The following is a 56,284-nucleotide window of genomic DNA, read 5'->3' as shown; positions in this document are numbered from 1 at the left end:
CAGTACGACAGGCGAGTCATGCGGATTTCGGAGATCGACATGCCCCGGCGACGGCGGAACAGCCCGCGAAGGGTGCCCGCGTTGAGGTATCCGACCTTCGCGGCGACCGCGTCCACGGTGAGGGGCGTGGTGCGCAACAGGTGCATGGCGCGTTCCAGGCGGATGTCGTGCACGAATTCGCTGGGCGACATGCCCAGTTCGGCATGGGTGGCGCGTTGCAAGCTGCGTTCGGTGACGCCGATGGCCCTGGCGGCCTGCGAGATTCGGAAGTTGTCTGCGAGGTGGTCGCGGACCCAGCGTTCGAACGCGGCGGTGACGGAATCGCCCCTGGCGATGACCTCGGGAATGATGAACTCCCGCTGCGGTCTTCCCGCGCCGACCGCCAGATAGCGCATGGCGCGTTCGGCCAACGCGGGGCTCTTGGTGGCGATCAGCGACAGCGCGAGATCCATATGCGACAGCGCGGCACCCGCGGTGGTGACGCCGTGGCCGCGGCACAGGGTGCGGCCTTCGTCCAGCTGGACGCGGGGGTAGCGATGCCGGAAACTCGGGCCGAGCCACCAGCTCGTGGTGGCGGGAGAGCCGTCCAGCACACCGGCCTCGGCCAGGAAGAACGTTCCGGTGCACGCGCCGGCGAGATGCACCCCTCTTTCGCGTGCCGCGACCAGGCGGTCGAGCACGGGACGGCTGGTGGGGGAGGAGATGAGATCGATCAGCGCCTCGGCGGCGAGCACGTTCACCGCGGGCACGATCATCAGCTCGAATTCGTCACCGAGGTCGTCGAGCGGGACCGTCGGCACGGTATTGCCGTGGCCAGAGCGGATGGTGGCGCCGAACGAGACGCTGCGGACCCGCCATGGCTGCGGCGGGTCGGTGAGCTCGGTCCGTACCGAGTTCGCGGTGTTGAAGGTCTCCAGCAGAGCGGCGTATCCGAAATCGGCCACGCCGTCCACGACGAAGACAGCGACGTCCATGTCGGAAACAGTACCGAAGATGTCGTTCACGACACTCTGTTCCGCCGGAATTCTGTCTTACTGTCATCCCCGAGACGACTCGCCACCGGAGCAGCCGCCCGGGGAGTCGGTCGAGCCCGCCCTACCTTTCACCTGGGGAGTTCGCGTGACCCTGATCGAAACGACCGGAACCCACCACATCCGGTTGACCGTGACCGATATCGACCGGTCCCGTGCCTTCTACCACGACGTTCTCGGCTTCCCGATCGCCGCTGCATCGCCGGGCAGCCCCGACGATCCGGCAGTGCGGACCGATCCGTTCCAGCTCTTCGGCGGAGTGGTGTTCCAGGCCAACGGAATGCTGCTCGGCCTGCGCCCGGTGGCGCCGGCGACGGACCGCTTCGACTCCGATCGGGTGGGCTTGGACCATCTCAGCTTCACCGTCCCGGCGCGAGACGATCTGGTCGCCGCCGCTGCCCGGCTGAGCGAAGCGGGCATCGAACACGGCGAGATCATCGAGATGGCCGACTTCGGTATCGCGATCCTGTCCTTCTCCGATCCGGATGGCATCCACCTGGAACTCACTGCGCCACTGTGACTTCGGCGCGCCACCGCGCGACCGGCCCAGGCGTGACCGACCCGGAATGAACGTTGTCCTGATGAATGCTCTGACGACCGGCCGCGGAATCGGTGTGGTTGTGCCGAGGAGGTAGGCCGATGCTCGCCCAGCGTGCCCGACTGCGGAAAGTGGTCGAGAGCTCGGTATTGCCGAGCCCGAGTACTCTGCTGTGCGCGCTGGGCGGTCAGCATGTGCACGGGCCGGTGAGCCGATGGGCGCGCGAGCTGACCGAACTGCACCGCCGCCGCCGCGAAGTTCCGGGACTCCTGGTGGAGATCGATGGTCACCGTGCCGAACTGGTCGACCGGATCAACACCTGGGCGGCGGTGCACCTGCCGAGCGCGGCGGCCGGGGTGCGCTTGCACGAAGCGAGTCTGGGCGAGTTGATCGACCGGATGGCCGCCGTCGCGGAACGGGCATTCCATCTGTTGATGCACGACGATCCGGGCGGTGAACGCATGCACGCGGCATGGACCCGGCTGGCCGAATTGGAGATCGCCTACGCGGATCTGGTTCGCGAGGTCGGGGACGGACGTCGTCGGCTCCCTCCGATACGATTGGGCGCGGATGGCTGAGCGGACGTCCGCCTGGGCGAGTCGAATACGCGCACCCGCGCATGGCGCGTCGAAACGAGCGGGCAACAGGGCGTAGGCTGGTCGCTCCGACGGACGGCGCGACTTCTGGAGTGGTGCATGAGCAAGGGTGACAGCATCGCGGAGCGATTCGATGAGGGGCGGCGGCCGGGAGACGCGACGACGCGGACCGGCACGATCAGCGTGCGGGTGCCCGCCGAGTCCGAGCAGCTGGCGATGTTGCGTGCCTTGGCCGAGACCGTCGTGCTGATGGCCGATTTCGGCATCGATGAGGTGACCGATATCCGGCTGGCTCTCGACGAGGTCGCCAGCGCGCTGGTACTGGACGCGGTGCCGGGGTCGGAGCTCGACTGCGCGTTCAACTTCGACGGCGACGCCGTTGACGTGCGCGTCAGCGCGTTCACGAGGTCGGACGCCACTCCGGATCAGGCCGGCTTCGGCTGGCACATCGTCGCGACGCTGACCGATTCGGTTTCCGCGTCCCAGGGCGCCCACGACGCCGCAGCGGGCGGCTACCCGACTACCGTCGACTTCCGCTGGGTCCGCGGCGGCTCGGATGAGTAGCGAGTCGAATCGGAGCACGCCCAAGCGCAAGTCGGGGGGAGACAGTTACGACAATATCGAGCCGCTGTTCGCCGAACTCGCCGCGGTGGCAACCGACGACCCGCGCCGCGAGGCCCTGCGCGCGGAGCTGATCGCCCGCTGCCTTCCGCTCGCCGAACACATCGCGCGGAAGTTCAGCGGACGCGGCGAGAATTTCGAGGATCTGCTGCAGATCGCCCGGGTGGGTATGCTCGCCGCGGTCGATCGCTTCGATCCGGCACACGGCGCGACCTTTCTGTCGTTCGCGGTGCCGACGATCATGGGTGAGGTGCGCAGGCATTTCCGCGACCACGCCTGGTCGGTGCGAGTGCCCCGGCGGCTCAAGGAAATTCAGTCCACCATCGGACCGGCGGTGGAGACCCTGTCGCAGCGGCTGGGCCGGATGCCGCGGGCACGGGAGATCGCCGAGGAACTGGGGGTCGATCTGAACGAGGTGACCCAGGCGCTCATCGCGCGCAACGCCTATCAGACCTCCTCGATCGACGCTGTCGCCGAGTCCGGCGACGCGGACTCCGGCGGTCCCTCGCTGCTGGATTCGCTGGGCGCCGAGGACCCCGATTTCGGCACCGTGGAGAACTATCTGGCGGTGAAACCGCTGCTGGCCGCGTTACCGGAACGCGAGAAGCAGGTGCTCGTCATGCGCTTCTTCGATTCGCTGTCCCAGGAGCAGATCGCCCAGCGGATCGGCTGTTCCCAGATGCAGGTCTCACGCATTCTGTCGAAGACCTTGAAATCATTGCGGGAGCAGGCTTTACGAGACTGACCCGGTCAGCTGGTGGTGCGGGCGGGGTGTCTCGCCTGCTCGCGGGCGAAGATCTGAGAGAGTTGCCGGGTGAGCGCTTGGGATCGCTACGCGTCGCTGGTGACCGCCCGCGGATCGTGGGTGCTGCTGCTCGTGCTCGCCGCGGCCTCGGTGGGACTGATCGCAGCCGTCGGGGAGAACGAGGCGGCCGGCCAGGCGCCCGACGCCCTGCCGCCGTCGGCGGACTCCGCCCGGGTCGAACAGGCTCTGGACGAGTTTCCGGACGCGGGCTGGGCGGCCGCGATCATCGTGGTCACCCGCGCCGACGGCGGCACCCTGACCGAGGACGACCGCAACGCCACGATCGCGGCGGTGACCCGTGCCACTGGGCGGTCGCCAGGGCCCGCCGACCTGATCATGTCGCCGGATCAGAAGGCGGCGATCGGACAGGTGCCGGTGCACGCCGACCTGAGCGGGTTCGCGCTGACCGACCGCATCCGGGACATCCGTTCCACCGCGCGTGACGGGCTGCCCGACGGGTTGATCCTGCAGGTGACCGGCGGTCCCGCGTTCGGCGCCGATATCGCCGATTCGTTCTCCGGCGCCAACGTCACCCTGCTCGCGGTGACCGCCATCGTGGTCGCGGTGCTGCTGATCGCGACGTACCGCTCCCCGGTCCTGTGGCTGGTGCCGCTGGCCGTGGTCGGCGCGGCCGACCGGGTCGCCACCAGCGCCGGAACCGCCCTGGCACGCGTGACCCCGCTGGCCTTCGACGGCTCGACGTCCGGCGTCACCAGCGTGCTGGTGTTCGGCGCGGGCACCAACTACGCGTTGCTGCTGGTGTCGCGCTACCGCGACGAGCTGCACCGGGCGTCGGATCACCGTGCCGCGTTGCGGCAGGCGGTGCGGCGCGCCGGGCCCGCGATCCTGGCCAGCAACATGACGGTGGTCGCCGCGCTGCTGGTGCTGCTGCTGGCTTCGGTGCCGAGCACCCGCAGTCTCGGTGTGATGGCCGCGCTCGGGTTGCTGATCGCGGTGGGGTTCGTCCTGCTCGCGCTGCCGGGCGCTCTCGCGCTGTGCGGGCGCAACGTGTTCTGGCCGTTCGTGCCCCATGCCGACGACCGCGACACCGCCGACCAGGGAGTCTGGCACACGATCGCCGCGCGCGTGGTACGCAGGCCCGCGCTGGTCGCCGGGTGCGCGATCGCGGTGCTCGCCATCTGCGCGACCGGTTTGCTGACGGTGCGGGTTGGGCTCTCGCAGACCGAGCAGTTCCGGGTCCGCGCGGAATCGGTGGAGGGATTCGACACGCTCGCGCAGCATTTCCCGTCCGGTGCGTCCGACCCGGCGATCGTGCTCGCCCGCAGCGGCGCGGTCCCGGGGATCGATGCGGCGTTCCGCACCACCGAGGGGGTGGTGATGACCTGGCAGACGGGGACCTCGCCGACCGGCCTCACTCGGTGGTCGGTGGTGATCGACGCGCCACCGGCTTCCGCGCGGGCCTTCGACACGATCGAGGCGCTACGAGCGTCGCTCGCCGAGGTGCCCGGAGCGGACGCGCTCGTCGGCGGCACCGACGCCCAGGTGCTGGACATCCAGACCGCCGCGGCCGAGGACCGCGAGGTGATCATTCCGCTGATCCTGGTCGTCGTGCTCGCGGTCCTGCTCGTGCTACTGCGCGCGATACCCGCCGCGGTGCTCTTGGTGGCGGTCACCGTGCTCAGCGCGCTGGCCGCGCTCGGGCTGGGCAGCTGGATGAGTGCGCAGGTGTTCGGATTTCCCGCGCTGGATATCAGCGTTCCCTTGTTCGCGTTCCTGTTCCTGGTCGCGCTCGGCGTCGACTACACGATCTTCCTCGTGACCAGGGCGCGCGAGGAAACCCCTGGCCACGGCACCACGCAGGGCATGGTGCGTGCGGTCTCGGTGACCGGCGCGGTGATCACCAGCGCCGGAATCGTGCTCGCCGCGGTGTTCTGTGTGCTCGGCGTGCTCCCTCTGATCACGCTCACCCAGGTCGGCATCGTGGTCGGCCTCGGCATCCTGCTCGACACCTTCGTCGTGCGGACCGTCGTCATCCCGGCGTTGTTCAGCCTGATCGGCCGCACTATCTGGTGGCCGAGCGAGCTGCGCCTCGTGGCGGACGAAGGACAGCCGGTCGGCGAGGACACCGTCGCCGGTCCAGGGGGCGGAGATCAGTCGCATGGGCCGCGGGAGAAATAGCCGCCGCGGGCTCCCTCACGACCCGGATGCGTCAGAGCGGACGACCGCGCCGCGGCCATCCGCTCCAGGGGTCCTTTCCTGCGTGCGAGGTCAGTGCTTGAAGGCGTCCTTGACCTTCTCGCCCGCGTCCTTGAGGTCGGACTTGACCTGATCGGTCCGGCCTTCGTCCCTCTTCTTCGGGTCATCGGCGGCCGTGCCGACCTTTTCCTTGGCTTGACCGGCGATTTTCTCGGCCTTGTTCTTCGCCTTGTCGGTGGTGCTCATAGGTAACCTCCTTGTGCGGCGACCGGCCTGCCGTATCCGCCGGTCCTCATCGCGATAACCGGTCACGGCGAAGCGAAACGTGCGGTGTTCCCTCGCGAACAGAAAGACCCGGCCGAAACCGGGTCTTCCTGGTAAATCGTGCGCGTATGAAATGGGTCAGGCGTCCGATCCTGTTATCAGGAGGCCGGAACCGTGGGCGGCGTGAGAAGTCCCTGTGCGACACCGACCCCGGCGCCGATGGCTGCACCGAGAGCGATGGCCGGTGATGCGACGAACCCGTAGCCGACGGCCGCACCGAAGCCCATGACGGCTATCGTTCCGGTGGGAATCATCGGAATACCGGCGATGGCGCCGCAGACCGCGCCGATGACCGCTCCGATCGAGGCCACGGGGGCGGCCACCATGCTGCCCACCGACGCGCCGATCGCGGTGGATCCGATGATGTCCGCGGCGATACGGTCGGAGCGGGACGGCTCGAAGCCTGCCGAATCAAAGGTCTGCGCGATGCCCGCCTCCGGGCCCGCGATCGCGTCGTTGATCATTTTGCCCTGGTCGGGAGTCAGGAAATCAGGACGGCCGATCACGACGGAACCAACGCGCAGCGTGCCGGGGGGCGCCTCGATCGGCGCGACCCGGGGGGCCGGAGCGCCGGGGAAGTGCAGGCGCTGTGGAACGATGGGAGCGAGCACGTTCGGGTCCGGCATCGGGCGGTTGGTGCTCGAGTCGTTGCGTCCGGTGGAAACCGGTGGCGCGGGAGCGGCAGGAGGAGCGGCGTCGGGCGGAATGGCGCCGGGGTCCGCGGGATCGGCGACCGGGGCTACAGCGGCGACGGCGGGTACCGGTGCGAACGGAATCTGGATGGAAATCTCGGGCACCAGTGGGTTCGCGGTGGCGGTCGCGGCGCCGACCACCGACAGCGGGATGGCACTCGCCACGACCAGTGTGGCGGCGCGGCGTAAGAAGGGGTGTGCTGGAGTTTCCGGTGTTTCTATGCCCATGAACTTACCCACCTTCATTCTGAAGAGGACATATACCTACCTTTCTAGTTCGATCCGGTACCCCTTTCGGATGCGTGAAAATCGAACTTCATTCGGCCACTCGGCGCGCGGTGGCCGCGGCGGACTTATGCCCAAGGGCGCCATGAACATCGGTAACAGCGCGGGCGAGCCGATCGCAACTGTTTCTATGCTTGTTTTATCGACCGCAATCACGAAATCAAGCGGGAAACGGGCTTTCGCCCCGCTGTCGGCGAAATCCCCTGATATGGAAATGGCGATTGCCCCGGGCGCGTGGCCCGGGGCAATACGCGTCAGGAACCCGCCGCGGCGAAACCGGTGCGCAGGTCGGCGAGGATGTCGTCGATGCCCTCGATGCCGACGGCGAGCCGGACCAGGCCGGGCGTGACGCCCGCGGCCAGCTGTTCCTCCGGCGTCAGCTGGGAGTGGGTGGTCGAGGCCGGGTGGATCACCAGCGAGCGCACGTCACCGATATTGGCGACGTGGCTGTGCAGCCGCAGCGCCTCGACGAATCGCTTGCCCGCGTCCACGCCGCCGGCCAGCTCGAAGCCGATCACCGCGCCGGTGCCCTTCGGCGCGAGGGCGCGGCCACGCTCATACCACGGCGACGATGGCAGGCCCGCGTAGGACACCGTGGTCACCTCCGAGCGCGTCGTCAGGAACTCCGCCACGGCCTGCGCGTTCTGCACGTGCCGCTCGATCCGCAGGCTCAGCGTCTCCAGACCCTGGCTGATCAGGAAGGCGTTGAACGGAGAGACCGCCGCGCCGAGGTCGCGCAGCAGCTGCACGCGCGCTTTGAGCGCGTAGGCGGGCGCGCCGAGATCGGCGTACACGACGCCGTGGTAGCTCGGGTCGGGCTCGGTGAAGCCGGGGAACCGGCCGCCGGTCCAGTCGAATCGACCACCGTCGACGATCACGCCCGCGATGGCCGCGCCGTGCCCGCCGAGGTACTTGGTGGCCGAGTGCACGACGATGTCCGCGCCGTGCGCGAGCGGCTGGATCAGGTACGGGGTGGCGACGGTGTTGTCCACGATCAGCGGAACGCCGACCGCGTGGGCGACATTCGCGATGCCCGGGATATCGAGGATGTGGTTCTGCGGGTTGGACACCGTCTCGCCGTAGAGCGCCTTGGTGTTCGGGCGGATCGCGGCCTTCCACTGCTCCACGTCATCCGGGTCGTCGACGAAGGAGACCTCGATGCCCAGCTTGGGCAGTGAGTAGTGGAAGAGGTTGTACGTGCCGCCGTAGAGGCGCGGGCTGGACACGATGTGGTCGCCCGCCCCGGCGATGTTGAGGATCGCGAAGGTCTCCGCGGCTTGCCCGGAGGCCAGCAGCAGAGCGGCGGCACCGCCTTCCAGGGCGGCGATGCGCTGTTCCACGGCGTCCTGGGTGGGGTTCATGATCCGGGTGTAGATGTTGCCCGGCTCGGCCAGACCGAACAGCGCCGCGGCGTGCGCGGTGTCGCGGAAGGTGTAGGAGGTGGTCTGGTAGATGGGCAGCGCGCGGGCGTTCGTTGCGCCGTCCGGAATCTGTCCGACGTGGATCTGCTTCGTCTCGAAGCTCCAGTCCGTGGACAGGTCGGGTTCGGTCATCGGGAAGGTCCTCCTCAGCGTGGACGATCGATGGGGTTGGAACAGCGGCTGATCCACGCTAGGGACGACGCCGGGCGACGGCGAGAGTTACATTCGGACCGATTCCAACGATGGTGTGCGCGACGATCGCTGGCTGCTGCCGCTACTCGGCGGATTCGGGTTCGCTGTCGGGCTCCGGCAGCGCCACCGTGGCCGCGTCGATCTGCTCGCCGACGTAGCGCAGCACCACCGCGGCCATCGCGACGACCGGGACCGCGAGGAAGGCGCCGACGATCCCGTACAGCGAGCCGCCCGCGGTGATGGCCAGCAGCACGATGACCGCGTGCAGGTGCATAGTGCGGCTCTGCAAGATCGGTTGCAGCACATTGCCTTCCAGTTGCTGCACGGCGATGACGATGCCGAGCACGATCAGCGCCGTGACGAAGCCGTTGCCGACCAACGCGACCAGCACCGCGAGCGCGCCCGCCACGAACGCGCCCACCATCGGGACGAACCCGCCGAGGAAGGTGATCACCGCGAGCACCAGCGCCAGCGGCACCCCGAGGATCACCAGGCCCGCGCCGATCAGGACGGCGTCGATCAGGCTGACCAGCGCCTGCGTGCGGATGAACCCGCCGAGCACCACCCAGATCCGGCCCAGCACCTCTTCCAAGTGCCTGCCGCTGTGACTGCCGGACACGCTGTGCAGCCAGGGCAGGAACCGCGGCCCGTCCTTGACGAAGAAGAACGTGAGCACCAGCACGAGGAACAGGGTCACCAGCACCGACGTCGCGGTGCTCACGCCGCTGAACACGCCGGTGGCGATCTGCTCGGAACTGGATTGCAGCCGGGACACGATCGCGTCGACCGCCGAATCCAGTTCCTCGTCACGCAGTCTCAGCGGTGGGCCCTGCAACCACTTCCGCACTTGGTTGACGCCCTCGCTCGCCTTGTCCGCGAGTTCGGGCGCCTGGTTCACGACCGAGGGCACGATAAGCCCGATGACGCCGGCCAGCAGACCGATGAAGCCGAGCACGCCGATCGTTGCCGCGAGTGCAGGCCGCAGGCCGTGCGCGGTGAGCCAGCGCACCGGCGGCCACAGCACCGTCGCGACGACCACGGCCAGCGCCACCGGCAGGATCACCACCCACAGCCGGGCGATCAGGAATCCGAGCACCCACGCGCCCGCCGCGATCGCGACAATGCACACCGCCCACTTGGCCAGCCACAGAATGCCCGCGCCGATGACGTCACCACGATCGCGCGTCGTGCTGTCGTCCGGTCGGGTGTCCTTGCTCGCTTCGCTCACGACTTCACCTCGCTGGCGCTCGGCTCCGTCGTGCGCGAGGGCGCGCTGTGTTCTCGGTTCACTCGCTGACGCTCACTCACAGGCCCAGTCTGGCACGAGGACGCGGCGTCGAGGAGGGTCCGCGGTGCCCGGGTGAAGGTCCGTGTACTTCCCGCGGTGGACCTACGCTGATCGCGGTAGCGATTTCGGCGCAATGGCTGGGAGTTTCGATGGGTGCCGCGTTGGTCAAAGGGCAGAACGGGGCATTGGACGCCGCCCGGCTGCTGGTGTCGGTGCGGACCGAGGCCGCGGTCGACGTGTCGGCGCTGCTGGTGACCGAAGCGGGCCGGGTGCGCTCGGACGCGGACTTCGTGTTCTTCAACCAGCCGAATGGCCCCGGCGTGTTGCTTCGGCCGGGAACGCCTGCCGCGCTGTCGGTTTCACTCGCCGAGCTGCCCGAGGACATCGCGCAGCTGCGCGCGGTGCTCACGCTCGACGATCCCGCGGCGACCTTCGGCCGGTTCGCCCCGCCCGTCGCCACGGTCGCGGACGAGGCGGGCAACGTGCTGTACGAGTACCGCATCGAGGGGCTGGGCACCGAATCCGTCGTGATCGCGCTCGAGCTGTATCGCCGGAACGCGGCGTGGAAGGTGCGGGCGGTCGGGCAAGGCTACGCGGGCGGGTTCGCCGCGCTCGTCACCGATCATGGCGTGCGTGTGGACGACGACCCCGCTCCAGGCGACGCCCCGGCGTCCGACCCGATCGCCGCGGCTTCGCCGTCTCCCGGCACCGCGGCGGTGGACGTCTTCACCGTGCCCGGTGAGGCCGAGCTGTCCTTCGACAAGCGCGCCACGCTGGACCTGCGCAAGCGCGCGGTCGCGAAAGTCCTGATCGAGGGGGATGCCTTCGGGATTCGCGCCCGCGTCGTGCTCGTGATCGACAAGACCGGCAGCATGAACCGGCAGTATCGCGACCAAGTGGTGCATCGCGTCGTGCAGCGGATGATTCCGGTGGCCACTCAGCTCGACGACGACGGCACCCTGGAGGCATACCTCTACGCCCTCTCCTTCGCCAAGCTGCCCGATATCACCGTCGAGCACGGCGAAGGCGTGGGCCCAGACCTTCCTGCACCTCGGCGGAACGCACGGGGGCATCGACTACGACCGGCTCGGTGGCCGCAACGACGAACTGCCGATCATGCGCGACATCATCGACTCGCTGCGTCCCGGCGACCGCCCCACGCTCGTGCTGTTCTTCACCGACGGCGGCTTCGCCAAGAAGCGCGAGATCGCGGCCCTCATGCGCGAAGCCTCGCTGCTCCCGGCCTTCTGGCAGTTCGTCGGCCTCGGCCGGGCCAACTACGGCCTGCTGCGGACCTTGGACGAGTTGTCCGACCGGGCGGTGGACAACGCAGGCTTCTTCGCCCTCGACGACATCGATCAGGTCGACGACGCCCAGCTCTACACGCGCCTGCTCGGCGAGTTCCCGGACTGGCTGCACGCCGCGCGTGCCGCGGGCATCCTGGGTTGATCGGCCATCGCGGACCTCGCGGCGGCACGCTTGCGGCGAACAGCGCGAAGCCTGCCTGCGGCCGGCCCAGCGTTATAGCGAGAGGCTATGGCCGAGTGTAATTTCGGGACGGGGGTCCGCGATCAGCCGATGACGGCGTTCATGATGGTGCCCGCGCTCGTGGCGATCACGCCGCCGATCATGGCTCCCGCCACCATCTTCGGCGACTCGAGTCCGCCGCCGGTCCACTTCTCCCAGGCGAAGCGGCCACCGGCGTAGATGATGCCGCAGATGCCCGACAGGAGCACGAACCACGTCAGGTAGCGGACCAGTTGGAGGAACTTGTCGGAGATCGGCGGTGCTTCTGGGGTCGGGTTGCCGATCTGCGCCAGGGTGTCAAAAGCGGCGGCCAAAATCATCGTCGTTCGCTCATTCTGGATTCGGGACAGGGGGCAGGGATTCGCTGTGAAGATCGTATCCGTTCGCTCGCCGTGATGCAGTCAGGTCAGTGCAGCACAGGGAAGTTCGCGTCTTCCCTCCTTGCCGGGTGGGCCGTCGCTCTGGATGATGGGGTAAGTGCGCCAGCGCCGGCCGTCGCGCAGCGCCGGACTTTTCGGCGGGTTCGCTACGACCACGTGGGGGCTCTCGGGTTCTGATCCCGCTGCCCGGTCCGCCGGTGTTCCGCACAGCGCGCACACAGGTGCCGCCCAGGGCCGTATCCTCATCCATGGCCGAATTGATCGGTGGCCGAACAGCTTTCGCAGCGGCTCGGCGGGCGGCAGGATCGTAATCGAACATAGGGAGTAGACGGTGAGCATCATTCTGGCGTCGGTCGATTCGTTCACGACATTGGCGCAGATCGGCGACCCGACCCCGGAGGCGCCGCCCCTGGCGGACAAGCTCTTACGGTTCGTCCGCTACTTCACGTGGTTCGCGCTGCTGTCCGGCATCGTCAGCATCATTTACGCGGGCGGTCGCTTCGCTTGGGAGAAGTGGAGTGGCAGCGGCTTGCAGTCGCCGAAGATGATCGCGGGGGCGATGCTCGGCGGCGTGGTGGCCACCAGCGCGGGCACCATCATGAACACCATCCTGGAGATCTGATCACAACCCCGGGTGCGACCCGCGTACATGTGTGGCGTCGGCGCGCCCGGCACGAACGGATCGTCCGCGGCGCGTCGGTCGCGGAGCGCTTCGCCGCGGCCGCTGGTACGCGGCCGACGCGCCGATCGTTCCGCCGTGCGCGCCCGATCCGTCATCAGGGCGCTGACCTGCGATTTTCGCCGCCGAGGCCCGCTATACTCCGGTGCGGATCTCGCGGTGCCCGATAGGATCGGAGGCGGAGCAGGATCATGGAGCACAGGACCGACGACAAGGTCATGCTGTCGCGGCGCTCGGCGTTCGGCCTTGCGGCGACATCACTGGCCGCGCTCGGCTTGGCGGCGTGCGGCGGATCCGAGGACGAGGAGTCCGCCGTTCCCGGCGACGCCGTCGCGATCGCCAGGGACGCTTACGTTTTCGGCTTCCCCCTCGTGCTCATGGACTTGACACGGGTAACGGCCGAAGCGGCCGTTCCCGCCAACCGGTTCCGCCACACCAACTCGTTCGACGCCCAAGAGCAGCGCGAGGTGGTACGACCGGATCTGGACACGATGGACTCGTTCGCGTGGCTCGATCTGGCCCGGGAGCCGATGGTGCTGCAGGTCCCCGCCATGGATCGGCCGCGCTACTGGCTGGCCCAACTGCTGGACGCCTGGTCCAACACCGTGCACAACCCCAGCAGCATGCGCCCGCAGGCGAAGTCGGCGGGACCGCCGTACACCTACGCGGTGACCGGTCCCGGTTGGTCCGGGGCGCTGCCGGAGGGGCTGACCCCGCTGCCGATGCCGACGCCGACGGTGTGGCTGATCAACCGGATTCAGCTCGACGGCCCCGCCGATCTGCCCAGGGTCCGCGCTCTCCAGCAGGAGTTGAAGCTGGCTCCGCTGAGTATGTGGACCGCGGGAGTGGACGTGCCCGCGCCTGCGGTGCCACCGACCCGGCCGATGGTGCCCCCAGCCGCGCAACTGGCCGAGATGGCCCCCCGCGCCTTCTTCGACCGGATGTGCGCCCTGATGAAGGTCAATCCGCCCGCACCCGAGGACGCCCCTGCGATGCGGCGCTTCGCCAGCATCGGCATCGAGCCCGGTGGCTCGGTCGAAGGCCTTTCCGACGCCGAGCTCGCCACGGCGGTAGCCACCGGACGGCAGCAGATCCCGGTATACGTGGGGGAGACCACGATCGTCGAGAACGGCTGGATCTTCGACCCGGGCACCGGCCGCTACGGCACCAACTACCTGTTGCGCGCCGATATCGCCTGGAACGGTCTCGGCGCCGCCCTGCCAGAGGACGCGATCTACCCGACCGTGTACGACACGGCGGATGCCAGCGGCGGCCCGTCGCGTTTCCGGCTGCACTTCGCGCCCGGCCAGTTGCCCCCGGTGGATGCCTTCTGGTCGCTGACCGCCTACACCGCCGATCTCTACCTGGTGCCCAACCCAGCCGAGATCTACGCGGTCGGCCACCATGTCCCGGTGGTGCTCAATTCCGATGGCTCCCTGGATATCACCCTCCAGTGGGCCGATCCGGGCGCGAGCGTTCCAACGGGAAACTGGCTGCCTATTCCCGAATCGGGCCAGTTCTCTCTGACGTTGCGCCTGTTCGCGCCGAAAATGCAAGCGTTTAAGGGCATTTGGCGTCCGCCGCCGCTCACGCCGCTGCGGTGAGCCAGGCCCTGTTTCGAAAGTCGTGTCATCGGAGCCATTGATTGATGCCGCGCTCGACGGCGTTGCGCAGCCGGTAGATCTCGGGGTCGAACGCCGGTGGCCGCCCACCGTATGAGCCACGGTTGCGGCGGTGACCGGCTCGATCGCTGCGTGGATTCGAATCCGCTGGCACCCAGCCGCCGCGTCGATCGCCGCGCAGTCGGACCGGTACCCTAATTAGGCCTCTGACCTGCGATTTTCACCGACCTTGGTGGCTGTACTCCGGTGCGGATCTCGCGGGCCCGATAGGATCGGAGGCGGAGCAGGATCATGGATCACAGGACCGACGGCAAGGTCACGATGTCGCGGCGCACGGCGCTCGGTATGGCGGCGACATCGGTGGCCGCCTTTGGGTTGGCGGCATGCGGCGGATCCGACGACGAGATCCCCGCCGTGCCGGACGACGCCGCCACGATCGCGAGGGACGCCTACATATTCGGCTACCCGTTGGTGTTGATGGATCTCACCCGCGTGGCGGCGGAGACGGCCACACCCGCCAACCGACTCCAGCACGCCGCCGCGTTGCCCACCCCGGCCCAGCGAGACGTCGTGCGGCTGGACCGGGACACGTTGCGTTCGACCGCCTGGCTCGATCTGGGGGCCGAGCCGATGGTGCTGCAAGTTCCCGCGATGGGCGGTCGGCGGTTCTGGTTGGTGCAACTGCTCGACGCCTGGACGAACAATGTGCACAACCCGAGTAGTGTCCGGCCCCAGGCGAAGTCGGCGGTGCCGCCGTACACCTACGTGGTGACCGGCCCGGGTTGGTCGGGAGTGCTGCCCAGCGGCCTCACCCCGATGCCGATGCCGACGCCGACGGTATGGCTGATCGTCCGAATTCAGCTCGACGGAGACGATGACCTGCCGGTCGTTCGCGCGCTGCAGCAGGAGCTGAAACTGGTTCCGCTGAGCGTGTGGACGAACGCCAGGGAGCCGCGCGCCGCGCCGCCCGGCGGGCTGTCGACGGCGCAGCCGCCCTCCGAGCAGATCGCGGAGATGGACGCGCGCGCCTTCTTCGACCGGATGTGCGCGGTGATGTCGACAAATCCGCCCGCGCGGGAGGACGCGCCCGCCATGCGACACTTCGCGACCATCGGGATTCGGCCGGGTGGAAAGGTCCACGGACTCTCCGATACCGAACTCACCGCCGCGGTGGAAACCGCCCAGCAGCAGATCCCGGTGTATATCGGCGCACGAATGGTCAACGAGGACGGCTGGCTCATCGACCCCGAGGTCGGCAGGTATGGCACCGACTACCTACTGCGCGCCATCATCGCCCGGATAGGCGTCGGCGCCGGTCTGCGCGAGAACATCTTCTCTCCGACGCTGTTCGCGTCGGCGGACGCCCGCGGCAGCATGGGTCGTTTCCGGCTGCATTTCGCACCCGGCCGGCTACCACCGGCCGACGCGTTCTGGTCGCTGACCGCCTACGACGCCGACAGCCAGCTGGTGCCCAACCCGGCGGGGATCTACTCGGTGGGCTATCAGGTTCCGGTGGTGCTCAATCCCGATGGCTCCTTGGATATCGCGGTTCAGTACGGAGATCCTGGACCGAGCGTTCCCGCCGGAAACTGGCTGCCCATTCCGGATTCGGGCCAATTCTCGCTGACGTTGCGCCTGTTCGCGCCGAAAGCCGAGGCAGTGCAAGGGCATTGGCAACCGCCGCCGCTCACGCCGCTGCGGTTGAGCTAGCCGTCGCGCCCAAGTCCAGCGCGGGACAAAAATAAACGGGTTTTACTAAACGCTGTTCACGGACGTGGTTCCTGTGGTTGCATCTTCTTGGACCGTGTTCCCCACAACGTCGTGCGGTCCGCGCCCAGACCGGTAGGAGTTAGCCGTGCCCGTGACCACGCCCTCGATCCCCGCAGGATTCGACTTCACCGACCCCGACCTGCTCGCCACCCGCCTGCCCATCGAAGAGTTCGCCCAGCTGCGCCGCACCGCCCCGGTGTGGTGGTGCGCCCAGCCCGACCGGGCCAGCGGCTTCGACGACGGCGGCTACTGGGTCGTCACCAAGCTCGAGCACATCAAGGAGATCTCCAAGAACCCGGAGGTGTTCTCCTCCCAGCAGAACACCGCGATCATCCGGTTCAACGAGGAGACCACCCGCGAGCAGATCGACATGCTCGGCGACATGCTGCTGCTGAACCTCGATCCGCCCAAGCACACCAAGACCCGCCGCATCATCTCCAAGGGCTTCACCCCGCGCGCCGTGGAGAGCCTGCGCGCCGCGCTCACCGAACGCGCCGCGAGGATCGTGCACGAGGCCAAGAAAACCGGCGGCGGCGACTTCGTCGAGCAGGTCGCCTGCGAGCTGCCGCTGCAGGCCATCGCCGAGCTGATCGGCATCCCGCAGGAGGACCGGAAGAAGATCTTCGACTGGTCCAACCAGATGATCTCCTACGACGACCCGGAGTTCGAGGGCGACCACCACGCCGCGACCGCCGAGGTGATGGGCTACGCCTGGAACATGGCCGAGCAGCGGCGGGCCTGCCCGGCCGGGGACATCGTCACCCAGTTGGTCAACGCCGACATCGACGGCGAGCACCTCGGCTCGGACGAGTTCGCGTTCTTCGTCATCCTGCTGTCGGTCGCGGGCAACGAGACCACCCGGAACTCGATCACCCACGGCATGAAGGCGTTCGTGGACCACCCCGAGCAGTGGGAGATCTACCAGCAGCAGCGTCCGCGCACCGCGCCCGACGAGATCGTCCGGTGGGCCACCCCGGTCACCGCGTTCCAGCGCACCGCGACCCAGGACACCGTGCTCGGCGGCCAGGAGATCAAGCAGGGCCAGCGGGTCGGATTGTTCTACAGCTCGGCCAATTTCGACGAGGACGCGTTCGCCGACCCGTTCACCTTCGACGTGCTGCGCAATCCGAACCCGCACGTCGGCTTCGGCGGCACCGGCACGCACTACTGCGTCGGCGCCAACCTGGCCCGGCTGCAGATCGATCTGATGTTCAACGCCATCGCCGACGTGATGCCGAACCTGCGGCAGGTGTCCGAGCCGGTGCGGCTGCGCTCGGGCTGGCTGAACGGGATCAAGCGCTGGGACGTCGAATACGCTTGAATCGAGTGGTGCAACAGTCCAAACCACGAGGCCGTGCCCCGGTGGTGACCGACGCCGAGATCCGGAGGGTCGCCAGCGCGCTGCTGGTCGAGCGCGGGCCCGACGCGGTCACCCTGCGGGCCATCGCGCGTGAGCTCGGTGTCACCGCTCCCGCGCTGTACCGGTACTACAAGTCGCTGGAGGACCTGCTGGAGCGACTGCGGCTGGACTTCTGCGCCGACCTGGCCGAGGAGCTGACCGCCGAGATCGCCACGCTGCCCGACGACGGCGCGGTGCAGTTCTTCGCCATCTGCCGTGGCTTCCGGCGCTGGGCGCTGGCACATACCAGGGAGTTCACCCTGGTGTTCGCCTCGCCCGGCGCCGGGCAGGCCCGCCGCTTCGACGAGCCGTTCGGCCGGATCTTCCTCGCCGCGACGGGCCGGCTGCTGGCGAACTACGACATCGTCACGCCGCCCACCGACGTCATCCCGCCGGAGCTGCGCGAGGATCTGGCGCACTTCCAGACCGAACTGCTGGCGGCGCTGTCGGAATCCGGTCAGAAGTTCCCCGCCGAGAAACTGGATCTCGGGGTGACCTACCTGATGATCCAGATCTGGGCGCGGCTCTACGGTCACGTCACGCTCGAGGTGTTCGGGAATTACCCGATCCCGCTGGACAATCCGGAGATCCTGTTCGACGCCATGCTCGCCGATCTCGGGCGGACGGCGGGTCTGCTCGTCGACTGAGCCGTGCTCTATATGCGGGCGCCCTTGGCACGATTGCAGGAGCGGCACAGGATCTGGAGGTTGGCGGCGCTGGTCGCGCCGCCGCGGCTGAGCGGGATGATGTGGTCGAACTCCAGGTAGTGCCCGTCGCCGCATTCCACGCATTTGCCGCCGTCGCGCTGCCAGACCTGCGCTTTCACCTCCTGCGGGATGCTGCGGGTGTCGCGCTGGCCGGGGGTGAGCACCAGTCGCTTGGCTACGCGCAGGGCGCCTTCCAGCGCGGCAGCCACGTAGTCCGGATCGGCGACGGCGAACCTCGCGCCACCGCGTGCCGAGGTGGCCGCGATCACCACGCAGCCTTGCTCGGCGTGCACGGAAACCACGCGGGACCACGGCATTTCGGTGCCCGCGCCGGCGCCGACGAAGCGCAGCTTCTTGTTGCTGCTGATCAGCCTGCCCTCGGTGAGCTTCGGGCCGCGGGCCAGCTGACGCACATGCGTCGCGGGCAGATCCAGATGCACCGTCTCCTCGGGGTCCAGGTGCAGGCCCGGCGTGCGAACCACCGGCAGGTCGCCCGAGCGCAGCCGGTACAGCGTGTTGCCGCGGTGCATGCGCCGGCGCAGATCCTCGATCAGCGGGCCGCCGAGCCCGAGTTCGGTCACCGCCTGCTCGAACAGTTCCAGTTCCGCCGCCCTGACCTCGCCATCGGCGAAGGCGAAAGTGACCAGGCGCTCCACATAAGTTTGCGCCAGGTCACGCAGCGCGAAGCGGCCCGCGTCGGCATCGATGCGCTGATAACGCAACGACGCCCAGAGGGCCGCCCATTCGGGGCCGCGTGGACCGTGCGTGGTGAGCACCCGCCAGGCGCGAGCGTGCCAGTGGGTGAGGTACTCCTCGATCTCCGGCTCACACCGGCCGCAGGGCGCGAGACCGCCGAACAACTTGCGGCGCAGCGGGCTTCCGCAGCGTTCGCAGTGCCGACCGCCGGGCGGGGGACGCAGGTAGGCGTCGCCGGTCCACTCCGTACCGTCCCACCAGCGCATGCGCTGCGGGTTATCGGGATCCGGATGCCAATCGGCGCGTTCGGGATTCGGGGGAGGCGGGGGAGCGATCGGTGCGGTTTCCGTGGTGTACCGGGTCAGATCGACCGGACGGTGGGTGGGGGTCCGGGGCATGACCGAAGTCTCCCGACGGTCGAGCAGGTCGGTGCGTGGCCATGCGGTTTCGCCGTAGCCGGGCTGCGTCGCCCGGCCGCGTTCGCCCTGTCCCGGGGAGATATCGGCGGGGCTGTGGTCCTCGGCGATCCGGAGCACCGGAGCGTCTTCCGAGACGCCGCTCGGTCCATCCGGCCGCTCGAGCGGCGCCGTCGCGGACTCCTCGTTCCCGCGCGACAGGCCGGAGGGTAACTGCCCGTGCGGACGATGCCGAGCCGGAGCGAGATCGGGCGTTCCGGGCGCTGGCTCCGGCTGCGTCCTCGGTATGTTCGAAAGCCGTTCCCGCGCAGGTGGAGTGCGGGCGGGCCGGTGCACCCGGAACGGGTTGGTCGGATGCGTGGTGCGGGCGGGCTCGGACGGATCGTTGACCTGGACGCCGAACTCGGTGACCAATCCCGCCAGTCCGCTGGACCAGCCCTGCCCGATGGCGCGGAACCGCCACTGCCCGTCGCGGCGGTAGAACTCGCCGAACATCAGGGCGGGCACCGCGTCCACGTCGTCGATGTCGAACGTCACGACGGCCCCGTCGACGGCGTGCACGGCGACGGTCAACCCGTGGATTTCGCCGAAAGTCGCCCCGTCCACCGAGCCGGAGACGACGATACGATCGACGTCGGCCTCGGTACGCGGCAGCGAGACGCTCAGCCGCGCGGTTCGCGGTGCGGGTTCCTGGTCGAGCGTGACCGCCTGGGAGACATGTCGCGGCGCGTTGTAGAACACCAGGTCCCGGTCCGAGCGCACCGCGCCGGAGGCATCCAGCAGCAAGGCGTGCGCGTCCACAGCATGGTCCGATCGCCATGAAACAACCACGGCTAGAAGGGATGTCGGTACTGCTGCGTTCGCGCCCTTGCTGAGTTTCATGGTGCTCGAACTATGCCACGACCCTCCGACACGCCGAACGCGCGAGGTGATCTCACTCGGCGGGGCGCGATCGTGCGTACTGCACAGCCGACTGTCCGAATGGGTGCGAGCTGTCGGCGGTGTCGTGCGCTGACTACCTGCCAGGCGCGGATATGTCGGCCGCCGGCCTTCCGGATGATGGTCATGTTCGTGCTCGCGATCGGCGACCAGCCCGCCGCGGCCCAGACGCTATGGCCGCACCGGCATGGGCCGTGCCCGCAGGGATCGCGTCGAAGTCGCCGCGTCGCTCGGGCTGGGTACGGTGGCGTGCCGAGGCAATCGAGCCTGGACACAAACCGGCTGGTTCGGGCAATACCCCGCGCCTGCTGTCCGGTACGGCACAGTGTTCTCATGACGAACCCGAAACCCCCGGGTCGTAAGCCGTCGACCCCGAAGTTGTCCGGCGGGCGCGTGCCCGGACCCGCCGACGTCCTGAACGCCGCGCAGGCCGCGGTCGAAGCGGCCCAGACGGCGGCGGGCCAGGCGCTGGAAGCCGCGCAGCTGACCGCGTCATCGGCGTTCGACGCGGCGGTGCGGCTACCGCCCGCCTCGGCCCAGCTGGCCGCGCAGCTACCCGACCTGATCGAGCGGCTCTCGATCGCGGTCGAGCGGCTGAATTCCACGATCGATCGCCTCGACCGCACCCTGGCGCTCGCCGACCCTGCCTTCGCCGCCTACGACCGGCTGCTACCCAGGCTGGAGGCGATGATCTCGCTCGGCGAGGACGTGCTCGGGAAGCTGGCCAAATTGCCGGGCATCTCGCTGCTGGGCAAACTGACCGGCCTCAGCGCGCCGGAGCAGCAAGAGACCGAGCCGCCGCGGCGAAAGCCCACCAGGCGGCGCAAATAGCGACGGTGCTCGAGATCAGCGGTGCGCGTGATCGGCGGCGGCCCGCAAAGTGGCGGCCGCCTTGAGCAGCACTTCGCGGTACTCGTCCGCCGGGTCCGAGTCGAGCACGATCGCGCCGCCCGCCCCGATCCGCCAGTGGCCGTCGTAGCGAACGGCGGTGCGGATCACGATGTTGAGGTCCGCGGTGCCGCCGAGCCCGAGGAAGCCGATGGTGCCCGAATAGACCCCGCGTGCTTCGGTTTCCAGCTCGTCGATGATCTCGCAGGTGCGCAGCTTCGGCGCGCCGGTCATCGAGCCGCCGGGAAAACAGGCACGCAGGCAGTCGACGACGCCGACCTCCGGCCGCAGCCTGCCGCGCACGGTCGACACCAGCTGATGCACCGTCGCGTACTGCTCGGTGGCCATCAGCTTCGGCACGTACACGCTGCCGATCTCGCAGACCCGGCCGAGATCGTTGCGCAGCAGGTCGACGATCATCAGGTTCTCCGCCCTGGTCTTCGGGCTGTCGGCCAGCTCCCGGCGCAGGCGCTCGTCCTGTTCGGGCGTGGCGCCGCGCGGCGCGGTGCCTTTGATCGGCTTGCTCTCCACGACGCGGTGACGATTGATCTTCAGGAACCGCTCCGGTGACGAGCAGGCGATGTCGAGGTCGTCGAAGCGCAGGTAGGCGGCATACGGCGCCGGGTTACAGCGGCGCAGCGTGCGATAGAAATCCAGCCCGTCGGCCGCGGCGGCGGGAATCGTCGCACTGTCGGTGAGGCAGATCTCGTAGGACTCGCCCGCGTGCAGACGCTCCTGGCATACCGCGATATCGGCGAGATAGCGCTCCCGGCCGCGGGTGAGCAGCGGTGCGACCGCGTCGCCGTCCGGCGGCAGTTCGAGCGTCGGCGGATTCGACCAGGTCGGAAGGGTTTCCAAGGTCTCGCGGGTGTCGCGCAGCCAGTCCGCGCCGGACCGGGCGGTATCCGGTGTGTCGCTGAGTGCGAGCAGATGCGTCCGGCCGCCCACGTGGTCGACCACCACCAGCCGGTCGGCGAAGATCCACTGCGCGTCCGGGGTCGGCGCGCGATGGACCGCGGTCCCGCCGCAGTCGGCTTTGACTTCGTAGCCGAGGTAACCGACATATCCACCGGCGAAATCGAACGGTAGATCGGGCAATTCGAGCCGGCGCGTCCGCAGCTCGGCGGCCAGGAAGTCGAGGATGCCGCCGCCGACGGTGCGCCGATGCCCGTCCGACGTTTCCACGGTCACCTCGCCGTCGCCGACGCGGTAGCGCAGCACTTCCGCCAGCGGACCGCTCGCGTCGCCCAGGAAGGAGAACCGATCCGCTCCTGGTTCCACGTGCTCGCTGTCCAGCCAGAACGCCGTGGGGGAGTTGCCGTACAGCCGTACGAAAGCGCTCTCGGTGTCGATGGCCCGCTCGATCACGTCCTGGTGGAGCCGGAAGGTCCGCCGCGGTGGAGGTTCGGTGCGCGTTCGCGCGGAGGATGTTTCGCGCGAACGCTCGAATCCGGCCGCGGCGGCCGGGAACTGGGCGGGCGCCAGCGGAACGCGCGTCTCGGCGGTGGCCTGTGCCGCGGGAGGCGGGAAGCCCACCGCCTCCGGCACGACTTCGCGCTGCACCTCGACCGATCCGCGCGAATCCGGGAAGCGCGGCGCAATCCGCTGCGCCGCCGTGAGCTTCGCGAAGTTGCGCAGCAGTGCCGCGCCGAACTCGCTGGCGATCGATTCCGGATGGAACTGCACCCCCCACTGCGGGCGCGTGCGGTGCCGCACACCCATGACGACGCCGTCGGCGGCCACCGCGGTGACCTCCAGATCGTCCGGCAGCGGCCGCAGCGCGCACAGCGAGTGATACCGCACGGCGGTGAAACCCTGCGGGATTCCGTCGAACAGATCCCGGTCGTCGTGCTCGATCCGATCGAGATGGCCATGTCTGGCGGCGGGCGCCTCGGCGACCAGACCTCCCGCCGCGACCACGATGCCCTGATGGCCGAGGCATACCCCGAGCAAGGGGAGGCCGGTCTCCGCGATCACCGCCGCGGAGATTCCCACGTCCCGCGGCACGTCCGGCCGTCCCGGTCCCGGCGAGATGACCACGTTGTCGAAGCGTCCGAGACCGAGCTCGGCGACCGTGCGCGCCTCATCGTTGCGCACGACCGTCGGCTCGACGCCGTTCACCGCGCTGATCAGCTGATACAGGTTGTAGGTGAACGAGTCGTAATTGTCGATCAACAGCGTGTGCATGGTTCTCGAAACCCTACGCCGCGCTGGTCGGCGCAAACTGTTGTCATCTGCCTTCAGTTCGTCTCGTGCGGTGGTGCACAATGTGGGGCATGTCTGTTGCGCAACCGGTTGACGTGGACCCCGCGGTCGTCGACTTCGTCGTCGTCGGCAAGTGGATGGATGAGCAGGGTCTGCCCGCGGGTGAATTCGAGGACGTGACCGCGCTGGGCGGCGGCACGCAGAACATCATGCTCCGCTTCACCCGCGGTGGCCGGGCGTACGTGCTGCGCCGTGGGCCGAAGCACCTGCGGGCCAAGAGCAACGACGTGATCCGGCGCGAGGCCCGTCTGCTCGGCGCGCTGGGCGGCACCGAGGTGCGCGCACCCCGGGTGATCGCGGCCTGCCCCGACGAATCGGTGCTGGGCGCGGTCTTCTACCTGATGGAGCCGATCGACGGTTTCAACCCGCAGAACGAACTGCCCGAACTGCACGCGAGCGATCCGGAGATGCGCAGGCAGATGGGTCTGTCCGCGGTCGAGGCCATCGCGCGGCTCGGCGCGCTGGACTACCGGGCGCTCGGCTTGGCCGATTACGGCAAGCCGGAGGGCTTCCTGGAACGTCAGGTGCCGCGCTGGCTCGGTGAACTGGAGTCGTACTCGGCCAACGAGGGCTACCCGGGCCCGCAGATTCCCGGCGTGGAATCGGTGGGTGAATGGCTGGAGCGCAACCGTCCGGCCGAGTGGACGCCCGGCATCCTGCACGGCGACTGTCATCTGGCGAACATGATGTTCTCCTTCGACGGCCCGCAGGTGGCGGCGATGGTGGACTGGGAGATGTCCACCATCGGTGACCCGCTGCTGGACCTCGGCTGGCAGATCGCCACCCGGCCGGAGCCGGGTACCACCGGCGCGGCGCTGGTCGGCAAGCTCGGCGCGGTCGGCGGGCTGCCGGCGCCGGAGGAGATGATCGCGCACTACGGGCGGTTCTCCGATCGGGATCTGAGCGCCATGCCGTGGTACACGGTGCTGGCCTGCTTCAAGCTCGGCATCGTTCTGGAGGGCACGCACGCCCGCGCGTTCGCGGGCAAGGCGCCCAGGCAGGTGGGCGATTTCCTGCACGCGATCACGCTGGAGCTGTTCGAGCGGGCGCACCGGCTCATGGAGTGACTGTCGGGATGTTGCCGATAGTTGACCGAAAATCGGTAGAAGGGGCGACTCGGCCACGCTTAGGTTGGCCGCATGCCGATCGTTCCCGATGTCAAGGACTGGACCTGGGTGCTCGAACGCGCCTGTTCCGAATGCGGTTTCGACGCCGCCGCGACCAGTTACGAGGCCGTGCCCGCGCTGACCCGCGAGGCGGCCGTCCGATTCGCGGCGGTGCTCGACCGCCACGAGGTCCGCACCCGGCCGGACGAATCCACCTGGTCGGCCCTGGAATACGGCGCCCACGTGCGCGACGTGTGCCGCCTCTTCGATACCCGTCTCGGCCAGATGCTGGCAGGTGACCCCGAGGGCGAGATCCCGCGCTTCGCCAATTGGGACCAGGACGCCACCGCGATCGCCGATCGCTACGGCGAGCAGGATCCGGCCCGGGTCGCGGCGGAACTGGACGAGGCCGCCGAGCGTATAGCGCGCTCCTTCGAATCCGTTCCGCAGGCCCGGCGTGGACTGCGCGGGGCGCGCAGTGACGGGGCGGTGTTCACGGTGGAGTCCTTCGCGCGGTACTTCGTGCACGATCTGGTGCACCACCTGCACGACGTCCGCGGCTGACAGAACTGTAACGCGTTCGGGACCGGCACCGCGCTGTGGGCCGGAAATTCCGCCGCGGTACTAGAACGCGTTACATTTTTCTCGTACTGTGGGTGCAGTCACATATAAGCACGTGCATGCGAGAGGGTCGACAGGAATGAAGACGAAGGGCGCGATCCTGTGGGGGATCGACCAGCCGTGGTCGGTGGAGGAGATCGAGGTCGGCGATCCGGTCGGCGGCGAGGTGCAGATCCGCATGGAGACCGCGGGTATGTGCCACTCCGACCACCACATCGTGACCGGCGCGACCCCGATGCCGTCCTTTCCCGTGATGGGCGGGCACGAGGGCGCGGGCGTGATCACCAAGCTCGGTCCGAACTGTCCGGCCGACCTGCAGGTCGGCGACCACGTGATCCTGTCGTTCATCCCCGCCTGCGGCCGCTGTCCGGCCTGCGTCGCCGGGCACATGGCGCTGTGTGACCTGGGCGCGGGACTGCTGCTCGGCCAGGCGATCAGCGACGGCACCTACCGCGTCCAGGCCCGCGGCGAGAACGTCATCCCGATGTGCCTGCTGGGCACCTTCGCGCCGTACATGACGGTGCACCACACCTCGGTGGTGAAGATCGATCCGAGCATTCCGTTCGAGGTGGCCTGCCTGGTCGGCTGCGGTGTGCCCACCGGTTTCGGCTCGTCCACCCACGTCGCCCAGGTGTCCCCCGGCGAGACCGTGGTGATCGCGGGCATCGGCGGCGTCGGCATGAGCGCGCTGCAAGGCGCCGTGCTGTCGGGCGCCTCGAAAGTCGTTGCCATCGATCCGAATCCGTGGAAGCGCGAACAGGCGCAGAAGTTCGGCGCCACGCACACCTACGAGAGCATGGCCGCCGCGATCATGCCGCTGATGGAGGCCACCGAGGGCCGGATGGCGGAGAAGGTCATCCTGACCATGGGCGAGATGCACGGCGAGTACATCGAGGAGGGCCTGATCCTCACCGCGAAGGCCGGCACCCTGGTGGTCACCTCGATGGGCCGGATGGACGAAAACGACGTCAAGCTGAACAGCTTCCTGCTGTCCATGCTGCAGAAGACGGTGAAGGGCTGCATCTTCGGCGGTGGCAACGCCCGCCAGGACGCGCCGCGCCTGCTCGCGCTGTACAAATCCGGCCAGCTCAACCTGGACGACATGGTGACCCGCAGCTACTCCCTGGAGCAGATCAACCAGGGCTACCAGGACATGCTCGACGGCAAGAACATTCGCGGCATCATCAAGTACACCGAAGCCGACTGGTAACCGCCGGGTCGTGGCCGGGCGTCCCAGCCCACCCAGGACGCTGCTCGGACGAGGTCTTGGCCGTTGCGGGGAAGCTCAGTTCTGTCCTCGCTCGGCGAGTTCGATGGCGATCCGCGCGATCAGGTCGTACGGGACCGGCTTGCCGAGCGGGAACTTCAGCGTCCCCTTGCCCGCCCGGTACGGCTCGACCGCGCGCTGCAACGCCGGATCGCCTTCGGGGATCGGGTAGAGGCTCACGTGCTGCTTCCAGCCCGCGAAATGAACGACGTTGTGACCGCGCAGCCGAAACGTGGGAATGCCGTAGCTGATCGCCTCGGTCGCCTCCGGTAGCGCTGTCCGGATGGTGCGCCGGATCTCTTCGAGGATGCCCCGCACGTCCTCGGGGAATGCGGCGAGGTATGCGTCGATGCTGGTCGGCTGTTCTGCCACGATGTCCCTCGATTCCCCGATGGATACTTCGCTGAGCCGGGCGCCGTGAGTGTATGCGGCCAACCCGCGGGACCTGCGCCGGCCGTGACGGTTCGGCGCGCCGCTCGCCGCCACCAACCTGAGCGTCGGCTTGTCCGGTCGACGCTCAGGTTGCCGCGGTCTGGATCCCTCGGCCCCTGAGACCTACTCGAGGTCTCCGGCGAGCAGGTTCGTCACTCGTCCTCCGGGTCCGCGTCGGGCCGGGTCCAGGCCAGGATCATCGTCGGGGTGCAGCCGCCGACGAGCAGCGCGGTCAGCAGCATCAACCCGCCCGCGTAGGCCGCCTGCATATTGTCGAGATCGGTGAATCCGCCCACGACGATCAGCCAGATCGCGGGAATCATCGCCAGCGTCTGTGTGAGGGTGAGCCCCACCGAGCGAGCCGCGTTGCGCTGCTCGATCTCCCATTCGTCCAGGGCACCGGCGGGCGCGTCGGCTTGGCGTCCCGAGACGATCTGGAGCGAGATCCACAGCGGAAAGAACACCAGACAGGCCGGCGCCCACAGCAGGGGTCCTCGTTCCAGACCGCACGCGATCAGCACCGCGACGACCGCCAGGGCCAGGAACATCGTCGCGAGGGCCACCACCAGCAGCCGGCGGCGGCGACGCGTCCGCCACCGCGGCAACATGTGGGCCCAGCGCTCGGCGTAGAACTCGAACCGGCGTGTCCGGCGAGCCTGGTACCGCTCCAGCAGATTCGGGTGCGTCATCGAATATCCCCTCCGTCGTTCCGGTAGACCGCCGTGGACAGCGGCGCGAATTCCTCCCGGGAGAACACCGCCTCGACCGGCAGCCCGAACACATCGCAGATCCGCAGCGCCAGATCAAGGCTCGGATAGTGATCGCCGCGCTCCAGCGCCCCGACCGTCTGCGGATTCACCTCGATCGCCTCGGCAAGCTGGACCCGGCTCATTCTCCGCTCGGCACGTAACACCCCGATACGGTTGTAAATGGGAAGATTTTTCCCACGTCTCACGGGACTCATGCAACAAACTGTTGCATAAACCCAACAGAACGTCAACGGTGGAGGCAGCCCGCAGCCGCTGAGCCAGGAAGGCGCCGACAGCGGCGGGGCATCGCGTGATGCTCGCGAAAATGGTTCTCTGACCAGCACTTCCGCCGATGCTACGGCGACCCGGTGCTCAGATGCGGCAGCGCAGCAGGGCTTCGCGCAGGTTGCGGCTGCGGACGTCGTCGAGGACGGCGAGGCCGAGCCGGTTCATCGTGTAACCGAAGCCCAGACCGGTGGTGGGCTCGGCGAATCCGAACGAGCCGCCGAGTCCCGTCGTGCCGTAGGCGCGCTTGTCCGAGCCGAACCGGAACGTGCCGCGTGACTTGCGGAAACCCAGGTGGTAGCGGCTCTTGGTGTGCAGCACCAAGTCCTCGGCGGGGACGTCGTCGGCGGTTTCGGCCGCGGCGAGCCGGTCCAGCAACGCGTTGTCGATCGGCAGCGCGCCGGTGCGGGCTGCGGCCGCGCCGTAGATCTTGGCCAGCGCGCGGGCGTTACCCACCCCGTTGTGTCCGGGTAGCTCCACCTCGAGAAATTCACGTCGCGCCGCCCGTGCCGGTGCTCCGCAGCGCGGATTGGTCAGCGCCGCGTAGGACAGCCCGCGTTTGGCATAGACCTCCGCGCCGATCCGCAGCGGGATATCACGCTCGTAGCGCACCACGTCCAGGCCGCGGGTCGCCGACAGCGTGGCGATCCGGTCCATGCTCTGCTCGGCGGGCAGGCCGATGAAGAAATCCAGGCCGAGCGGTGCGGCGATGTCTTCGGCGAAGATGCGCCCGAGCGTGCGGCCCCGCGGGTCTACCCGGCGCAGCAGTTCGCCCTGGTAGAGCCCGAGGGTGATCGCGTGGTAGCCGTGCCTGGTGCCGGGCCGCCACGCGGGTTTCTGCGCGGCCAGAATGGTGGCGAGGCCGTCCGAATCGGCAATCTGGGACAACCGGACGACTTCGCTCAGGCCCGACAGCCCGGCTTGGTGGTCGATCAACTGACGCACGGTCACCGCGTCCTTGCCGTGCGCGGCGAACTCCGGCCAATACTTCGCCACCGGCTGCTCGTAGTCGAGCAGGCCCTTGCTCGCCGCCGCGGCGACGGTGAATGCCGCCATGCCCTTGGTCGAGGAGAACACCGGGACGATCGTGTCCTGTTCCCACGGCAGCGTGCGATGCCGATCGCGGAAGCCCGCCCACAGGTCCACCACCGGGCGGTCGCCCGCGTAGACCGCGACGGCGGCGCCGATTTCGCCGTGCCGGGCGAAGTTGCGGCGGAAGGCGTCGGCGACCGGTCCGAAACCGGACGCGACGTCGCCGTGAACAGTGGGCTTTTCACTCATGGTTGGTCGATGGTACTGAGCGGCTCTCGTAGGCTCGCAGGGTGCGATCAATCGAGCAGATTCGGGAATGGCCGGTTCGGCACGCGGCGGCGGCGGTGGTCACCGCGGACGGCGCGACCGCGAGCGAAGGCGATGTCGACCGGGTGTTCCCGCTCGCGTCGGTGACCAAGCCGCTGGTCGCCTACGCCGTTCTGGTCGCGGTGGAAGAGGGTGCGGTCGAGCTCGACCAGCCCGCTGGGCCGCCCGGCGCCACGGTGCGTCATCTGCTGGCGCACGCCTCCGGACTCGCGTTCGACACCACCGACGTCCAAGCCGCCCCCGGCGCCAAGCGGATCTATTCGAGCGCGGGCTTCGAGGTGCTCGCGGAGTTCGTCACCGAGCAGACCGGGATCGCGTTCGACGAGTACCTGCGCGACGCGGTGTTCGCGCCGCTGGGGATGACGGCGTCGGTGCTGGCCGGGTCCGCCGGGCACGCCGCACGGTCCACCGCCGCGGATCTGAGCCGCTTCGCCGCCGAATTGCTGAACCCGCGGTTGATCTCGCCGCAGACGCACGCCGAGGCCATCTCCGTCCAGTTCCCCGGCCTCAACGGCGTACTGCCCGGCTACGGTTCGCAGCGTCCCAACGACTGGGGACTCGGCTTCGAAATCCGCGACGAGAAGACGCCGCACTGGACCGGTGGCACGAATTCGCCACAAACCTATGGACATTTCGGCCAATCCGGGACATTTTTATGGGTTGACCCTCGAACGGGTTTGGCGTGTCTCGCCTTGAGCGACGAGAATTTCGGCGACTGGGCGCGGGCGGCCTGGCCACCGCTCAGCGATGCGGTCATCGCGGAGGTGGCAGCCGCTCGCAACACGGCTGTGAAGTAACACGTGTAACTTCGGGCACTCCAGTAGACTCGGGCAACGCCAGTTCGATGAGTCGTTGGGGAAGACGTTCCTCGTCGAAGCTGGAGGTGTTGGTGGTGCGCGCATCGAGTCAGTTCGCGGACGCGACGGCGGGTGTGGTCTATATCCACTCGTCGCCTGCCGCGCTGTGCCCGCATGTCGAATGGGCACTGACCTCGGCCCTGGGCGCCCCCGCGAAGCTGCGCTGGACCGCGCAACCGGCCGACGGACAGCTGCGCGCGACCAGCGAATGGATCGGCCCCGTCGGCACCGCCTCCCGGATCGCCCAATCGTTGCGCTCCTGGCCGGTGCTGCGTTTCGAGGTGACCGAGGAGCCCAGCGACGGCGTGGACGGCGAGCGCTACAGCTTCGTTCCCGGCCTCGGTCTCTGGCACGGCTCCACCAGCGCCAACGGCGACGTCATGGTCGGCGAAATGCGCCTGCGCGCCATGCTGCAAGCCACCCGCGAACTCGGCAAGTACTCCGCCTACGACCTAGCCGCCGAAATCGACCGAGCCCTCGGCACCGCCTGGGACGAAGACCTCGAAATCTACCGCTACGGAACCGAATCCGGCGCCGAGGTCACCTGGCTGCGCCGCGACGTGGGGTAGGGTGCGCTCCGGTCCGTCGGCGCGAGCCGCCGAAGCCGAGCGGCCTGCACCGGTGCTTCCACGTGAGCAGTGCCAATTCGCCTGAGCCGCCGCACGAACCGCGGGCAACGGCTGCCGGTATTCTGTCCGCCGCTTCCGGTAGAGGACCGCGGAGTGGACTTCGATACTCGGCGCGGCACGTTCAGGCCAGTTGGTGCTCGTAGGCGAAGGCGGCGGCCGCGGTACGCGAAGTCACGTCGATCTTCGCGAAGATGTTGGAAAGGTGCCGTGCCACGGTTTTCTCGCTGAGAACCAAGTTCGCGGCGATCTCCGGGTTGCTTCGCCCCGCCGCCACCAGACGCAGCACCTCGAGCTCTCGCTCGGTGAGCCCGCAGGGAGCGGACGGACGCAATAGTTCGGTGGCCGCGCGTTCGTCCGGAGCCGCGCCGAGTTCGGCGAAGACGCGTCGGGCCGCGGCCAGTTCGGAGCAAGCGGAGTCCTCGTCGCCGAGGCCGCGCACTGCGCGACCGATCGCGACCCGGCACCGTGCCGTCTCATACGGTGCGCCGAGGTCGGACCAGATCCGCGCCGCGCGCCGCAACTCCGGTATGGCTGCGGCATAGTCGGTTCGGGCCAGGGCAACGCAGCCCTTGGCGTAGCAGGCCATGGCCCGTAATGCGGCCGAGCCGAAACCAGCGCCGATCTGGGTCAACTCGGCGCTCAGGTCGGCCGCCTCGTCGGACTCACCTGAGGCGAGCAGGATTTCGATCGCGGCGGGCAAGACCTGGGAACGATGCACGGGATCGTTCGCCTCGGCGACCAGGCGCCGTACGGCGCCGAGTGCCGCCGCGGCGCGGCCGCGGGCCAGCCAGAGCAGCGCCAGTCCCGGCTGTGGCTCATGGCCGTGCGCGAGCGCGCTGCGATAGGCGCGGTCGGCCTCATCGTAAGCGCCGCGGATGCGTAATACGTCCCCGCGTTCGGCCATCGCCAAGCCCGCGGCAGCTGTCGTCTCTGCCGCGATGTAGCGGCGGACAGCGAGCCCGAACTCCTCGAGCGCCGCATCATAGGCGCCGTGCATCCGCATCAGTTGCCCGCGGTGCACGGCACATTGGCCGGTGAACAGCACGAGGCCGGGCTGATCGGCACACCAGCTGGTCAGTGCCATCGTCCATTCTTCGGCTCGGCCGAGATCGGAGATCTCCTGGCACGCCTCGATCATTGCGCAATAGATCTGCCCGGCGAATATCGTCGATACGTTCCCGGAGGAGATGCAGACCATCGCCTCGTCCATGAGCGTCAGCCCGTCGCGAACCCGGCCGGAGTACAGGGCCAACCTGCCCTGGGCACACAACCCCATCGCGGTCAGGTCGGGTTCGTCGAAGCTCCGCCCGTAGTCGGTGATCGCATCGGCGCATCGGGCGGCGTCGGCGAACTCACCCGCGAGAATATGGCGGAACATCACCGGGACCAGGACATAGCCGCGCTCCACCACCTCCTCCGGCACCTCACGCAGCAGCCGCTGAGCTTTGGCCACCCACCCGCCACCGATGGCGGACTCGCCGGTGTTCAGCAAGGTCTGCGCCAGCCAGAACGCGCTGCGGACCGCGGCGAGCCGGTCGCCGGCGTCCAGATGCAGCTGGTAGGCGCGCTGCATCGCCTGGACGCAGTCGTTGGTGCGGCCGGTCAGATAGGCCGCCGCCGCCAGTCGCGCGAAATCGTCGCCGTCGAGTGCGGCCGCGTCCAGATCGGAAAGTGCGTCGAAAGCAGCCAGCCACTCCCGGCGCTCGTACGCCTCCCGAGCCCGAAGCAACCTGTCGACCACGCCCATCGCGTATCACCTGGTAGGCACGATACGCGCTGGACGTCACGAGGTGTGCACACGCCGGTCGGTGTCAGGCCGCCGCCGCCTCTCCCATGCTGGCCCGCTCCTTCGCTCGCGCGGCGATCCGGCGCGCGACGTATTCCGCGTCCCGGCCCACGCCGGGGAACACCATCGAGGAGAACGCGTACTGGAAGCTCAGGCCGCAGAAAAACAGTCCGGGCATCTCGTCGACGACGCCACGGTACTCCCGCGGCCAGCCGTCGTCACCGATGACCGGCACATCGATCCAGTCGAACACCTGCCGGAACCCGGTCGCCCACAGGACATTTCGCACGTCCAGCACGGTGCCGTCGTCCAACTCGGGCCGCCCACCTCGCACTCCAGCCATGCGCGCGGTCAGCCGCCGGACGCCCCGCTCGGCCAGGTCCTCGCGCTTGACCCGCAGCATCGGTCCACCATGAAATCTAGTCTCGCGCATTACTTTTCGGCCGATCGCGGTCCGCCGGGTGACGATATGCCGCCACAGGAACACCAGCACCGGCAGGGCGACCTTGATCCGGCGGGAGTCCCAGCGCAACGGAATCTGCCCGCAATCGCGACCGCACAGGATGGTCGGCCGGGTGGCCGCCAGTTCGTACGCGATATCGGTTCCCGAGTGCGATGCGCCGACCACCAGCGCGGGCCCCGGCTGGAGTTGGTCCGGCCGCCGGTACTCGCTGGAATGCAGTTGCGTGATTCCCGGGTCCAGTTCCGCGGCGAATTCCGGCACGTACGGTGTCCGGCCGAACGTGCCCGTCGCGATGACCACGTTGTCGCAGGTGATCGTGTCCTCGCCGATTCGGGCGAGGTAGCCGCCACCCGACCGGGCTGTCAGCCGGTCGACGCCGGTACGCGTGCGCACGGGAAGATCCTGATGCAGCGCATACCGCTCCAGGAAGTCGGCCACTTGTTCTTTGCCGGGATAGCTCCATCGGTCGTCCGCCGGGAAAGGCATCCCGGGCAGCCCGGTGTACTTGGCGGGCGTGTAGAGCCGCAACGAGTCGTAGTGCCTGCGCCAGTTGTCGCCGATCCGCTCGTCGCGGTCCACGATCAGAAACGGCCGCCCGAGCCGCCGCAGATGGTGGCCGGTGGACAGCCCCGCCTGCCCGGCCCCGATGATGAGTGTCTCGATGTACTGCGTAGTCATATCGGCCTCCCGAATGTTGTGGTGTGGCCTTCGACGCTAGGAGCGCACCGTCCTATTTCGCGTCGGGCAATTCACCCATCCGGTTTTTGCCCGGCATGGGTAGATGTACCCACTCACCTGGGCGTTCGAATACCTGGCTCCGCCAGTTTCCGGTGCTGTCCCACCAGGCAGCGCAACTTCGGCCGATACCGGACGGCTCACGCCTGGCCCCGGTACCCGATGATGCCTCTTGCCTGGTGTGAGCCGCCGACCTGGTGGAGGAAAACCGCGACGACGGTCCAGAACGGCCTGCACCACAGCCTCTGGAAAGGGGCATTCGCGTGGTTTCGCCCCGGTCAGCGGTGGTCGCGCCGCTTATTCGTCAGTGTGCTGCGAGGCCGACTCGGTCGCAAAGATCCTGAACCTCGTCGCGCATTCCCGACGGCGGGCGGTTCCGCAGCCCGTGCAGGATCTCGCGGGCGTAGCCGTTGTACCGGATCGTCTCAGGTGCCGTTCGCTCCGATTTGTTCAGCAACGCCAGGGCGGCGACGAACTCGTCACGCTGGTAGTGCGCGCGGGCTACCTCGATGAAATGGCGGCTGCGGCGCGGTACGGATGCGATCCGGTCGGCGTCGAACGCACGGCCCGCGCGCAATGCCTCGCCCGGTCGGCACAGTTCTACCCCCAGTGTCGTCGCGTGTGCCTGCATGACCGGGATCGAGAACGAGGTCTGGACGTGCCGGTAGGCAGGTCCGAGTTGGTCAGCTATCCGGCTGGCCGCTTCCCAGTGCGCCCAGGCGTCGCCATAACGACCACGGCGGGCATGTACGTAGGCGAGCTCGGCCTGAAGAGCTCCGGTGATGCCTCGCCAATCATCCGGAATGCCATCTCGGCCGAGATAGGGCGCGAGCTGTGCTATCGCACTGCGCGCCAACGCTATTCCTTCGTCCCAGCGACCGCTGTCGCGCAGTGCCTGAACCATCGACCACGCACCGCACGCGATCATGTAAGGGTCGTCCGCCTCGTACGCCTCGTTCAGCGCGCGGTCGGCGACGAGCCAAACGAGTTCTGCCGCAGGCTGATACGCCACGAAGAAGTCTGCGAGTTGATAGACGCCGGAAAGGACTCGTCGAGCGGCGCGGCGGTCGTCGCCGGGCACTCGGGCTACGCCCTGTGCGTCTCTGATCAAGCCGGGCAGGAGCGCACCGAGCTGCGTCCGATGATCCGGGCTCGCGTGACGTACCTGCCATGCGTGCTGGAGCCGTAAAGCCAAGTGCTGAGCACTCGCCGACCGGTTCGGAGCCGCCAGCCGATAGTCGGTCAGCGCCGACCGCACATCGGTCAGCGCCGCATGCCGCTCTCCTGCGAACACCGAAACGGGAACCGCGTGCCCATTGCCGGTCAGCTCGGCCAGATCTTCGAGTTCCAGCGCACGGGCGATCCGCAGCAGCATCGGAAGGCGAGGGGCCTGCAAGCGACCGTTCTCCACTGCCTTCAACCACTCGGCCGACCGGCCGACCAGCCCGGCGAGGACCGGCCGTGACATGCCCACCCGTTCCCGGTGCGACCGGATCCGCTTGCCGACTGGGACGTTGTCCTCGTAGCTGTACACCGGCTGTACCCCTCTCGCCGCTGGTTCGATGGGTCAAGCGTAGCTGTATGAGTCCCACCGTAGATGGACAAAACCCGTGTCTGGCAGGCGATATCGGGTATGAACCGTACCCGGTCACGTGCCGAGACCCGCTTAGCGTCCTTTCCAGCCTCGCCGCCGAGTTGATGCCGTGCCTGATCGGTTCCTCGGCGGCGGGTGCTCACCAATACGCCGAGCAGGGGAGTGGTAGGGGATGGACGGGAATAGCTGCTGCGCAGCCGTGTCGTTGGGACCGAACGCGTTGGCCATCATCAGACGCGAGGTGTCCGGTGATGACGAGAAACGCGACGAGGGCTCTATTCGGGAAATAGCCGCTGCGCGGGGGTATTTCCTGGCCGAGATGGTCTTGTTCGCGACGGCGGCCAAGACTGCGGCGCTGTTGACGGTCCAGCACATCAGGGTGAGCGACGCGGCTGCGGTAATCGTGCCGGGCTTGGCGCATGTCGAGCCGTTCGCCCGTGCGGTCACTGAACTATGCGACTTGATCACCCCGGAGCAGACCTATCCGCGTGGGTATCGGTGGCCGTCGCTGTTGCCGGTTGATCACCCGTACCGGAGGTTGCCGTGAGTGGGTGGCAGCTGTTCGCGGTCGCCGTCGGTGTTGCTCTGCTCGTGACGCTGGTGATCGGGATTGCGATGTGGTTGTGGCCTGTTCAGCTCCCGGCGGGCAGAAGTGTCGCCGAGATCGAGCAACGAGTGCGACGAGAGCGGACGGATATGGACACTGGGGTCTGGCCGATGGGTTTCCCGCATGACGCACCCGACCATGCGATGGGTGTGGTGGAAGCGCAGATGACGATGCAGCGGCACCGCGACTGTCGCGTGGGCGAGTGCCCGCGCAAGACGGCCGCCTGGCGGGCGCTGGTGGAAGCGGGGCGGATTCGGCCGGATGCGGGTCGGCAACGGTAGAGCCGGGGCGGGCTGGAACCCGAATCGTAGCTGCTAGATCAAATCATGTTGAAAGGCAATGAATTTGGATAGCCTCGAGATGCGACCGCACCGGTCTTCGGTACGTCGATCGCTAGTGCTGGCAACAGAGTTACAACATCGCACCGCTTTGGTGCACCAACGTGGGGGAGTCGAGTTGAAGATACGTGCACTGTTGACATCTGTGGTAGCGATGCTGGCCCTGCTCCTTGGGATGGTGTTGAGTCCGCCCGCTCATGCAGACTTCCCGTGGGGAGCTTGTGGAGTCAGTTCGCCTGCGGACAAGGTGGTCGCAACCTTCGGCGAGTGGAAATTGATGTGCGGGGACGAAGGCTCAGGTTATCGGCATATCCAGCAGAGACACATGAGTGAGTGGGAAGGTCTTGCGGCGATCGAAGGCCGCAACTGGCGGGATATCGCCGATATGGCTATCGCGAAAGCCCACGACGCACCGGACTGGCATGGTCCGGTCGGCGGCGGCAAGTACTGTTACACGGGGCAGATCTATCTCGTCAACCGCGCCACCGGAGCGATAGCCAAGACGGTTCAGCCCACTGTGATCGTCAACGACGAAGGCAAGGTCATCACCGCCTACCCTGGAGGAGCCTGTGGTGGAAGAGTCTGAGCCCAGCTTGGACGAGCTCACCGATTCGGTGATTCGTGCCTGTACCGAGTGGGGATACCAGGTCGGCCACGATGACGCCGGTCGGTTGCAGCTCACGTCTATCGGCGAATCGCCGGTGGTTCCGCCACTGAAGTTCAGGTTCACCGACCAGGAACTCCGCGACTATTACTCGCGCCTTGCAGCGAAGGCTGGAACACCTAATGGCGAGAGCACGCCGTGGAAGACATGGATGGTTTTGATGTCGACTCATCTCAGCGAGGCTGTCTACAAGGCGGGAGTGCTGAACGGGCCCTGCGTCATCGTGATCGACAGGGCCGGATTCTGGGCCGAACCGGCGTAGCAAGGAATCGCGTCCGTATGGAACGGCGGGGCGATGACGCGGACTCGCTCGGCAGGCCCGACAGTAATCCCGGCGACGGCCACGCCAAAAGTACCGATAGCAAAGCGGGGCTCTACAACTTGAGCTATCAGGCTGGCAAACCAGCCTGACCGGGACGTTATCCCCGAATCTCCACGCTTCTGTGGAACGTCCGGTTGCGAACCGGTAGGACCGAATCCCGCTCCTTCGCATCCAAGGCTAGCAGCCTCTCCTGAAGTCTCGCCATCCGATTACCGGAACCTGGAAACAGTCGCTGTCGGGTGCGCGAGTCGCGGCGATCGCGCCCGCCTCGTTCGCCCCCAATCACCTGGTGTGTATGCGGGCAGCAACCGCCGCGGCGAGGTGATTATCACCTGTTGTCCGGCGCAGGTAGGTGTAGCGCGATCAGTCGGTCTCCTCGGGCGCTGGTGGAAGCGGGGCGGATTCGGCCGGATGCGGGTCGGCAACGGTAGAGCCGGGGCGGCTCACTTCGCTCGGTGAGCGAGCACGGCGAACATGGTGACCGAGAAGTGATAGTCGCCTCTCGCGATGCCCGCTTCCATGGCGGTGTCCAAGTCGAGGCGCTCCTGCTCGGTGATCACACCCTGGGCGAGGGCGCCGTCGATCATCTGCGCGAACAGCGGGCGAGTGGTTTCCGGATCCCAGATCACCGCCTCCGATCCCATGTCGTCGATCGTGAAACCTGCCGTGGTGAGCAGACCGCGCAGCCGTCGGCCCGACTTGGGGTTCGGGGTGGCCGCGAGCATCGCCGTCGACAGGCGAGTGAGGACCTCGTCGTTACCGGGATGGGTGATCGCGGTGTGCCAGTCGCTGTCGATGAGCAGCACGCGTCCGCCCGGCCGCAGCACGCGGGCGATTTCGGTGGTGGCCGCCGCCGGGTCGTCGAGGTGCTGGTAGACGCGTTCGCAGCGGACCACGTCGAAGGAATGATCCGGAAACGGCAAGTGGTAGGCGGTGCCCTCGATGAAGCGGGCACGCGAGCCCACGGCCTCGGCCCGCGCACGGGCGACATCGAGCATGGCGGGATTCGGATCGACGCCGACCGCGTCGCCGTCCGGGCCGACACGGTCGGCGAACTCCATGACCTCGCTGCCTGTTCCAGCGCCTATGTCCAGCGCGCGCTCGCCGGGTACTACGGCCAGGGCGTCGTGCCCCCATCGGCGCATCCGCCGGATGCCAGGTAGCGCTGCCTGAAGGTCGAGGAGGCCGACCAGCGCCGCCATCGGGTCGTCGACGGGAGCTCCGTCTCCGGCGGACTGGGAGCGATCGAAAGAAATCGCGTCCGTATGGAACGACGGGGCGGGGCGGGGCGACGACGCGGGCGAACTCGGCATGCCTCGACAGTAATCCCGGCGACAATTACCGGCTGACGCATTGCAGGCACGACCACTGTGACTAGCGGCGGAACCCGTCCGCGTCGATCGGCAGTGGAACCGTCGGCATCGAGTCTTCTCCGTGCGCAACGGCGAGCAGGGCGGGGAACGAGGCAAGCTTGCGCCTGGGCCGTCCCTGAACCGCGCCGAGGTCGCGCTCGGTCCGATCGATCGCCCTCCACTCGTGCACACCGACGGCAGCGGGCTGGCGCCGCCGGACCAGCGCGTCAATCTCCTGTTGGGTGCTTGCGGGGGTGGGCAGCAACCCTGCGGAGTGGTCGGCGAGGAGTGCGGCGACAGTGTCCAGTGCGCATTTCTTGTTGGCGCCGATGCCTCCGGACGGGCCTCGCTTGATCCATCCCGCCGTGTAGACGCCGGGGATGGGTTCGCCGGTCGGGTCGCGCAGGACGCGGCCTCGGTCGTTGGGCAGCACACCCCGGTCGTGGTCGAAGGGCAGGCCGGACAGCGAAGCGCCGCGGTAGCCCACCGCCCGGAGCACCAAGCCCGCCTCGATGGTCTCTTCGATTCCGGTCGGGACAGCGCGGACGTCGCCGCCGGGGCCGCGTTCGAGGCGATTACGAGTCACGCGCACCCCGGTGACTCGTTGATCGCCCATGATCTCCAGTGGAGAACACAAGTAGCGCAGCACAATACGGCGCGACGCACCGCGGCTGTGGGTCGCGAGTTCCGCGGCGGCCTGCGCTTTGGCCAGCCCGAGCGGGTCCGATCGAAGCGCGGCGAGCTGGTCGGGATCCAACGTGACCTCGTCGGAGAACGCGAAGACATCCGCGCCGTCGAGATCGGTCAGTGCGAGCAGTTCGGGAGTGGTGTACGCGGCCTGCGCGGGACCGCGTCGGCCGAGGACCACGACTTCCTCGATCGCGCTGGCAGCCAGAGCGGCCAGGGCGTGATCGGCCATATCGGTGGCGGCGAGCTCCGCGGGGTCGGCGACCAGGAGGCGCGCGATGTCGAGAGCGACGTTGCCGTTGCCGACGACGACGGCACGGCGGCAGGAGAGGTCGAACGCGCGGTCGACGAAGTCCGGGTGGCCGTTGTACCAGTTCACGAACTCGGTCGCCGACGCGCTCCCTGGCAGGTCCTCGCCGGGGGTCCCCAGGCGGCGATCACCGGAGGCGCCGTAGGCATACACGACGGCGTGGTGTGCTGCGGCGAGCTCGTCGTGGGTGATGTGGGTACCGACCTCGACGTTGAGGTGGAAGCGGAAGCGGCCGTTGGCGGCGGCACGCTCGAATGTCTCGGTGACGGATTTGGTGGACGGGTGGTCGGGGGCTACCCCGCCTCGCACCAGCCCCCACGGCGTGGGCAGTCGGTCGAACATCGTGACTGTCGCGCCCGGGTGCTCGAGCAGCTCCAGTGCGGCATACGCGCCCGCGGGCCCGGAGCCGACCACCGCGACTCGCAGCTCCCCGACGTCGGCGCGCGGCGCGGGCAGCGGGGCGTCGGGGATGCCGGGCGGCAGCGGATTGCGCTGGTAATAAGCCTCGGCCAATTCCAAAAACCGCGTCGCGGCGGGCGCGGTGTCACGGGTGATCGCGCCGACCGGGCACTCGGCGACGCAGGCCCCGCAGTCGATGCAGCTGGCAGGGTCGATGTAGAGGGCTTCGGCGGAGGCGAAGCCCGGTTCGTCGGGGGTGGGGTGGATGCAGCCGACCGGGCACACCGGTACGCAGGAGGCGTCGTTGCAGCACGACTGGGTGATCACGTGAGGCATGGCGTTCCTTGCTAGCGGGAGTCGGGGAGCGGTTCCACGGTGACCGGGATTCCGTTGAGGGCGGCGTTTCCGCTGACGGTGTCCAGGAGCAGCGGGTCGGTGACATCGTTGGCGCTCGCGCCGGCGACGCGGGCGGCCACGGACAGCCGGCTCTCCGCCGCCGCGTGCCCGTACCCGTGGGGCAGGCTGACCGTGCCCGCCATGATGTCGGTGGTCTGCCTGACGTCCACCCGCACGGCACCGGTGCGCGAGCGCAGCACGGCGGGCCCGTCGGCCAGTCCGAGGCGGGCCGCGTCGGCGGGGTGCATGAGCAGATGGTGTCGCTGCGGACCGGCGACGAGGCGGGCGTAGTTGTGCATCCAGGAGTTGTTGGAGCGCAGGTGCCGTCGGCCGATCAACAGCAGCGACCCCGAGTCACCGGGATCCGCTCGCAGGTCGGAACGCAGGGTGTCGAGGGCGTCGGCGATCTGCGGCGGCACCAGGTGTAGTCGGCGGTCAGGAGTGCGCAGGCGATGTTCGACGCCTGGCCGCAGCGGTCCGAGGTCCAGCCCAGCCGGGTGGGCGAGCAGCCGGCGCACGCTCAGTCGGTAGCGGCCTCGGCGCAGGAGCAGGTCCACCAGCCGGCGCGGCGGTATCCGCAGCCGAACCTCGGTGGCCAGGGCGTGCCTGCTGAGGCGACGGCGCAATACCTGCATCCGGCCGCCGCCGAGGTGGCGTTGGTAGGCCGAGCCGAGGTCGCGGAAGATCTCCCAGTCGTGCCGTGCGCCGCGCGGCTTGGGCAGCACCGCGGGCGAGTATTTCGCGGTATTGCGGACAGCGAAGGCCCGGAAAACCAAGTCGTAGTGGTCTCGTTCCAGCGCGCTGGTCGGCGGCAGGATGACGTCGGCGTGGCGAGTGGTCTCGTTGAGGTAGAAGTCCACGGCCACCATGAAGTCGAGGCCGCCGAGCGCGGTGCCGAGTGCGGCTCCGGCAGGAGTGGACAGCACCGGGTTTCCCGCGATCGTCAGCAGCGCCCGGACCTGCCCCTCGCCCGGCGTCGTGATCTCCTCGGCAAGAGCGGCGACCGGAAACTCCCCGGCGAAGGAAGGAAGCCCCCGCACACGGCTGCGGCGGCGGCCGAAATGGCCCGGGCTGAGCAGCCGTGTCATGTCGATGGCCGGGTCGGTGAACAGCGTCCCGCCCTCGCGGCCCAGGTTGCCGGTGATGATGTTGAGCACCTGGATGGCCCACTGGCACACGGTGCCGTGGCGCTGGGTCGAAACGCCGAACCTGCCGTAGCAGGCGGCGGGGCCCGCGTCGGCGAAGGAGAGGGCGAGGCGGGTGATCGTGGCGGCGGGCACGCCGCTGAAACGGCTAGCGGCTTCCGGCGTGAACTCGGTGACCGCCTCCCGGAGCGCGTCCAGGCCCGTGACGTATTCGGGCAGGCGCGGCGCGCGGTCGCGCAGGACCACGTGCACCATGGCCAACAGCACCGCGGCGTCCGTGCCCGGTCGGATGAACACGTGCTCATCGGCGTCCGCGGCCGTCTCCGTTCGGCGCGGGTCGATGACGGTGACCCGCCCGCCGCGCTCGCGGATCTCCCGCAGGCGCCTCGCCATGTCCGGCGCGGTCATCAGGCTGCCGTTCGACGCACGCGGGTTGGCGCCGAACATGAGGAGGTGCTGTGTCCGGTCGAGATCCGGCTCCGGCAGCAGGAACTGGTGCCCGTACAGCAGTGCCGAAACGACCTGGTGCGGCAACTGATCGACCGAGGATGCCGAGAAGTGGTTGTGGGTTCGCAGCAGCGAAGTGAACGCGGACCCGTGGGTCATCGCGCCGAGGCTGTGGACCGAGGGGTTGCCCAAGTAGACCGCCACCGCATTCGCGCCGTGGCGCCGACGGGCCTGAGCTAGTCCGCGGGCCGCCGCATCGATCGCCTCGGGCCAGTCCACCTCCACCCAAGTCCCATCGATCTTGCGCATCGGCCGCCGCAGCCGGTCCTGGTCGCTGTGCACGTCGGTCATCGCCACGGACTTGGGACACACGTGGCCGAGGGACAACGGATCGTCGCGGTCGCCGCGAACACCGACGGCCCTCCCGCTCTCGATGGTGATCTCGATCCCGCAGATCGCCTCGCACAAGTTGCACGCAGCTTTCGCGGTGGTGCCGTTCCCGGAGCCGCGTATTGCCCGCCCCGCTTTGGTCAACGCATCGACGGCTGCCCCGGTCGCGCTCATGGTGTAGTCGCCTCCGCAAGAGATCCGCTGGAACATGAACATGACGTCATGTTATTTTTTTTCGTGTCTACCATGGACCCCGTGCCCGACGCCACCCCCCTCCGCCGAGAACCGGTTCAGCAGCGCAGCCGCGAGCGCGTCCAGCGGATCCTCGACGCGGCCTTGCGGATCGTCACGACCGAGGGCGCCGACGCGGCGACCGTCCGTTCGGTCGCCGAACGTGCCGGTGTTCCGGCCGCAACGGTGTACCAGTTCTTCACCAACCGCGACGCCATCTTCGAGCAGCTCCTCGCCCGCGAACTCGCGCGCCTCGATAGCGAACTGGAGGAGTCCCTCGCCACCGCCCGGCCACACCCGGACATCGCGGCCGCCGTCGAGGCCTTCTTCGCTTTTCACGGCCGCCACTACATGTCCCACCCGGACTTCCTCGCGCTGTATTACGCGTCCCGGCACAACGAGGCGCTCCGTGACGACATCAGAAAACACCTCGGCAGGCTCACCGACCTGCTCTACCGCCACCTGATCTCCACCGGCCTGCTGGCGCCCGGCACCAGCCGACGCGTCGTCGAGGTGGCGGTGGAGCTGGGCGACCATGTCTTCGAGGTGGCCCACCAGCGCGGTGAGGAGGGTGACGCGCTAACCGACGAAGGCCGGATCGCCATCACGCGCTACTTGCAGGTCTATGCGGGTACCCGCGGGCAAGGCGAGCCGATCCGGCTCGGGGAGCTCTCGGCGAACCGTGATAGCTACTGACCTGCGCGCGGCCAGGTCAGTAGCTATGCGTCAGCCTCCCTGCGATGGTGGCGGCGTGGAATATCCCGCGCCGCCGCGAATATCGGTGCGTCTATCAGAATTCGGCTGACCGCAACGGCGTTCGTGTGAGTGCCCCGTGGAAGGGGAATCGGGGCTGATCGTCGGAGTTCAGCCGATCGATGCCCTGAAGTCCGCGCCCTGCTGGAATGCTTGCGCGACTTCGGCGGCCTCGACGACAGGGTAGATTTCGTACTCCGCGCAGAACCCGAATTTGGTCGGACCGTCGGCCAGGTCCATCGGATTGTCGGTCTCGATTACCGCGAACCCGCCCTTGCCGTCGAGCCGGCTGACGAATTGGTGGTACGTCGTGCTGGCGGACGGCTTCCAATTCGCGAACACCTCCAACGCCCGCCGCATGCTGGCTTCATTCTCGGTCGCGGAGCCGTTCCAACGGAAGTTCCAGGAAACCACGTACTTCATCTCATCCTCCTAGGGATGCGCCGAAGTTGCTGGTCTGGTGCGAATACCCGCAGCGGAGCAAGACATACCCGCACGTTTTCGCCGCGCTCGAGCGGGTCACGCGGCACAGATCATCGAAGCGGGGATAGGAATCCAGGGGTTCGCGCAGACGCCGACCCATGGCGGGGCATACATGCTCAACATGACGGGCTCGACTTGTGTGGATGTCGGCACCGGGTCGTTCGCCACAGGGACAGGAGCGGGGGACGCGGTAGCCGCACCTGAGCCGAGAACGATCATCGGTCCTACTAGCACGGCTGCCGCCGACGCGCGAATTTTGTTCTTTTTCATGGTGTTTCCCTCAGACGACTGCTTTCGGACGCTTTCGTCCGTCGCGGGCTTCCTGCAGGTGAACACCATCAACTCTGCTCGGACGATGCGCGGGACAACATCAGCCCCCGGGTCGGAATCTCTCGCACCTTGCGCCTGGTCTGTCGTGGAGCTCTGATTTGTCGGCGCCGGATCGGCAGGAAACTGTGGACCAGTGCCCACGGTCGAGTAGATGGGTCGTCCGACGTGCGCTTGGAGTGCCGCCGCCGGCTCGCGCCGACGTTTGTGCTGGCCGGTCGATGGGCTGCGGTAGTTCAATCGTTGTGGGTGGCGTTGATGTCGATGCGGAGGTTGTCGGAACGTGGGATCGCGAATACGCGGTCGCGGCGGGCTTGCCAATCTTGGGGGATGACGAAGTAGGTGTCGGGTGTGCGGGCCAGCAGCCGCACGCCGCTGTAGACGTAGTGATACTTTTCGCCGGGTACGTCGAGTTTGTCGGTCTGTGCCCCGCCACCCTCGATGCCGAGCCCATCGACGCTCAGTATGACGAGCGACGGGACGCGGGGGAATCCGGCTTCAGCCAACGACCGTGCGTCGTCGGTGCCTTGCCGGGCCGCGTAGGCCCCGATGGCCCAGATCGTGCCGGCGAAGCCGAGAACGAGCAGGGCGATCATGATCAGCGTCGTGGTCGTGTGTTCCGATTGGCGTCGACGGGATCGGCCGCCGCGTCGGGTGGGTCGCCGCAGCAGCGCTGGGTAGGTCCCGTAGAGCGTTGTGGCGTAGGCGAGTAAGAGGCTGCCTACGACGAGCGACATCGGCAGATAAGTACCCAACGGCAACCATGGGGGTGGGGGGCGTAGCCGCGCGATCCCTGGTACTGCGAGTAGGACGACGCCGACACAGAGGGTTGTCGCATACCACAGCCGCAGCGCGCGCCGCGGTCTGCGAGCTTTGATGGCAACCGCGAACGGCAGACCTCGGGCCGAGATCAGCACTAGTAGCGCCAGCAGGCCCAGCACGACCGGCCAGAAGGTGGGGGTCATGGAACGCACGGTCAGATCGGCGACAGAGAAGCCGAGCATCCCCACATCGATGCCGAAATAGCCATACCACGTACGGGTGTACACGGTCCCGAAGTAGTACAGAACGGCACCGAGCAGCACAGCCTGCGAGGCGAGCGCACCCGCGGCGGAGAGAGCCGCCGCCAGCGGTGTCGGCGCGGGCCGGACCGGGCGTGGATCGCTCACTGCGTCTCCACCGGCGCGGATGGCTGGGCGTCAGGCGGCGGCTGCACTGGTGGTTCCGACGGTGGAGGCGCTGTGGGAGGGATAGTTGTCGTCGGTGGCGCCAAGGTGGTGGTCAACGGTTCAGAAGTCGCCAGCGGCCGGGTAGGGGGGATAAGCCCGGGATCATTTGAGGATATGGGTGGCGGAGGCACAACGTGCGTGCCTGGCGCGCCGGGCGGGTTCACGTTTCCAGTCGGCGACGAGTTCTGCGGCGACGGCCCTATGTCCGTGCCTGGCGTGATGGACGGGTTCAGCCCCGACGTCGGTGTCGCGCTCTGATCGACCGGCTCGCCGCTGTCGGCTGCACACGCGGCCAGAGTCAATCCAGCAAGGATCGTGGTAATGAATGCTGTGAAGCGGGAGCTGACCATCACTTGCGTCCCCTAACTGGTGGCTAGATAAACGCGTGTGCGATCTGTCGAGTCCGAATGGTCGTATCAACGCCGTCATGCGCTGGACGAGACTCAGTCGCACCTGGTCGAAGCGTATTTTAGCGAGAATGCGGTGGCGTGGTACACGCCGCGCCCGAGCCTCTGGGACCGGCCTGTCGCAGTGTCGTGAATGTCGCGCTGTGTTCGATGCTTGTGCCTCAGAATCCAATCGAGACATCGGGGACTGGCGAGCAGGGGAAGAGAGCCGGGTGCGTGCGACGTTGGGATCGGCATTCCGGGATTGTTGTCCGGGGTTGCGGCGTCGGTACTGGCGAGCTAGCTAGTCGACCTTGGCCATCACATGCTTGATGCGGGTGTAGTCCTCCAGCCCGTACATCGACAGGTCCTTGCCGTGCCCGGACGACTTGAACCCGCCATGCGGCATCTCGGCGATCAGCGCGGTGTGGGTGTTGATCCACACGCAGCCGAAGTCGAGCGCGGCCGACACGCGGAGCGCCCTGGACACGTCCTTGGTCCACAACGAGGACGCCAGCCCGTATTCGACGCCGTTGGCCCATCGGATCGCCTCGTCTTCGTCGGTGAACGACTGCACGGTGATCACCGGGCCGAAGATCTCGTTCTGGCTCAGTCGGTCATCCTGGAGCAGCCCGCCGATGACCGTCGGCTCGACGTAATACCCGTGGTCGCCCTGCCGGTGCCCGCCGACCACGACCGAAGCGTGATCGGGTACCTCATCGAGGAAGCCGAGCACCCGCTGTAGTTGGTTGGCGTTGTTGACCGGTGGCACCCAAGCGTCCTCGTCATCGGCGGCCTTGCCGAACGTCGTTGTTGCACTGCTGGCCTGCTCGGCCAGCGCCGCGGTCAAATCATCGGTCACCGACGCGTGACCGAGCACCCGGGTGGCCGCCGTGCAATCCTGCCCGGCGTTGAAATAGCCCGAGGCCGCGATACCCTTGGCGGCAGCAGCGATATCGGCGTCGGGGAACACGATTACCGGCGCCTTGCCGCCCAATTCCAGATGCGTGCGCTTCAGGCGGCCGCCGGCCGACTCCGCGACCGCACGGCCCGCGGCCACCGAACCGGTGATCGACACCATCTTCGGGGTCGGATGCGCCACCACCGCCGCGCCGGTCAACCGGTCACCGGTGACCACATTGAGCACGCCTGGCGGCAGGTGCTCGGAGGCCAGTTCGGCCAGCATCACCGTCGTCACCGGGGTGGTGTCGCTCGGCTTGATCACCACGGTGTTGCCCGCCGCGATCGCGGGAACAAACTTCCAGATTGCCATCATCATCGGGTAATTCCACGGCGTCACCTGCCCGATGACGCCGACCGGCTCCCGGCGAATCCACGATGTATGGCCCGCGAGGTACTCGCAGGCCGACTTGCCCTCGAGAACCCGTGCCGCCCCCGCGTAGAACCGGGTCTGGTCCAGCATCTGCGGGATCTCTGCGGCCAAGGTGAGGTGGTTCGGCTTGCCGGTGTTGCGGCCCTCGGCCTCGACAAGCGCGTCGGCGACATTCTCCAACTCGTCGGCGAAATCGAGCAGCGCCTTCTGGCGGTGCGACGGCGTCGTACGTTTCCAGTCGCAGAACGCCTTGGCCGCCGCTGCGTACGCGTTGTCGATATCCTGTTCGTTGGACGCCGGGGCGGTGCCGTACTGATCGCCAGTGGTGGGGTCGACAAGCGCCATCGTCGCACCGCCGACCGAGTCGACGAGCTCGCCGTCGATGAAGTTCTGGACCACTATCATGATGCTGCTCCTCGGTTGCTTGTCGGTTGACAATCCTCTGGCGCGGGGCGTTCGGTCGCCTTGGCATCTGGTCGCCGTCGTCTGCTACTACTTGTTCAGTAGCATTTCGATGTTATCGATCACCGAAAGGGCTAGCTTACTCTTTTGTTGCTACTCAGGACGGTGCAGCCGGAGCCGTGCTTATTTGCCGGTGGTTGGCATCGTTTCATCTCCCATTGCGTCGACTTTGTCTTCGCCGCAATTTTCTCATTCAACTTCCCGAAAAATCTGTGGGTCATCGAGCATTTCCGGGTAACACTGAACGGAGTTGTTCGTGGCACAGAAGAAGTCGCTGCATTTCAGTCCCCAGTTCCGGGAGACGGCCCGGCCAGGGGTATGTCGCGACTCCGGCCATCGACGTAGAGACCGGTCTCTCTGAGGGACAACGAGATTCGATGATCGGCGACGGGTGGACAGTGCTCGGGTGGTTGATCGTGTTCGCCCTGCCGCTGGCCGTGCTGGTCGCGGTGATTCTCCGGCCCGAGCGCATCCCGAAGGGCCGGACCGTGGAAGCCATCCGGGACGCCCTGAGAGCGGGTCTGACCGCCGACGAGTGTGCAGGCGACCCCAAGGGCACACGTACAAGCCTCCACCGGAGGTCCAGGCGCGGCCGGACAAGCCCCCAGGGCGGTGTTTGCACGCAGGTTGCTAACAACCGATAATCGAACGTAATCGGTTCGCTGTCGGACGCACCTTTTATATGGTCACGGGACGGCACAATGGACGACACATCAGTGGGTGGCGGGGACGCCACTTTGCCAGCGAAGGCGTTCGGACGCTATCGGCTTCTGTCGCTGCTGGGTCAGGGCGGCATGGGCCAGGTGTGGCGGGCGCATGATTCGCTGACCAACCGGGTGGTGGCGCTCAAGGTGTTGCCCGAGCGCTTCGCCGATGACGAGCAGCTGCGCGAGCGGTTCCGCCGGGAGTGCCGGGCGGTGGCGCAGTTGACCGAGCCACATGTGATCCCCATCCACGACTTCGGCGACATCGACGGTCGGCTCTATCTGAATATGCGCTTGATCGAGGGCACCGACCTGCGCAAGGTGATCACGCGAGAAGGGGCCTTGTCGCCGCGGCGGGCAGTGGCGATCATCGCACAGGTGGCCGGCGCGCTGCAGGCGGCCCACGACGCCGGGCTGGTCCACCGCGATGTCAAACCCACCAACATCCTGCTAGGGGCCGATGAGTTCGCCTCCCTGATCGACTTCGGGATCGCCCACGCCGCCGACGACCGTACGCTGACCGCGATCGGCGAGACCATCGGCACCGTCGCCTACATGGCGCCGGAGGAGATCGGCGCGGAGGTCAAGGCCGATGCCCGAGTGGACGTGTACGCGTTGACGTGCGTGCTGTATGAGTGCCTGACCGGCCAGCCGCCGTTTGCGAGCGCAGCGGGGGTGCAGGGTGTGATCGCCCATCACCTGCACACCCCACCCCCGCGTCCCAGCACCACTACACCCGATGTACCGACTGCGTTCGATGCGGTCATCGCCAAGGGAATGGCCAAGAACCCCGACGATCGTTACCAGACCGTCCGCGAGCTGGCCGCGGCGGCCTGCGCCGCGGTGGGCGATTCTGCGGTCAGCACCACCGTGGGCGTGGCTGCGCGCCATGGGCGGCGAATCAGATTGTCGCCTAGGACCGCCGGGCTGCTCGCCGCCGCGGTCGCGGTGGTGGCCGCCGTAGCTGTCGTCATCGGTGTCCAACGGGAATCAGACGGCGGTGGCGACTCGCCCACACCTATCGCCCCGGGCGACTCGGCACAGACTCCGCTGCCGTTCACCGGCGTCAGCCTGCCCACCGATGTGGCGGTCGACCCGGCAGGCAACGTATACGTCACCGACATGGGTAATGATCGGGTGTTGAAATTGGCGGCGGGCGCGTCGACGCCGACCCCGCTGCCGTTTACCGGCCTGAATAATCCTCAGGGTGTGACAGTCGACACTGCGGGCAACGTATACGTCACCGACACGAGTAACGATCGGGTGATGAGGTTGGCGGCGGGCGCGTCGACGCCGACCCCGCTGCCGTTTACCGGCCTGAAGAATCCCCATGGTGTGGCGGTCGACAGGGCGGGCGACGTCTACGTCGCCGACATGGGTAATGACCGGGTGGTGAGGTTGGCGGCGGGCGCCTCTGCGCCGACGACGCTGCCGTTTACGGAGCTCCAAGATCCCCAGGGTCTTGCGGTGGACACGGCGGGCAACGTATACGTCACCGAATTGGGTACCGAGCGGGTGATGATGTTGGCGGCGGGCGCGTCGGCACCGACCACGTTGCCGTTCACGGGGCTCAAAGATCCCCAGGGTGTGGCGGTCGACATGGCGGGAGACCTGTACGTCGTCGACTGGGGTAACAAATGGGTGGTGCAGTTGGCGGCGGGCGCGTCGACGCCGAACCCGCTGCCGTTCACCGGCCTGAAGAATCCCCAGGGTGTGGCGGTGGACGCGGCGGACAACGTATACGTCACCGATCTGGGCCCCAATCCGGTGGTGAAGCTCCCGGTCGGCTGAACCCCCGTTCCACCTAATTGGGTTCTAGTGGTCGTCGCACCACCCCGGACCTGGAGTGGCGCATGACACATCGCTTCACTGTGCGAGCGGATGTGTGAGTGTTCGGAATCTGGCGTGGCAGCGGGCGATGGCGCGGGTCCGGGTGGCGCAGGCGGCTTGGCTGGAATGGTCACGTGCTCCAGATTCGCTCCGGAATGCGCATGGAGCAGTCGGGCAGGCGGCTCGTGTTGGCGTCAGGGGCGTGGGTTCCCAACGACGGCCGGGTCCCGATGATCTCCTTCACCTCCGGGTTCAGCTTGTTCCAGCTGCCGCGGTCGGTGGTCACGCCTTGGGGCTTCTTGGCGACAACCTGCTCGTTGGAGACAGTAACCGTCACGGGTAAGGGTGCGGGGTCACTGTGTGTGAGCGAAGACTGTGCGGTGCTCCCATGGGCGCCGGCTTCATGGTGTGGCTGAACTCGGCGCCCGGTGTATGTGAGCGAGTTTCCTTGCGCTGCACCATCTCTACGCAGAGCTGGTTCCACTCTCCGTATCGTTCGAAGTCCGTGAGCACCTGCCACACCACCTCGGCCGGGGCGCCGATGTCCACACTGTCGCGTGATCCCGATGCTTCCCCTCGCTCGCGCGGCGCGGCATCACTACGGTGCGACTACTGTTGCCGCGCAGACGATCTCACCGAGTGGACGGCTGTCCGGTGTGGCCGGAGGTTCGGTCGGCGGTGTGCCCGAGCAGGGCGAAGGGGAGCGTGTCGTTGAGCCAGGTCTCGGATTCGTCCAGTGACCAGCCGAGGTCGTCGGTGCGGATGAAGTAGGCGGCGTTGCACAGGTGCAACCAGAGCAGATCGGTGGCGCGGGGCGCGTCCACGTCGTCACGGAGCGCGCCCATTGCCGCGAGTCGGTCGGCGGTCAGGGCCAGTCCGTTGCGCATGCTGTCGTGCGCGATCCGGAGGATCTCGCGCACGGTCGGCTCGCGTGGCGCGGCGGCGACGACCTGCCGCATCAGGTCCGACCACTGCTCGAACTTGACCCGGGTGGCATGCACGATGAAGCCGATCAGTTCGCGCGGATCGGTCAGCGACTCGATGTGGGCGAGGATGGCTGGGATGTCCTCGGCGCTGGTGCCCGATTCGATGAGGGTGCGAAGCAGTCCGTGCTTCCCGCCGCCGACCGCGTACACGGTGGCTGGAGCGACACGGGCAGTGCGGGCGATCTCCTCGACCTTCGTATCGAAGTATCCCTTCCGGACGAATAGTTCGCGTGCCGCATCGAGGATGGCCTGGCGCGTGAGCTGGGCGTATTCGCTTCTTCTGCCCGTTCGGGTGCCTCCGCTCCGCTCGTCCGCCATGCGCTGATCATACCTGCTAGCATTCATCAGAGTTGACTCTGGTGAATATTGATAGCTCTGCAAATACGAAGGATCGTCATGAAAGCGCTCTTCACCACATTTCCCGCGTACGGCCACCTGCTGCCGATGCTTCCGCTGGCTCGAGCTGCTGATGCCGCCGGTGACGAGGTGGTCATCGTCGCGGCGAAGGAACTGCACGAGGTGGGCGACGGCCTGTCGGCGCGCCCTCTCGGCCCATCATTGCCCGATCTCCTCACCGAGAACGGCCGCCGATCCGGCGAGGACGTTCTCGGATATCGAAGCGACAGTTCCGATCTGCTCGACGCCACCATCGCCCTGTTCACCACGACCCGCGCGGATATGGCCTTCGACGAGATGTGCGAACTGGTCGCGAACGAGCGCCCCGACGTCATCGTCGCGGAGATGTGGGATTACCTGGGCCCGATGGTCGCGCGAAAGCTGGATATCCCGTGGGTGAGCTTCGTTCACAGCCCGGCCACCGAGATCGACGCGGCTCTCGAAGGCGGCATGGTGCAGGCCTCGGCCCAGCGCGAGCTGACGACGCCCGCCCGTCTGGCGACCATCCAGCTGTGGCCGGATTGGCTCGAGCAGAACATCTCCGGCAACGCCGCCGCACTGGAGATCGGGACCATTCCGTACGACACGTCGGCCCAGGTCGATCTCCCCGCGTTCGACGGTGACCGCCCGGTCGTCCTGGTCACCCTCGGCACGGTCGTGGAGGATCCCGACCTGCTCGCCGCCGCCGTCCGCGGTGTCCTCGACGCCGATGCGAATGCCCTGGTCACAACCGGGTTCACCATGCAGCCGGAACAGCTGGAGGCCGCTCCCGGCCGGGTGCACGCCGTACCGTTTGCCCCGATGAGTCAACTGCTGGACCAGGTTCAGGCCGTGGTCGCCGCCGGCGGCTCCGGAACCACCCTCGCCGCCCTGTCCCGCGGCCTGCCGCTGACTTTCGTACCCCGCATCGCGAACCAGCCACTCGTGGCCTCGGTCGTCTCCGACTTCGGCGCGGGCACCGTCTGCGACGACCCGGCCGACCTCACCGCGGCGGTGTCCACGCTGCTGCGAGAGCCGGCCCTGCGAGCCCGAGCCCAAGCCGCCGCCGACCTCCTCGACCAGCGTCCCAAGCCGGAAACGGTCTGGTCGGCATTGCGAGACCGCATCAACGTCCCCGCCCGCTGAACCGCGGCTTCAGACCAGAAGACAACAGAAGACATGGGAGAGAGCGTGACTACAGAGAACATCGAGATGCTGCCCGGGCCCGCCACCGTGATGACGCGGATGCTAGGTGGGTTCCAGCTGTCGCAAGCGCTGTACGTCATCGCCAAGCTCGATGTGGCGACCGTGCTCGACGACGGGCCGCTGAGCCACGCTGAGCTGGCTCGCCGGACCGGCGCGCATCCGGCTTCCCTCCGGCGTCTGATCCGGCCCCTGGCCTCGGTCGGGGTGTTCCGTACCGAGGGCGAGTGGGTGCACACCACCGAGCTCGGCGCGGTGCTGTCCCGTCGGCATCCGGAGTCGCTGCACGCGGTGGCGCACTTCTGGATGGAGACGCATTACCGCCCGTTCGCCGAACTGCTGCGCACAGCACGGACCGGCGAGACGGCCTCGACGTACCACCTCGGCGAGCCGTTCTTCAACTGGATCGCCGCCGATCCGGAACGCGCCGCACTGCTGAGCAGGGCGATGGCGGAGGTAACCGGGAGCCTGCGGACCGGGATGTTCGACGGCTACCAGCTGCCCGAAGGGGAGGTGGTAGCGGACATCGGCGGCGCGGACGGCTCGGTGTTGCTCACCCTGCTAGCCAGCGAATCCGGACGCCGGGGCATCGTCTTCGACCACCCCACAGTCGTGCCCACGGCCGAGAAACGCATCCGGGAGGCCGGGGTCGCCAACCACATCGTGGCCACCGGCGGGGACTTCTTCGCCGAGGTGCCCCAAGCCGATGTCTACATCCTGTCCTACATCCTGCACGACTGGGACGACGCGTCCGCGCTGCGCATCCTCGGCTCGATCGCGACCGCCGCGAAACCCGGTGCCCGCCTGCTGATCCTGGAAGGGATCGTGCCCGAGGGCGACGTTCCGCACATGACGAAGATGATCGACCTGACCATGCTCGGGATGAACCCGGGCGGGGAACGGACCGCCGCGGAGTACGAGACCCTGCTGAACACCGGCGGGTTCACGGTCGACCGGATCGTGCCAACGCCGAGCCCGTACTCGATCATCGAGGCGACGCTGAACCGCTGAGCGGACCGATCCTCGATCGGCGCGACCCCGCCGCTGTCCGGCGGGATCGCCGAGTCGCCACAAGGTGTTTGCTGGTGTGTAAAAGCACTCCATAGGGCTAGTCCGTCTGCGTCCACCTGGCCCAGGTCACAGGCATGATCACGTCCATCCTGTCCGTCTGCATCCAGCGCGTATCAGATGCTGCGTGTCCGGGATCGGTCAGACGGGCCGCGCCGACCCGCTGCGGTACCGTCGGCGAATGTTCGCACTCGTGGTGAAGTTCGACTTGATCGACGCCGACAAGGCGGCAGCGTTCGACTTGCTCGTTGCCGAGACCGTCGAGGCCATTCGGGACCATGAGCCCGGCACGCTCGTGTACGCCACGCACGCGGTCGAAGATGAGCCGCTGTCGCGGGTCTTCTACGAGGTGTATCGGGACCGGGCCGCGTTCGAAGAGCACGAGCGGCAGCCGCATACGCGGCGCTTCCTCGACCGGCGCGACGAGTTCATCGAGTCGTTCCGTGTCGAGTTCCTGGCCCCGGCGGCGGCGAAGGGGTTGCCCGTCTAGAGGCGGTTCGTGATGCCGCACCACACGGCGAACCCGTGCACGGTGTCGACGCTGCGCGCCTCGGCGCGTGCCAGCGCCCGCACGGTCTCGTGGACACCGGGGTTGTAGCGGGTCTGCGCTGGCGCTATGGACTTCGCCGTCAGCAGCGCGTCGAGGGAACCGCGACGGTCACCGTGCAGCAGGTAGGCGCGGGAAAGGTCGATGTAGTGGTGTCCGGCGCGTTCCTTGGGCGCGTCGGCGGGGATTACGAACGTGCGGGCGCGGTTCAATGCCTCGGTGCCGTCCATGGCCTCGACCGCGAGCGCGACGCTCCAGATTCCGACGTTGGTGGGGCCGAACGACAGGATCGGATCACGGTCATCGCCGACGCGTCGAGCGGTGGCCCGTGCTTCGGCGAGGTGCTGGTCGGCGAGGTCGCGTTTGCCCGATCGGGACGCGGCGAGCCCGGATTGCAGGTGCAGGCCACCCCAGGCGATCAGGTCATCACGGCGCCCCGCGCCGAGTCGCGGTTCGATGCTTGCGCGGCAGCGTTCCAGGAACAACAGCGCGGCCGTCCACTCGCCGCCGGAGGTGAGCAGCGCGGCGCGCTGGAACTGCGCGGTCGCCCGCCACAGCGGATTATCGGCCTCGGCTGCAGCCCAGGCGATCCGGTCGACCGCGAGAGCGGCCAGGTCCGCATAGCCGAGCTTGTATGCGAGGGAGTTCGCCGAGTAGTACAGCTCGCACAGCATCACCAGGGCGCGATCCCGATCCGTGCCGACGGTGCGGTGCACAACGGCGCGAACCTCGCCGAGCAGTGAGGGCAGTGCGTCGCCGAGTCGATGGAACAAAGCGTTACGTCGATACCGGCACACCTGTTCGACGTCGGCGGCGATCTCCGCCAGCCCACGCGGTTGGGGGACAGCAGCGTTGTCGATGTCGTAGGCGGCCAGTTCCGTACGAAGGACCGCGATCGCGGCGTGTACCTCGGAATCTGCCGGGGCGGGTGGGAACGGCTGGCCGTTGAGTTCGGCGACCGACACACGCAACGCCTTTGACACCGCGCCGAGAAACGTGGGTGTGGCGGGTACGCGGCCCTGCTCTACTGATTGGACCAGTCCGACCGACACATTCGGCTTCGCGGCGAGCTGCCGTTGCGTCAGTCCGCCCAGCTTGCGAGCTTGGGCTACTCGGGCTGCTACGCCGCTGCGGTTCTTGCTCATGCTCACCACTCCATCCTGAGTGCGCCGAGGCTCCAAGGGTACGAAAATCCTTCGGACTTCGAGGCTGACTGCGCTGCCAACGTATGCCCCAGCCCTCGCGTCGGGTCGAACTCGATTCCCCGGCGCGAGGGATTGCCAACGGACAGCAGGGGACGGAAGGCGCAGGGAATGGACGCGATCGGCTGGATAGACCCGTCATCGCCGACACCGGAATGGGACGCGGCCCAGGTACGGCGATTGGGGTACGCGCTGCACTTGGCCGACACCGGTTCGGTACTGGGTCTGGTCGAACAGGTCGCGGCGTGCGGTGCCGACGTGGTGCTGTTGCCGTCGTCGGCGCACATCGACGCGGTGACCTTGGATCGGCTCATGGCCTTGGTCGATGTCGAATGCGCCGCGCCGCGTGCATCATTCGCCCGCTGGACGGCCATCGGCGGGGTGCGCCGATGAGCGCGGCTCAGCTGGGACTCGTGGCTGCGGTCGGCCTGCCGCTTACGGTAGTCGTCGCCATGATCTTCTGGCCCAGTGACTACGACGACTGAACGCTTCGGTGGTCCACGTGCATGGTCTGTCGACCTGCGGAGTGAGTACCCGCAGCCGCAGCATGAGCAGGCGGACAGGCCGCAGGTCCATCGGGGGCGGTCGTGGTGCCCGCGCTGTGGGGGCAGGACCCGCCTGTTCAGGGGTACACGGTCACTCATTTCGGTCGCCGTGGCGGGACACAACCCGTTGCATTCGATGGCCGGTGCGGAGTTCACTGCACGGCATGGCCACGCCGACAGACGATCTCGACATCCCGCACCGCTCGCCCTCGGCGGTGACGCACTTGATCCGATCGGCGGAGGCGGTGCGCTCATCGGCTACGGCCGCGCCACATCTGCATCGCGTGCAGCCATGTGGCCTTCGCTCGGCCGGTCAACACGGTCGGATCTAACCGGCTCCGACCGGCGGCCTGAGGTAGCCGCAGACCCGAAAAGTGGATGCGGCCGCCTCGAATCAAGCCACCTAATCCGGTGCGGCCACCGAGAAATGACCCATTAATGT

52 protein-coding genes and 1 pseudogene (1 of these 53 only partly in view) are annotated in these 56,284 nt (G+C 67.8%); 28 read left to right on the top strand and 25 right to left on the bottom strand.

Annotated elements, in window-relative coordinates; all coding sequences use genetic code 11:
* Positions 1-974 carry the 5' portion of a GlxA family transcriptional regulator gene (locus ACWPXK_RS23195; protein ID WP_454198278.1) on the bottom strand. It extends 1 nt beyond the left edge of the window, so the window shows 974 of its 975 coding nt (coding positions 1-974); the start codon lies at positions 972-974; the stop codon is cut by the window's left edge — 2 of its three bases fall inside, at positions 1-2.
* A 145-nt stretch (positions 975-1,119) separates the two neighbouring features.
* Here ACWPXK_RS23195 and ACWPXK_RS23190 point away from each other — a divergent pair, with 145 nt between their 5' ends.
* The 5 genes from ACWPXK_RS23190 (at position 1,120) to ACWPXK_RS23170 (ending at position 5,730) form a co-directional block, all read left to right on the top strand.
* Positions 1,120-1,551 (top strand): VOC family protein, encoded by a 432-nt coding sequence (locus tag ACWPXK_RS23190; protein ID WP_454198277.1) that lies wholly within the window; start codon positions 1,120-1,122, stop codon positions 1,549-1,551.
* 119 nt (positions 1,552-1,670) lie between these two features.
* Positions 1,671-2,147, top strand: coding sequence for a DUF4254 domain-containing protein (locus tag ACWPXK_RS23185; protein ID WP_454198276.1), 477 nt, complete (start codon positions 1,671-1,673; stop codon positions 2,145-2,147).
* Between the two features lie 117 nt (positions 2,148-2,264).
* Entirely contained in the window at positions 2,265-2,729 is a 465-nt protein-coding gene (locus ACWPXK_RS23180; RefSeq protein WP_454198275.1) for an ATP-binding protein, read from the top strand.
* Positions 2,722-3,531 carry an RNA polymerase sigma factor SigF gene (locus ACWPXK_RS23175; protein WP_454198274.1) on the top strand — a complete coding sequence of 270 codons (810 nt, stop codon included), beginning with the start codon at positions 2,722-2,724 and terminating at the stop codon, positions 3,529-3,531. The genes ACWPXK_RS23180 and ACWPXK_RS23175 overlap by 8 nt, the downstream gene beginning before the upstream one ends.
* Before the next feature lie 69 nt (positions 3,532-3,600).
* Positions 3,601-5,730 (top strand): MMPL family transporter, encoded by a 2,130-nt coding sequence (locus ACWPXK_RS23170; protein WP_454198273.1) that lies wholly within the window; start codon positions 3,601-3,603, stop codon positions 5,728-5,730.
* Between the two features lie 90 nt (positions 5,731-5,820).
* Here the strand turns inward: ACWPXK_RS23170 and ACWPXK_RS23165 are convergent, their stop codons facing one another.
* The 4 genes from ACWPXK_RS23165 to ACWPXK_RS23150 all read right to left on the bottom strand — a co-directional run bounded on the left by ACWPXK_RS23165 (position 5,821) and on the right by ACWPXK_RS23150 (position 9,890).
* The gene (locus ACWPXK_RS23165; RefSeq protein ID WP_454198272.1) at positions 5,821-5,994 is read right to left on the bottom strand and encodes a CsbD family protein; all 174 of its coding nucleotides are present in this window, start codon (positions 5,992-5,994) and stop codon (positions 5,821-5,823) included.
* A gap of 176 nt (positions 5,995-6,170) precedes the next feature.
* A complete protein-coding gene (locus ACWPXK_RS23160; protein ID WP_454198271.1) occupies positions 6,171-7,010 on the bottom strand; it encodes a hypothetical protein in 840 nt (279 codons plus the stop codon).
* A gap of 293 nt (positions 7,011-7,303) precedes the next feature.
* Positions 7,304-8,602: a bifunctional o-acetylhomoserine/o-acetylserine sulfhydrylase gene (locus tag ACWPXK_RS23155; protein ID WP_454198270.1), complete on the bottom strand. Its 1,299-nt coding sequence runs from the start codon at positions 8,600-8,602 to the stop codon at positions 7,304-7,306.
* A gap of 142 nt (positions 8,603-8,744) precedes the next feature.
* Positions 8,745-9,890, bottom strand: coding sequence for an AI-2E family transporter (locus tag ACWPXK_RS23150; protein ID WP_454198269.1), 1,146 nt, complete (start codon positions 9,888-9,890; stop codon positions 8,745-8,747).
* A gap of 209 nt (positions 9,891-10,099) precedes the next feature.
* On the opposite strand from ACWPXK_RS23150, the pseudogene ACWPXK_RS23145 reads away from it, so the two are divergent.
* Both ACWPXK_RS23145 and ACWPXK_RS23140 read left to right on the top strand, forming a co-directional pair.
* A pseudogene (locus ACWPXK_RS23145) lies at positions 10,100-10,912 on the top strand (TerD family protein); the annotation flags it as partial.
* A gap of 154 nt (positions 10,913-11,066) precedes the next feature.
* Positions 11,067-11,399 carry a VWA domain-containing protein gene (locus ACWPXK_RS23140; protein WP_454198268.1) on the top strand — a complete coding sequence of 111 codons (333 nt, stop codon included), beginning with the start codon at positions 11,067-11,069 and terminating at the stop codon, positions 11,397-11,399.
* A 122-nt stretch (positions 11,400-11,521) separates the two neighbouring features.
* On the opposite strand, the gene ACWPXK_RS23135 is transcribed toward ACWPXK_RS23140, so the two are convergent.
* Complete coding sequence (locus ACWPXK_RS23135; RefSeq protein WP_067480140.1) at positions 11,522-11,797, bottom strand: hypothetical protein; 276 nt, start codon at positions 11,795-11,797, stop codon at positions 11,522-11,524.
* 391 nt (positions 11,798-12,188) lie between these two features.
* Here ACWPXK_RS23135 and ACWPXK_RS23130 point away from each other — a divergent pair, with 391 nt between their 5' ends.
* The 5 genes from ACWPXK_RS23130 (at position 12,189) to ACWPXK_RS23110 (ending at position 17,974) form a co-directional block, all read left to right on the top strand.
* Complete coding sequence (locus ACWPXK_RS23130) at positions 12,189-12,479, top strand: hypothetical protein (protein WP_454198267.1); 291 nt, start codon at positions 12,189-12,191, stop codon at positions 12,477-12,479.
* Between the two features lie 248 nt (positions 12,480-12,727).
* Positions 12,728-14,140, top strand: a complete 1,413-nt coding sequence (locus ACWPXK_RS23125; protein ID WP_454198266.1) for a DUF1254 domain-containing protein — start codon at positions 12,728-12,730, stop codon at positions 14,138-14,140.
* A 309-nt stretch (positions 14,141-14,449) separates the two neighbouring features.
* Positions 14,450-15,868 (top strand): DUF1254 domain-containing protein, encoded by a 1,419-nt coding sequence (locus tag ACWPXK_RS23120; RefSeq protein WP_454198265.1) that lies wholly within the window; start codon positions 14,450-14,452, stop codon positions 15,866-15,868.
* Positions 15,869-16,019: 151 nt separating this feature from the next.
* The gene (locus tag ACWPXK_RS23115) at positions 16,020-17,249 is read left to right on the top strand and encodes a cytochrome P450 (protein WP_454198355.1); all 1,230 of its coding nucleotides are present in this window, start codon (positions 16,020-16,022) and stop codon (positions 17,247-17,249) included.
* Positions 17,250-17,257: 8 nt separating this feature from the next.
* Positions 17,258-17,974, top strand: coding sequence for a TetR/AcrR family transcriptional regulator (locus tag ACWPXK_RS23110; RefSeq protein WP_454198354.1), 717 nt, complete (start codon positions 17,258-17,260; stop codon positions 17,972-17,974).
* A gap of 8 nt (positions 17,975-17,982) precedes the next feature.
* On the opposite strand, the gene ACWPXK_RS23105 is transcribed toward ACWPXK_RS23110, so the two are convergent.
* Positions 17,983-20,028, bottom strand: a complete 2,046-nt coding sequence (locus tag ACWPXK_RS23105) for a TerD family protein (protein WP_454198264.1) — start codon at positions 20,026-20,028, stop codon at positions 17,983-17,985.
* A gap of 390 nt (positions 20,029-20,418) precedes the next feature.
* Between ACWPXK_RS23105 and ACWPXK_RS23100 the strand changes: the two genes are divergently transcribed.
* On the top strand, positions 20,419-20,916 hold the full coding sequence (locus ACWPXK_RS23100; protein WP_454198263.1) for a hypothetical protein: 498 nt from the start codon (positions 20,419-20,421) through the stop codon (positions 20,914-20,916).
* A gap of 15 nt (positions 20,917-20,931) precedes the next feature.
* Here ACWPXK_RS23100 and pabB read toward each other — a convergent pair whose 3' ends face one another.
* Entirely contained in the window at positions 20,932-23,160 is a 2,229-nt protein-coding gene (pabB, locus tag ACWPXK_RS23095) for an aminodeoxychorismate synthase component I (RefSeq protein ID WP_454198262.1), read from the bottom strand.
* Between the two features lie 80 nt (positions 23,161-23,240).
* On the opposite strand from pabB, the gene ACWPXK_RS23090 reads away from it, so the two are divergent.
* The 3 genes from ACWPXK_RS23090 to ACWPXK_RS23080 all read left to right on the top strand — a co-directional run bounded on the left by ACWPXK_RS23090 (position 23,241) and on the right by ACWPXK_RS23080 (position 26,175).
* On the top strand, positions 23,241-24,305 hold the full coding sequence (locus ACWPXK_RS23090; protein ID WP_454198353.1) for a phosphotransferase family protein: 1,065 nt from the start codon (positions 23,241-23,243) through the stop codon (positions 24,303-24,305).
* A 72-nt stretch (positions 24,306-24,377) separates the two neighbouring features.
* Positions 24,378-24,908, top strand: coding sequence for a DinB family protein (locus ACWPXK_RS23085; protein WP_454198261.1), 531 nt, complete (start codon positions 24,378-24,380; stop codon positions 24,906-24,908).
* Positions 24,909-25,044: 136 nt separating this feature from the next.
* Positions 25,045-26,175, top strand: coding sequence for an NDMA-dependent alcohol dehydrogenase (locus tag ACWPXK_RS23080; protein WP_454198260.1), 1,131 nt, complete (start codon positions 25,045-25,047; stop codon positions 26,173-26,175).
* A gap of 75 nt (positions 26,176-26,250) precedes the next feature.
* Here ACWPXK_RS23080 and ACWPXK_RS23075 read toward each other — a convergent pair whose 3' ends face one another.
* The 4 genes from ACWPXK_RS23075 to ACWPXK_RS23060 form a co-directional block, all read right to left on the bottom strand.
* On the bottom strand, positions 26,251-26,604 hold the full coding sequence (locus ACWPXK_RS23075; protein ID WP_454198259.1) for an iron chaperone: 354 nt from the start codon (positions 26,602-26,604) through the stop codon (positions 26,251-26,253).
* 212 nt (positions 26,605-26,816) lie between these two features.
* Positions 26,817-27,353, bottom strand: coding sequence for a hypothetical protein (locus tag ACWPXK_RS23070; protein ID WP_454198258.1), 537 nt, complete (start codon positions 27,351-27,353; stop codon positions 26,817-26,819).
* Positions 27,350-27,628 carry a helix-turn-helix domain-containing protein gene (locus ACWPXK_RS23065; protein ID WP_437234641.1) on the bottom strand — a complete coding sequence of 93 codons (279 nt, stop codon included), beginning with the start codon at positions 27,626-27,628 and terminating at the stop codon, positions 27,350-27,352. Before ACWPXK_RS23065 ends, ACWPXK_RS23070 begins: the two co-directional genes overlap by 4 nt.
* A 157-nt stretch (positions 27,629-27,785) precedes the next feature.
* Positions 27,786-28,979 carry a serine hydrolase domain-containing protein gene (locus ACWPXK_RS23060; RefSeq protein WP_454198257.1) on the bottom strand — a complete coding sequence of 398 codons (1,194 nt, stop codon included), beginning with the start codon at positions 28,977-28,979 and terminating at the stop codon, positions 27,786-27,788.
* A 41-nt stretch (positions 28,980-29,020) separates the two neighbouring features.
* Here ACWPXK_RS23060 and ACWPXK_RS23055 point away from each other — a divergent pair, with 41 nt between their 5' ends.
* Both ACWPXK_RS23055 and ACWPXK_RS23050 read left to right on the top strand, forming a co-directional pair.
* Positions 29,021-29,854 (top strand): serine hydrolase domain-containing protein, encoded by an 834-nt coding sequence (locus ACWPXK_RS23055; protein WP_454198256.1) that lies wholly within the window; start codon positions 29,021-29,023, stop codon positions 29,852-29,854.
* A gap of 95 nt (positions 29,855-29,949) precedes the next feature.
* Positions 29,950-30,483 carry a DUF3145 domain-containing protein gene (locus ACWPXK_RS23050; protein ID WP_364335395.1) on the top strand — a complete coding sequence of 178 codons (534 nt, stop codon included), beginning with the start codon at positions 29,950-29,952 and terminating at the stop codon, positions 30,481-30,483.
* 181 nt (positions 30,484-30,664) lie between these two features.
* Here ACWPXK_RS23050 and ACWPXK_RS23045 read toward each other — a convergent pair whose 3' ends face one another.
* The 3 genes from ACWPXK_RS23045 to ACWPXK_RS23035 form a co-directional block, all read right to left on the bottom strand.
* Positions 30,665-32,290, bottom strand: coding sequence for a response regulator transcription factor (locus ACWPXK_RS23045; protein WP_454198255.1), 1,626 nt, complete (start codon positions 32,288-32,290; stop codon positions 30,665-30,667).
* Between the two features lie 64 nt (positions 32,291-32,354).
* Positions 32,355-33,470 carry a flavin-containing monooxygenase gene (locus tag ACWPXK_RS23040; protein ID WP_454198254.1) on the bottom strand — a complete coding sequence of 372 codons (1,116 nt, stop codon included), beginning with the start codon at positions 33,468-33,470 and terminating at the stop codon, positions 32,355-32,357.
* A gap of 361 nt (positions 33,471-33,831) precedes the next feature.
* Positions 33,832-35,061, bottom strand: coding sequence for a helix-turn-helix domain-containing protein (locus tag ACWPXK_RS23035; RefSeq protein WP_454198253.1), 1,230 nt, complete (start codon positions 35,059-35,061; stop codon positions 33,832-33,834).
* 280 nt (positions 35,062-35,341) lie between these two features.
* Here ACWPXK_RS23035 and ACWPXK_RS23030 point away from each other — a divergent pair, with 280 nt between their 5' ends.
* The 4 genes from ACWPXK_RS23030 to ACWPXK_RS23015 all read left to right on the top strand — a co-directional run bounded on the left by ACWPXK_RS23030 (position 35,342) and on the right by ACWPXK_RS23015 (position 36,992).
* Positions 35,342-35,668 carry a hypothetical protein gene (locus ACWPXK_RS23030; RefSeq protein ID WP_454198252.1) on the top strand — a complete coding sequence of 109 codons (327 nt, stop codon included), beginning with the start codon at positions 35,342-35,344 and terminating at the stop codon, positions 35,666-35,668.
* Positions 35,665-36,009 carry a hypothetical protein gene (locus ACWPXK_RS23025; protein WP_454198251.1) on the top strand — a complete coding sequence of 115 codons (345 nt, stop codon included), beginning with the start codon at positions 35,665-35,667 and terminating at the stop codon, positions 36,007-36,009. Before ACWPXK_RS23030 ends, ACWPXK_RS23025 begins: the two co-directional genes overlap by 4 nt.
* Positions 36,010-36,184: 175 nt before the next feature.
* Positions 36,185-36,652 carry a hypothetical protein gene (locus ACWPXK_RS23020; RefSeq protein WP_454198250.1) on the top strand — a complete coding sequence of 156 codons (468 nt, stop codon included), beginning with the start codon at positions 36,185-36,187 and terminating at the stop codon, positions 36,650-36,652.
* On the top strand, positions 36,639-36,992 hold the full coding sequence (locus tag ACWPXK_RS23015) for a hypothetical protein (protein WP_454198249.1): 354 nt from the start codon (positions 36,639-36,641) through the stop codon (positions 36,990-36,992). Before ACWPXK_RS23020 ends, ACWPXK_RS23015 begins: the two co-directional genes overlap by 14 nt.
* A 503-nt stretch (positions 36,993-37,495) precedes the next feature.
* Here the strand turns inward: ACWPXK_RS23015 and ACWPXK_RS23010 are convergent.
* From ACWPXK_RS23010 to ACWPXK_RS23000, 3 genes are all read right to left on the bottom strand, one after another.
* A complete protein-coding gene (locus tag ACWPXK_RS23010) occupies positions 37,496-38,365 on the bottom strand; it encodes a methyltransferase domain-containing protein (RefSeq protein WP_454198248.1) in 870 nt (289 codons plus the stop codon).
* Between the two features lie 61 nt (positions 38,366-38,426).
* Positions 38,427-40,136 carry an FAD-dependent oxidoreductase gene (locus ACWPXK_RS23005; protein WP_454198247.1) on the bottom strand — a complete coding sequence of 570 codons (1,710 nt, stop codon included), beginning with the start codon at positions 40,134-40,136 and terminating at the stop codon, positions 38,427-38,429.
* An 11-nt stretch (positions 40,137-40,147) separates the two neighbouring features.
* Positions 40,148-42,394 carry a molybdopterin-dependent oxidoreductase gene (locus tag ACWPXK_RS23000; RefSeq protein WP_454198246.1) on the bottom strand — a complete coding sequence of 749 codons (2,247 nt, stop codon included), beginning with the start codon at positions 42,392-42,394 and terminating at the stop codon, positions 40,148-40,150.
* 39 nt (positions 42,395-42,433) lie between these two features.
* On the opposite strand from ACWPXK_RS23000, the gene ACWPXK_RS22995 reads away from it, so the two are divergent.
* Positions 42,434-43,105, top strand: coding sequence for a TetR/AcrR family transcriptional regulator (locus ACWPXK_RS22995; RefSeq protein ID WP_454198245.1), 672 nt, complete (start codon positions 42,434-42,436; stop codon positions 43,103-43,105).
* A 168-nt stretch (positions 43,106-43,273) separates the two neighbouring features.
* Here the strand turns inward: ACWPXK_RS22995 and ACWPXK_RS22990 are convergent, their stop codons facing one another.
* The 3 genes from ACWPXK_RS22990 to ACWPXK_RS22980 all read right to left on the bottom strand — a co-directional run bounded on the left by ACWPXK_RS22990 (position 43,274) and on the right by ACWPXK_RS22980 (position 47,325).
* A complete protein-coding gene (locus tag ACWPXK_RS22990) occupies positions 43,274-43,585 on the bottom strand; it encodes a DUF3303 domain-containing protein (RefSeq protein WP_454198244.1) in 312 nt (103 codons plus the stop codon).
* A 623-nt stretch (positions 43,586-44,208) separates the two neighbouring features.
* Positions 44,209-45,141 carry a hypothetical protein gene (locus ACWPXK_RS22985; RefSeq protein WP_454198243.1) on the bottom strand — a complete coding sequence of 311 codons (933 nt, stop codon included), beginning with the start codon at positions 45,139-45,141 and terminating at the stop codon, positions 44,209-44,211.
* Positions 45,142-45,891: 750 nt separating this feature from the next.
* Complete coding sequence (locus ACWPXK_RS22980) at positions 45,892-47,325, bottom strand: aminobutyraldehyde dehydrogenase (RefSeq protein ID WP_454198242.1); 1,434 nt, start codon at positions 47,323-47,325, stop codon at positions 45,892-45,894.
* 758 nt (positions 47,326-48,083) lie between these two features.
* Here ACWPXK_RS22980 and ACWPXK_RS22975 point away from each other — a divergent pair.
* Entirely contained in the window at positions 48,084-49,877 is a 1,794-nt protein-coding gene (locus ACWPXK_RS22975; RefSeq protein WP_454198241.1) for a serine/threonine-protein kinase PknD, read from the top strand.
* Between the two features lie 169 nt (positions 49,878-50,046).
* Here the strand turns inward: ACWPXK_RS22975 and ACWPXK_RS22970 are convergent, their stop codons facing one another.
* The 3 genes from ACWPXK_RS22970 to ACWPXK_RS22960 form a co-directional block, all read right to left on the bottom strand.
* On the bottom strand, positions 50,047-50,253 hold the full coding sequence (locus tag ACWPXK_RS22970; RefSeq protein ID WP_454198240.1) for a TPR repeat region-containing protein: 207 nt from the start codon (positions 50,251-50,253) through the stop codon (positions 50,047-50,049).
* On the bottom strand, positions 50,250-50,465 hold the full coding sequence (locus ACWPXK_RS22965) for an SRPBCC family protein (RefSeq protein WP_454198239.1): 216 nt from the start codon (positions 50,463-50,465) through the stop codon (positions 50,250-50,252). The genes ACWPXK_RS22970 and ACWPXK_RS22965 overlap by 4 nt, the downstream gene beginning before the upstream one ends.
* Positions 50,466-50,548: 83 nt before the next feature.
* The gene (locus ACWPXK_RS22960) at positions 50,549-51,220 is read right to left on the bottom strand and encodes a TetR/AcrR family transcriptional regulator (protein WP_454198238.1); all 672 of its coding nucleotides are present in this window, start codon (positions 51,218-51,220) and stop codon (positions 50,549-50,551) included.
* 78 nt (positions 51,221-51,298) lie between these two features.
* On the opposite strand from ACWPXK_RS22960, the gene ACWPXK_RS22955 reads away from it, so the two are divergent.
* The 3 genes from ACWPXK_RS22955 to ACWPXK_RS22945 all read left to right on the top strand — a co-directional run bounded on the left by ACWPXK_RS22955 (position 51,299) and on the right by ACWPXK_RS22945 (position 54,038).
* Complete coding sequence (locus ACWPXK_RS22955) at positions 51,299-52,423, top strand: glycosyltransferase (protein WP_454198237.1); 1,125 nt, start codon at positions 51,299-51,301, stop codon at positions 52,421-52,423.
* Positions 52,424-52,468: 45 nt separating this feature from the next.
* Positions 52,469-53,491 carry a methyltransferase gene (locus ACWPXK_RS22950; protein WP_454198236.1) on the top strand — a complete coding sequence of 341 codons (1,023 nt, stop codon included), beginning with the start codon at positions 52,469-52,471 and terminating at the stop codon, positions 53,489-53,491.
* 238 nt (positions 53,492-53,729) lie between these two features.
* On the top strand, positions 53,730-54,038 hold the full coding sequence (locus ACWPXK_RS22945; RefSeq protein ID WP_454198235.1) for a putative quinol monooxygenase: 309 nt from the start codon (positions 53,730-53,732) through the stop codon (positions 54,036-54,038).
* On the opposite strand, the gene ACWPXK_RS22940 is transcribed toward ACWPXK_RS22945, so the two are convergent.
* On the bottom strand, positions 54,035-55,240 hold the full coding sequence (locus ACWPXK_RS22940; RefSeq protein ID WP_454198234.1) for a helix-turn-helix domain-containing protein: 1,206 nt from the start codon (positions 55,238-55,240) through the stop codon (positions 54,035-54,037). The genes ACWPXK_RS22945 and ACWPXK_RS22940 overlap by 4 nt on opposite strands.
* A 168-nt stretch (positions 55,241-55,408) precedes the next feature.
* Here ACWPXK_RS22940 and ACWPXK_RS22935 point away from each other — a divergent pair, with 168 nt between their 5' ends.
* Positions 55,409-55,690: a hypothetical protein gene (locus ACWPXK_RS22935; protein ID WP_454198233.1), complete on the top strand. Its 282-nt coding sequence runs from the start codon at positions 55,409-55,411 to the stop codon at positions 55,688-55,690.
* Positions 55,691-56,284 lie beyond the last annotated feature (594 nt).

Source organism: Nocardia sp. Marseille-Q1738 (genome assembly GCF_965283145.1).
The sequence above is the reverse complement of the archived record's forward strand: the minus strand, read 5'-3'. Positions and strand labels throughout refer to the sequence as shown.

What these genes read in the sequence shown, in the direction of transcription:
- ACWPXK_RS23000 (WP_454198246.1), bottom strand. Translation starts at nt 42,394, where the DNA reads ATGTTCATGTTCCAGCGGATCTCTTGCGGAGGCGACTACACCATGAGC.
- ACWPXK_RS23155 (WP_454198270.1), bottom strand. Translation starts at nt 8,602, where the DNA reads ATGACCGAACCCGACCTGTCCACGGACTGGAGCTTCGAGACGAAGCAG.
- ACWPXK_RS23180 (WP_454198275.1), top strand. Translation starts at nt 2,265, where the DNA reads ATGAGCAAGGGTGACAGCATCGCGGAGCGATTCGATGAGGGGCGGCGG.
- ACWPXK_RS23140 (WP_454198268.1), top strand. Translation starts at nt 11,067, where the DNA reads ATGCGCGACATCATCGACTCGCTGCGTCCCGGCGACCGCCCCACGCTC.
- ACWPXK_RS22940 (WP_454198234.1), bottom strand. Translation starts at nt 55,240, where the DNA reads ATGAGCAAGAACCGCAGCGGCGTAGCAGCCCGAGTAGCCCAAGCTCGC.
- ACWPXK_RS23070 (WP_454198258.1), bottom strand. Translation starts at nt 27,353, where the DNA reads ATGACGCACCCGAATCTGCTGGAGCGGTACCAGGCTCGCCGGACACGC.
- ACWPXK_RS22960 (WP_454198238.1), bottom strand. Translation starts at nt 51,220, where the DNA reads ATGGCGGACGAGCGGAGCGGAGGCACCCGAACGGGCAGAAGAAGCGAA.
- ACWPXK_RS23060 (WP_454198257.1), bottom strand. Translation starts at nt 28,979, where the DNA reads ATGAGTGAAAAGCCCACTGTTCACGGCGACGTCGCGTCCGGTTTCGGA.
- ACWPXK_RS23120 (WP_454198265.1), top strand. Translation starts at nt 14,450, where the DNA reads ATGGATCACAGGACCGACGGCAAGGTCACGATGTCGCGGCGCACGGCG.
- ACWPXK_RS23045 (WP_454198255.1), bottom strand. Translation starts at nt 32,290, where the DNA reads ATGGGCGTGGTCGACAGGTTGCTTCGGGCTCGGGAGGCGTACGAGCGC.
- ACWPXK_RS23100 (WP_454198263.1), top strand. Translation starts at nt 20,419, where the DNA reads ATGACGAACCCGAAACCCCCGGGTCGTAAGCCGTCGACCCCGAAGTTG.
- ACWPXK_RS23065 (WP_437234641.1), bottom strand. Translation starts at nt 27,628, where the DNA reads ATGAGTCCCGTGAGACGTGGGAAAAATCTTCCCATTTACAACCGTATC.
- ACWPXK_RS23090 (WP_454198353.1), top strand. Translation starts at nt 23,241, where the DNA reads ATGTGGGGCATGTCTGTTGCGCAACCGGTTGACGTGGACCCCGCGGTC.
- ACWPXK_RS22955 (WP_454198237.1), top strand. Translation starts at nt 51,299, where the DNA reads ATGAAAGCGCTCTTCACCACATTTCCCGCGTACGGCCACCTGCTGCCG.
- ACWPXK_RS23010 (WP_454198248.1), bottom strand. Translation starts at nt 38,365, where the DNA reads ATGCCGAGTTCGCCCGCGTCGTCGCCCCGCCCCGCCCCGTCGTTCCAT.
- ACWPXK_RS23005 (WP_454198247.1), bottom strand. Translation starts at nt 40,136, where the DNA reads ATGCCTCACGTGATCACCCAGTCGTGCTGCAACGACGCCTCCTGCGTA.
- ACWPXK_RS23160 (WP_454198271.1), bottom strand. Translation starts at nt 7,010, where the DNA reads ATGAAGGTGGGTAAGTTCATGGGCATAGAAACACCGGAAACTCCAGCA.
- ACWPXK_RS23165 (WP_454198272.1), bottom strand. Translation starts at nt 5,994, where the DNA reads ATGAGCACCACCGACAAGGCGAAGAACAAGGCCGAGAAAATCGCCGGT.
- ACWPXK_RS22975 (WP_454198241.1), top strand. Translation starts at nt 48,084, where the DNA reads ATGGACGACACATCAGTGGGTGGCGGGGACGCCACTTTGCCAGCGAAG.
- ACWPXK_RS22990 (WP_454198244.1), bottom strand. Translation starts at nt 43,585, where the DNA reads ATGAAGTACGTGGTTTCCTGGAACTTCCGTTGGAACGGCTCCGCGACC.
- ACWPXK_RS23175 (WP_454198274.1), top strand. Translation starts at nt 2,722, where the DNA reads ATGAGTAGCGAGTCGAATCGGAGCACGCCCAAGCGCAAGTCGGGGGGA.
- ACWPXK_RS23085 (WP_454198261.1), top strand. Translation starts at nt 24,378, where the DNA reads ATGCCGATCGTTCCCGATGTCAAGGACTGGACCTGGGTGCTCGAACGC.
- ACWPXK_RS23125 (WP_454198266.1), top strand. Translation starts at nt 12,728, where the DNA reads ATGGAGCACAGGACCGACGACAAGGTCATGCTGTCGCGGCGCTCGGCG.
- ACWPXK_RS22945 (WP_454198235.1), top strand. Translation starts at nt 53,730, where the DNA reads ATGTTCGCACTCGTGGTGAAGTTCGACTTGATCGACGCCGACAAGGCG.
- ACWPXK_RS23135 (WP_067480140.1), bottom strand. Translation starts at nt 11,797, where the DNA reads ATGATTTTGGCCGCCGCTTTTGACACCCTGGCGCAGATCGGCAACCCG.
- ACWPXK_RS22935 (WP_454198233.1), top strand. Translation starts at nt 55,409, where the DNA reads ATGGACGCGATCGGCTGGATAGACCCGTCATCGCCGACACCGGAATGG.
- ACWPXK_RS23040 (WP_454198254.1), bottom strand. Translation starts at nt 33,470, where the DNA reads ATGACTACGCAGTACATCGAGACACTCATCATCGGGGCCGGGCAGGCG.
- ACWPXK_RS23080 (WP_454198260.1), top strand. Translation starts at nt 25,045, where the DNA reads ATGAAGACGAAGGGCGCGATCCTGTGGGGGATCGACCAGCCGTGGTCG.
- ACWPXK_RS22980 (WP_454198242.1), bottom strand. Translation starts at nt 47,325, where the DNA reads ATGATAGTGGTCCAGAACTTCATCGACGGCGAGCTCGTCGACTCGGTC.
- pabB (WP_454198262.1), bottom strand. Translation starts at nt 23,160, where the DNA reads ATGCACACGCTGTTGATCGACAATTACGACTCGTTCACCTACAACCTG.
- ACWPXK_RS23105 (WP_454198264.1), bottom strand. Translation starts at nt 20,028, where the DNA reads ATGAAACTCAGCAAGGGCGCGAACGCAGCAGTACCGACATCCCTTCTA.
- ACWPXK_RS23185 (WP_454198276.1), top strand. Translation starts at nt 1,671, where the DNA reads ATGCTCGCCCAGCGTGCCCGACTGCGGAAAGTGGTCGAGAGCTCGGTA.